67 protein-coding genes and 1 pseudogene are annotated in these 47394 nt (G+C 51.5%); 61 read left to right on the top strand and 7 right to left on the bottom strand.

Annotation, left to right across the window (positions count from 1 at the left end; translation table 11 throughout):
- Positions 1–17 precede the first annotated feature (17 nt).
- The 3 genes and pseudogenes from NST04_RS33870 to NST04_RS33860 form a co-directional block, all read right to left on the bottom strand.
- Positions 18–1244 (bottom strand): tyrosine-type recombinase/integrase, encoded by a 1227-nt coding sequence (locus NST04_RS33870; protein WP_341188203.1) that lies wholly within the window; start codon positions 1242–1244, stop codon positions 18–20.
- 75 nt (positions 1245–1319) lie between these two features.
- Entirely contained in the window at positions 1320–1778 is a 459-nt protein-coding gene (locus NST04_RS33865) for an ImmA/IrrE family metallo-endopeptidase (protein ID WP_341188202.1), read from the bottom strand.
- A gap of 7 nt (positions 1779–1785) precedes the next feature.
- Positions 1786–1905 (bottom strand): annotated as a pseudogene (locus tag NST04_RS33860) (helix-turn-helix domain-containing protein); the annotation flags it as partial.
- An 843-nt stretch (positions 1906–2748) separates the two neighbouring features.
- On the opposite strand from NST04_RS33860, the gene NST04_RS33855 reads away from it, so the two are divergent.
- The 26 genes from NST04_RS33855 to NST04_RS33730 all read left to right on the top strand — a co-directional run bounded on the left by NST04_RS33855 (position 2749) and on the right by NST04_RS33730 (position 18225).
- Positions 2749–2940, top strand: coding sequence for a helix-turn-helix domain-containing protein (locus NST04_RS33855; protein WP_341188201.1), 192 nt, complete (start codon positions 2749–2751; stop codon positions 2938–2940).
- Positions 2941–2942: 2 nt separating this feature from the next.
- Positions 2943–3248 carry a helix-turn-helix domain-containing protein gene (locus NST04_RS33850; RefSeq protein ID WP_341188200.1) on the top strand — a complete coding sequence of 102 codons (306 nt, stop codon included), beginning with the start codon at positions 2943–2945 and terminating at the stop codon, positions 3246–3248.
- Complete coding sequence (locus NST04_RS33845; RefSeq protein WP_341188199.1) at positions 3245–4066, top strand: BRO-N domain-containing protein; 822 nt, start codon at positions 3245–3247, stop codon at positions 4064–4066. The genes NST04_RS33850 and NST04_RS33845 overlap by 4 nt, the downstream gene beginning before the upstream one ends.
- Positions 4063–4224 (top strand): hypothetical protein, encoded by a 162-nt coding sequence (locus NST04_RS33840; RefSeq protein WP_341188198.1) that lies wholly within the window; start codon positions 4063–4065, stop codon positions 4222–4224. Before NST04_RS33845 ends, NST04_RS33840 begins: the two co-directional genes overlap by 4 nt.
- The gene (locus NST04_RS33835) at positions 4221–4418 is read left to right on the top strand and encodes a hypothetical protein (RefSeq protein WP_341188197.1); all 198 of its coding nucleotides are present in this window, start codon (positions 4221–4223) and stop codon (positions 4416–4418) included. The genes NST04_RS33840 and NST04_RS33835 overlap by 4 nt, the downstream gene beginning before the upstream one ends.
- Positions 4415–4777: a type II toxin-antitoxin system PemK/MazF family toxin gene (locus NST04_RS33830; RefSeq protein WP_341188196.1), complete on the top strand. Its 363-nt coding sequence runs from the start codon at positions 4415–4417 to the stop codon at positions 4775–4777. Before NST04_RS33835 ends, NST04_RS33830 begins: the two co-directional genes overlap by 4 nt.
- On the top strand, positions 4774–4953 hold the full coding sequence (locus NST04_RS33825; RefSeq protein ID WP_341188195.1) for a hypothetical protein: 180 nt from the start codon (positions 4774–4776) through the stop codon (positions 4951–4953). Before NST04_RS33830 ends, NST04_RS33825 begins: the two co-directional genes overlap by 4 nt.
- Positions 4950–5486: a spore protease YyaC gene (gene yyaC / locus NST04_RS33820; protein ID WP_341188194.1), complete on the top strand. Its 537-nt coding sequence runs from the start codon at positions 4950–4952 to the stop codon at positions 5484–5486. The genes NST04_RS33825 and yyaC overlap by 4 nt, the downstream gene beginning before the upstream one ends.
- Positions 5487–5495: 9 nt before the next feature.
- Positions 5496–5765, top strand: coding sequence for a hypothetical protein (locus tag NST04_RS33815; protein WP_341188193.1), 270 nt, complete (start codon positions 5496–5498; stop codon positions 5763–5765).
- A 61-nt stretch (positions 5766–5826) separates the two neighbouring features.
- The gene (locus NST04_RS33810) at positions 5827–6081 is read left to right on the top strand and encodes an AbrB/MazE/SpoVT family DNA-binding domain-containing protein (RefSeq protein ID WP_341188192.1); all 255 of its coding nucleotides are present in this window, start codon (positions 5827–5829) and stop codon (positions 6079–6081) included.
- A 137-nt stretch (positions 6082–6218) separates the two neighbouring features.
- Complete coding sequence (locus NST04_RS33805; protein WP_341188191.1) at positions 6219–6614, top strand: replication terminator protein; 396 nt, start codon at positions 6219–6221, stop codon at positions 6612–6614.
- 26 nt (positions 6615–6640) lie between these two features.
- Positions 6641–7351, top strand: a complete 711-nt coding sequence (locus tag NST04_RS33800) for a hypothetical protein (RefSeq protein ID WP_341188190.1) — start codon at positions 6641–6643, stop codon at positions 7349–7351.
- 57 nt (positions 7352–7408) lie between these two features.
- Positions 7409–8746, top strand: a complete 1338-nt coding sequence (locus NST04_RS33795) for an AAA family ATPase (protein WP_341188189.1) — start codon at positions 7409–7411, stop codon at positions 8744–8746.
- The gene (locus NST04_RS33790) at positions 8746–9834 is read left to right on the top strand and encodes an ATP-binding protein (protein ID WP_341188188.1); all 1089 of its coding nucleotides are present in this window, start codon (positions 8746–8748) and stop codon (positions 9832–9834) included. Before NST04_RS33795 ends, NST04_RS33790 begins: the two co-directional genes overlap by 1 nt.
- 24 nt (positions 9835–9858) lie before the next feature.
- Positions 9859–10458 (top strand): hypothetical protein, encoded by a 600-nt coding sequence (locus NST04_RS33785; protein WP_341188187.1) that lies wholly within the window; start codon positions 9859–9861, stop codon positions 10456–10458.
- A 12-nt stretch (positions 10459–10470) separates the two neighbouring features.
- Positions 10471–12060 (top strand): DEAD/DEAH box helicase, encoded by a 1590-nt coding sequence (locus NST04_RS33780; protein ID WP_341188186.1) that lies wholly within the window; start codon positions 10471–10473, stop codon positions 12058–12060.
- A gap of 5 nt (positions 12061–12065) precedes the next feature.
- Entirely contained in the window at positions 12066–12245 is a 180-nt protein-coding gene (locus NST04_RS33775) for a hypothetical protein (RefSeq protein ID WP_341188185.1), read from the top strand.
- Positions 12238–12693 carry a YopX family protein gene (locus NST04_RS33770; RefSeq protein WP_341188184.1) on the top strand — a complete coding sequence of 152 codons (456 nt, stop codon included), beginning with the start codon at positions 12238–12240 and terminating at the stop codon, positions 12691–12693. Before NST04_RS33775 ends, NST04_RS33770 begins: the two co-directional genes overlap by 8 nt.
- Positions 12690–12914 carry a hypothetical protein gene (locus tag NST04_RS33765; RefSeq protein WP_341188183.1) on the top strand — a complete coding sequence of 75 codons (225 nt, stop codon included), beginning with the start codon at positions 12690–12692 and terminating at the stop codon, positions 12912–12914. The genes NST04_RS33770 and NST04_RS33765 overlap by 4 nt, the downstream gene beginning before the upstream one ends.
- Positions 12904–15156, top strand: a complete 2253-nt coding sequence (locus tag NST04_RS33760) for an AAA family ATPase (RefSeq protein ID WP_341188182.1) — start codon at positions 12904–12906, stop codon at positions 15154–15156. The genes NST04_RS33765 and NST04_RS33760 overlap by 11 nt, the downstream gene beginning before the upstream one ends.
- Before the next feature lie 234 nt (positions 15157–15390).
- Positions 15391–15789, top strand: coding sequence for a RusA family crossover junction endodeoxyribonuclease (locus NST04_RS33755; RefSeq protein WP_341188181.1), 399 nt, complete (start codon positions 15391–15393; stop codon positions 15787–15789).
- A gap of 3 nt (positions 15790–15792) precedes the next feature.
- On the top strand, positions 15793–16023 hold the full coding sequence (locus NST04_RS33750) for a hypothetical protein (protein ID WP_341188180.1): 231 nt from the start codon (positions 15793–15795) through the stop codon (positions 16021–16023).
- Positions 16020–16181 carry a hypothetical protein gene (locus NST04_RS33745; protein WP_341188179.1) on the top strand — a complete coding sequence of 54 codons (162 nt, stop codon included), beginning with the start codon at positions 16020–16022 and terminating at the stop codon, positions 16179–16181. The genes NST04_RS33750 and NST04_RS33745 overlap by 4 nt, the downstream gene beginning before the upstream one ends.
- Positions 16178–16636 (top strand): hypothetical protein, encoded by a 459-nt coding sequence (locus NST04_RS33740; protein WP_341188178.1) that lies wholly within the window; start codon positions 16178–16180, stop codon positions 16634–16636. Before NST04_RS33745 ends, NST04_RS33740 begins: the two co-directional genes overlap by 4 nt.
- Before the next feature lie 13 nt (positions 16637–16649).
- On the top strand, positions 16650–17753 hold the full coding sequence (locus NST04_RS33735) for a hypothetical protein (protein WP_341188177.1): 1104 nt from the start codon (positions 16650–16652) through the stop codon (positions 17751–17753).
- A gap of 19 nt (positions 17754–17772) precedes the next feature.
- Entirely contained in the window at positions 17773–18225 is a 453-nt protein-coding gene (locus NST04_RS33730) for a sigma-70 family RNA polymerase sigma factor (RefSeq protein ID WP_341188176.1), read from the top strand.
- A gap of 114 nt (positions 18226–18339) precedes the next feature.
- Here the strand turns inward: NST04_RS33730 and NST04_RS33725 are convergent, their stop codons facing one another.
- Positions 18340–18588, bottom strand: a complete 249-nt coding sequence (locus NST04_RS33725) for a helix-turn-helix domain-containing protein (protein ID WP_341188175.1) — start codon at positions 18586–18588, stop codon at positions 18340–18342.
- A gap of 439 nt (positions 18589–19027) precedes the next feature.
- Here NST04_RS33725 and NST04_RS33720 point away from each other — a divergent pair, with 439 nt between their 5' ends.
- The 33 genes from NST04_RS33720 (at position 19028) to NST04_RS33560 (ending at position 43702) form a co-directional block, all read left to right on the top strand.
- Positions 19028–19468 (top strand): terminase small subunit, encoded by a 441-nt coding sequence (locus NST04_RS33720; protein WP_341188174.1) that lies wholly within the window; start codon positions 19028–19030, stop codon positions 19466–19468.
- Positions 19455–20732: a PBSX family phage terminase large subunit gene (locus tag NST04_RS33715; RefSeq protein ID WP_341188173.1), complete on the top strand. Its 1278-nt coding sequence runs from the start codon at positions 19455–19457 to the stop codon at positions 20730–20732. Before NST04_RS33720 ends, NST04_RS33715 begins: the two co-directional genes overlap by 14 nt.
- Before the next feature lie 19 nt (positions 20733–20751).
- On the top strand, positions 20752–22194 hold the full coding sequence (locus tag NST04_RS33710; RefSeq protein ID WP_341188172.1) for a phage portal protein: 1443 nt from the start codon (positions 20752–20754) through the stop codon (positions 22192–22194).
- Positions 22191–24035 carry a minor capsid protein gene (locus NST04_RS33705; protein WP_341188171.1) on the top strand — a complete coding sequence of 615 codons (1845 nt, stop codon included), beginning with the start codon at positions 22191–22193 and terminating at the stop codon, positions 24033–24035. The genes NST04_RS33710 and NST04_RS33705 overlap by 4 nt, the downstream gene beginning before the upstream one ends.
- A gap of 5 nt (positions 24036–24040) precedes the next feature.
- Positions 24041–24289: a hypothetical protein gene (locus tag NST04_RS33700; RefSeq protein WP_341188170.1), complete on the top strand. Its 249-nt coding sequence runs from the start codon at positions 24041–24043 to the stop codon at positions 24287–24289.
- Positions 24290–24412: 123 nt separating this feature from the next.
- On the top strand, positions 24413–25030 hold the full coding sequence (locus NST04_RS33695; RefSeq protein WP_341188169.1) for a phage scaffolding protein: 618 nt from the start codon (positions 24413–24415) through the stop codon (positions 25028–25030).
- 21 nt (positions 25031–25051) lie between these two features.
- A complete protein-coding gene (locus tag NST04_RS33690; RefSeq protein WP_341188168.1) occupies positions 25052–25384 on the top strand; it encodes a hypothetical protein in 333 nt (110 codons plus the stop codon).
- Between the two features lie 24 nt (positions 25385–25408).
- Complete coding sequence (locus NST04_RS33685) at positions 25409–26428, top strand: major capsid protein (RefSeq protein WP_341188167.1); 1020 nt, start codon at positions 25409–25411, stop codon at positions 26426–26428.
- Between the two features lie 57 nt (positions 26429–26485).
- A complete protein-coding gene (locus NST04_RS33680; RefSeq protein ID WP_341188166.1) occupies positions 26486–26767 on the top strand; it encodes a hypothetical protein in 282 nt (93 codons plus the stop codon).
- The gene (locus NST04_RS33675) at positions 26751–27119 is read left to right on the top strand and encodes a hypothetical protein (protein WP_341188165.1); all 369 of its coding nucleotides are present in this window, start codon (positions 26751–26753) and stop codon (positions 27117–27119) included. Before NST04_RS33680 ends, NST04_RS33675 begins: the two co-directional genes overlap by 17 nt.
- A 1-nt stretch (position 27120) precedes the next feature.
- The gene (locus NST04_RS33670; protein WP_341188164.1) at positions 27121–27495 is read left to right on the top strand and encodes a hypothetical protein; all 375 of its coding nucleotides are present in this window, start codon (positions 27121–27123) and stop codon (positions 27493–27495) included.
- On the top strand, positions 27492–27899 hold the full coding sequence (locus tag NST04_RS33665; RefSeq protein ID WP_341188163.1) for an HK97 gp10 family phage protein: 408 nt from the start codon (positions 27492–27494) through the stop codon (positions 27897–27899). Before NST04_RS33670 ends, NST04_RS33665 begins: the two co-directional genes overlap by 4 nt.
- A 2-nt stretch (positions 27900–27901) precedes the next feature.
- Positions 27902–28324 (top strand): phage tail terminator family protein, encoded by a 423-nt coding sequence (locus NST04_RS33660; protein WP_341188162.1) that lies wholly within the window; start codon positions 27902–27904, stop codon positions 28322–28324.
- Positions 28321–28554, top strand: a complete 234-nt coding sequence (locus NST04_RS33655; RefSeq protein WP_341188161.1) for a hypothetical protein — start codon at positions 28321–28323, stop codon at positions 28552–28554. Before NST04_RS33660 ends, NST04_RS33655 begins: the two co-directional genes overlap by 4 nt.
- Entirely contained in the window at positions 28555–29871 is a 1317-nt protein-coding gene (locus NST04_RS33650; protein ID WP_341188160.1) for a phage tail sheath family protein, read from the top strand.
- Between the two features lies 1 nt (position 29872).
- Positions 29873–30340 (top strand): phage tail tube protein, encoded by a 468-nt coding sequence (locus NST04_RS33645; RefSeq protein WP_341188159.1) that lies wholly within the window; start codon positions 29873–29875, stop codon positions 30338–30340.
- A gap of 20 nt (positions 30341–30360) precedes the next feature.
- Complete coding sequence (locus NST04_RS33640; RefSeq protein WP_341188158.1) at positions 30361–30783, top strand: phage tail assembly chaperone; 423 nt, start codon at positions 30361–30363, stop codon at positions 30781–30783.
- A 232-nt stretch (positions 30784–31015) separates the two neighbouring features.
- Positions 31016–31411, top strand: coding sequence for a hypothetical protein (locus tag NST04_RS33635; RefSeq protein WP_341188157.1), 396 nt, complete (start codon positions 31016–31018; stop codon positions 31409–31411).
- Positions 31412–31473: 62 nt separating this feature from the next.
- On the top strand, positions 31474–34164 hold the full coding sequence (locus tag NST04_RS33630; RefSeq protein WP_341188156.1) for a hypothetical protein: 2691 nt from the start codon (positions 31474–31476) through the stop codon (positions 34162–34164).
- Complete coding sequence (locus NST04_RS33625) at positions 34164–34919, top strand: LysM peptidoglycan-binding domain-containing protein (RefSeq protein ID WP_341188155.1); 756 nt, start codon at positions 34164–34166, stop codon at positions 34917–34919. The genes NST04_RS33630 and NST04_RS33625 overlap by 1 nt, the downstream gene beginning before the upstream one ends.
- A 12-nt stretch (positions 34920–34931) precedes the next feature.
- Positions 34932–35897 carry an XkdQ/YqbQ family protein gene (locus NST04_RS33620; protein WP_341188154.1) on the top strand — a complete coding sequence of 322 codons (966 nt, stop codon included), beginning with the start codon at positions 34932–34934 and terminating at the stop codon, positions 35895–35897.
- A gap of 5 nt (positions 35898–35902) precedes the next feature.
- Positions 35903–36241, top strand: a complete 339-nt coding sequence (locus NST04_RS33615) for a DUF2577 domain-containing protein (RefSeq protein WP_341188153.1) — start codon at positions 35903–35905, stop codon at positions 36239–36241.
- Positions 36238–36639: a DUF2634 domain-containing protein gene (locus NST04_RS33610; RefSeq protein WP_341188152.1), complete on the top strand. Its 402-nt coding sequence runs from the start codon at positions 36238–36240 to the stop codon at positions 36637–36639. The genes NST04_RS33615 and NST04_RS33610 overlap by 4 nt, the downstream gene beginning before the upstream one ends.
- Before the next feature lie 5 nt (positions 36640–36644).
- Positions 36645–37703, top strand: coding sequence for a baseplate J/gp47 family protein (locus NST04_RS33605; protein WP_341188151.1), 1059 nt, complete (start codon positions 36645–36647; stop codon positions 37701–37703).
- A gap of 1 nt (position 37704) precedes the next feature.
- Positions 37705–38118 carry a phosphoglucomutase gene (locus NST04_RS33600; protein ID WP_341188150.1) on the top strand — a complete coding sequence of 138 codons (414 nt, stop codon included), beginning with the start codon at positions 37705–37707 and terminating at the stop codon, positions 38116–38118.
- 1 nt (position 38119) lies between these two features.
- Entirely contained in the window at positions 38120–39142 is a 1023-nt protein-coding gene (locus NST04_RS33595) for a DUF2793 domain-containing protein (protein WP_341188149.1), read from the top strand.
- Between the two features lie 12 nt (positions 39143–39154).
- On the top strand, positions 39155–39754 hold the full coding sequence (locus NST04_RS33590; protein ID WP_341188148.1) for a hyaluronate lyase N-terminal domain-containing protein: 600 nt from the start codon (positions 39155–39157) through the stop codon (positions 39752–39754).
- A gap of 3 nt (positions 39755–39757) precedes the next feature.
- Positions 39758–40369, top strand: a complete 612-nt coding sequence (locus tag NST04_RS33585; RefSeq protein ID WP_341188147.1) for a putative phage tail protein — start codon at positions 39758–39760, stop codon at positions 40367–40369.
- Positions 40370–40380: 11 nt separating this feature from the next.
- Entirely contained in the window at positions 40381–41634 is a 1254-nt protein-coding gene (locus tag NST04_RS33580) for a hypothetical protein (protein WP_341188146.1), read from the top strand.
- Positions 41635–41737: 103 nt separating this feature from the next.
- Positions 41738–42043 (top strand): hypothetical protein, encoded by a 306-nt coding sequence (locus tag NST04_RS33575; protein ID WP_341188145.1) that lies wholly within the window; start codon positions 41738–41740, stop codon positions 42041–42043.
- A gap of 201 nt (positions 42044–42244) precedes the next feature.
- A complete protein-coding gene (locus NST04_RS33570; protein ID WP_341188144.1) occupies positions 42245–42598 on the top strand; it encodes a hypothetical protein in 354 nt (117 codons plus the stop codon).
- The gene (locus NST04_RS33565; protein ID WP_341188143.1) at positions 42585–43427 is read left to right on the top strand and encodes a M15 family metallopeptidase; all 843 of its coding nucleotides are present in this window, start codon (positions 42585–42587) and stop codon (positions 43425–43427) included. Before NST04_RS33570 ends, NST04_RS33565 begins: the two co-directional genes overlap by 14 nt.
- Positions 43427–43702 carry a holin gene (locus NST04_RS33560; protein WP_341188142.1) on the top strand — a complete coding sequence of 92 codons (276 nt, stop codon included), beginning with the start codon at positions 43427–43429 and terminating at the stop codon, positions 43700–43702. The genes NST04_RS33565 and NST04_RS33560 overlap by 1 nt, the downstream gene beginning before the upstream one ends.
- 38 nt (positions 43703–43740) lie before the next feature.
- Here NST04_RS33560 and NST04_RS33555 read toward each other — a convergent pair whose 3' ends face one another.
- Positions 43741–45435 carry an ORC-CDC6 family AAA ATPase gene (locus tag NST04_RS33555; protein ID WP_341188141.1) on the bottom strand — a complete coding sequence of 565 codons (1695 nt, stop codon included), beginning with the start codon at positions 45433–45435 and terminating at the stop codon, positions 43741–43743.
- A 216-nt stretch (positions 45436–45651) separates the two neighbouring features.
- Between NST04_RS33555 and NST04_RS33550 the strand changes: the two genes are divergently transcribed.
- The gene (locus NST04_RS33550; RefSeq protein WP_341188140.1) at positions 45652–46047 is read left to right on the top strand and encodes a hypothetical protein; all 396 of its coding nucleotides are present in this window, start codon (positions 45652–45654) and stop codon (positions 46045–46047) included.
- Positions 46048–46085: 38 nt separating this feature from the next.
- On the opposite strand, the gene NST04_RS33545 is transcribed toward NST04_RS33550, so the two are convergent.
- Both NST04_RS33545 and NST04_RS33540 read right to left on the bottom strand, forming a co-directional pair.
- Complete coding sequence (locus NST04_RS33545) at positions 46086–46313, bottom strand: hypothetical protein (protein WP_341188139.1); 228 nt, start codon at positions 46311–46313, stop codon at positions 46086–46088.
- Positions 46310–46552, bottom strand: a complete 243-nt coding sequence (locus NST04_RS33540; protein ID WP_341188138.1) for a DUF7667 family protein — start codon at positions 46550–46552, stop codon at positions 46310–46312. The genes NST04_RS33545 and NST04_RS33540 overlap by 4 nt, the downstream gene beginning before the upstream one ends.
- 448 nt (positions 46553–47000) lie before the next feature.
- Here NST04_RS33540 and NST04_RS33535 point away from each other — a divergent pair, with 448 nt between their 5' ends.
- Entirely contained in the window at positions 47001–47219 is a 219-nt protein-coding gene (locus tag NST04_RS33535; RefSeq protein WP_341188137.1) for a helix-turn-helix domain-containing protein, read from the top strand.
- The last annotated feature ends 175 nt before the right edge of the window (positions 47220–47394 follow it).

Here is a 47394-nt window from a genome sequence, read left to right as displayed (position 1 = left end):
GCTGTTTGCTCCTTGGTTTATAAGGGTTTTTGAGTGCTGGAATCAGCATTGAGGGCAGATTGGGGGCGAAGTAGGGAATCGAATTTGTCTGCGGCTGCTTGATCTGCGCTTTGAAGAGCGTGGCCGTAAACATTCATAGTGGTGGAGATATTACCGTGCCCCAGGCGTTCTGAAATTATTTTGGCGTGAACTCCCTGATTAATCAGCAGCGTGGCTGACGTATGGCGAAGATCATGGAAGCGAATATAACGGAAGCCATTCTTTTGGAGGAATTGACGGAACCAAAGATATGGCCGCTCCTGATGATAGGCTTTACCGTTCAGATGACAGAAGAGAAACTTTCGTTCTCCGCCCTCCCAAATGATTTCATTCCGATCCCGTTCTTTGGCCTGATACTTTGAATACTCTTTTAGCTCTTCCAGAACGGCGACAGGCAATGATACTTTACGCCGAGATCCTTTAGTCTTCGGAGCTTTTACGTGAGCCTCACCCTTTGGCGATAGAGCTACACTCTGTTCTATGCTGATAATGCCGGTTTTAAAATCGACGTGTTTCCATTCCAATCCTAAAAGCTCCCCGCGTCTAAGGCCGGTGGTGACCGCCAGGGTAATCATCATACGCCAATGGAACGGCTCTTTTTGGAGCGCCTGAAAAAGCTGCCTTACCTCCTGCTCATTGTAGGGGGTATTCTGCTTGCTTATGACCTTTGGCTTTTGTACGGCAGCGGCAGGATTTTCCTTAATTACTTTCCACTCTACAGCACGTTTGAAGATATTCTTCAGCACCCGATGATTAATCTGAATGGTGCCCGATGAGAGAGCTTTGCCATCTTTTCGGCTTCCCGGCTCAGCAAGCTGCTTCAAAAAGGTCACAATATGCAACGGCTTGATCTGATCGAGGCGCTGGTGGCCAAAGACTGGTATAATGTGTTTTCTTAAATTGACCTCATAGGTATAAATTGTTTTTTCTTCCAGATGCTCTTTTGCATATTTGTCTCTCCACTCCTCGACAAACGCGCTGAAATTCATCTTCTCCGGCGCAATGTATTCCCCGGCCTCCACTTCGATCTTGAATTTAACTAATTCCTCATTTAGGTAGGCTTCAAGTTTTCTTGGAGATTTAAGTAATGCCTTGTCTGATACCCGCACAGTTTTATAACGCCGGTCGCGAGATCCATTCAGTTTGTCCCCTATTTCAACTACAAGACGCCATGAAGCTTCTCCGCGTTTTTCATAATAGGGCATATTTTCACTCTCCTTAGAACATATGTTCTGTTTTTGGGTATATTTAAACAGCCTTGCGGCCGGGAAGCAAGAAGGTTAGAGGTGGACTTCAACAACATTGAGCGGGTCCAAATATATGATGTAATTATCAATCGTAACGAGAACGCCAAATTTTTCTTTAAATCGATCAATGGCTGATTGTAAAAAATCTTCAGTGACATTGATAAATTCAGCGATCTCAAAACGACCTTTAGCTCCAGAATGATGAGCTTGTACAATAGCTGACAGAGGAATGATTTTCTGATAGGCCCATTGCCTTGCCCTTAATTCCTGTTTGCGATTCCGGATGTCACTCTGATCAAGAATGTTTCCGGTTGTCGTCTCGTAATGACCCATTTCCTCCGCAAGGATGCAATGCTTTTCTATGTCAGAAATAGACTTGTCCAGCCAAATGATCTGATCTTTGTACAGTCCCTTCAGATTACCACGCAGGGTTACTTCATAGACCTCAATACCCTTTTTAGCTGTTTCTCTAAGTAGACTTTCGTAGGTCAAGGCAGCGTCACCCCCCGGCGCGAGGTCCTCTCTTCATTCTGACGAACTCCTTGAAACGCTCTATTTCTTCCAGTTCTTCCTCAGTCCATTCTTCTCCATCATGATGGGCCGCAATTGTTTCTATTTCATTATGCTCACTTAAGTACTCCTCGTAACCGGGATCGCTCATAGCGTCTTTATATTCAGCTTCCCGAAATTCAGCGTAAGCTATGGCCATTTCTGCCCCGCTCATGCCCTTCTCTTGGTAGTGGTGTAGCAGCTCTAATGGAATATCTTCTAATAAATCTCCGCTAACTTCCTCAAGATCGTAGCCGGCCGCGTTAAAAATTGTATTAGCGTCTACCAGCCAATGCTCATTTTCGATTGCAATTTTTAAAACAGTATCAATAGAAGGTTGTTTATACTCCATTCCTGAACAAAGTCTAGTTAGGTAATGTTCATCCAGCCCGGTGTCGGAGGCAAATTTCTTTACGGATCTATTGTGTCTGACTAGATTCACGATTGAAGTAAATTCACCTTTATTAAATCCATAGAGTAAAAAATCAGTAGATACACCGAGATACTCTGCAACTCTTTTCAGTTTATCGACAGCAGGGGAACTTTTATCCCATTTGTAGATAGTACCATTCCCAAATCCTAATTCTTTTTCGAGTTTGAATATGGAAGTGCCCTTCTCCTTGCAAAGTTTCTGAATAATATCTAACACAAAATAACCTCCGAATGTAGTTTATTTAGAAAATAATCAGAATAAGCGTTGACACTCTGAATATATTCAGATAAACTACAGTCAACAGCTTAATCGCTGGCAAAAAAGGAAACAAAAATAACTGTGAGACTGTTTGTCCCACCCGAAATCGTTCCCCAACGACGTTTATTTTGTGTTCCTTCTTTCTGATAATAGAATATTTTCAGATACCTGTCAACGATTTAGCTGTATTTTTTACAACTCTTTACAAAGGAGGTTTGCTAAATGCAGAACTATACCGAGTTCGGAGCTGAAGCACGAAAGGTCATGCTTCAGAAGAAGATCAAGATGAAGGATGTAGCCCGCGAGCTTGGCGTTTCTGTTACTTATGTATCAGAGATTTTCAAAGGAACGCGTCCTGGAGAGAAACAGAAGCCGCGTATCGCTGAGATGCTTGGACTGGAATGTGAGGTGTAAGCATGACAGCTCTAGAAAAGGCAATCGCAGACATCGTCGCCGTACATGTTGCTGAAGCTGAAAAGCGTATCATGGAAAGTCTTTCTATTTCAGATAACCGAACACTTACCATTCCAGAAGCGCGTGAATACCTCTCAATGAGCGACTACACCCTTCGACAACTATGCAAAACGAAGCGGATTCCGCATCGTACCGTTGGTGTGGAGGGCAGTAAGAATCCCCGTTATCTATTCAGTTCAGCCAGTCTTGATAAGTGGAAACGGGAAGAGGAAGAACGGAACTACCACTCGGGAGGAACTAGACCATGAAGCCAATTCTTCAATTTGAAGGAAGGCAAACTGTACTGACCCTGTTTCCTGATGATGTGAATATTCCATTTAAGGGGGACTTCATCATCAGTGCGAAAGACGTAGCTGCTGTTTTGGAATACCAAGGAAAGACGGCAACAAGCAATGTCCTCAAATTCTGTAAGGAAGAACACGTTTATACGGTTACAGATTCAGACCTTTTGAATCAAGAGGTCCGAAAGTTGAACAATGCCGGTGAAAAATTCATCTCGAACTTATCCCTTAACCGTGTGCTTGGCCAGTCTGAACAGCCAAAGGCGATCCCGTTTCAAGATTGGCTGTATGAAGACATGCTTCCCTCCGTGCAAAAGACTGGACAGTACGCCCTTCCTGGTAGCGAGTCCCAACTGCTCCATTTTAAGAAGGAAGCCTATATGGTGGAGATTGCCGCCAATGTACTGCGGCTACCGGAGAGCGGACGGCTCAAGTTGCTGGGCGATTTTAATCATAGGCATGGGCTGTCAGTTCCGTTGCCCGGATATGCGGTAGAAGAGGCAGTTACTGAATCGGCTACGGAGCTGCTCAAGAAGCACGCTGTAGGAATTCAAACAAAAGCCTTCAACATTCTGCTTCTGAGTCACAGAATCCTGGAAGAGAAGGAACGGCCCTCCAGCAAAGGCGGCGTCAAAACCTTCAAGTCGCTAACGGATATGGGCCTAAGCTACGGCAAGAACATTATCAGCCCGAACAATCCACGAGAAACCGCGCCACACTATTACCCGGACAAGTTTCCGGCGCTGCTGGAAGTGATCGGGTTGTCGAAAGGAGTTACACCATGAGACAAACCTGGATACTGACCCAGAATGACCCTTCGGCAGAACTGCTGAACCAATTTAAAGGCATTCTGGCTTCGCTGCAAAACGGTGCCCGCCTGAATGAGTCATGGCAAGAACCGGGAAAGCTCGTCGTCGAGTTATGGGAGGCTGAGCCTGAATGATTCGTGTAACAAGGAAAATCAGCGCTACGGAGCTTAAAGCCAAGATGGCCATATATAAGCGCCTGGAGCGCAGCGCTACCGCCTCGGGCCATGCAAAGGTTGCCGCTTACTGCCGCCGCAAGTACAACGCCTGCCGGGAGCTGCTGACAGCCGAATGGGACCAGCCGCTGAAACGGCTGAGGGCCTGCGGATGAGGGGCCCCATACAACGCGGGCAAGTTTACTGGGCTGACCTCGGCAGCGGCTCAGGCAGTGAACAGCGGGGCCAACGGCCCGCCCTGATCATACAAAATGATGTGGGAAACCTGCACAGCACTACCGTTATTGTGGCGGCCATCACGGACGGGGCTAAACGGTACATGCCTACCCATGTGTACTTAGAAACGTCGCACGGCTTATCTAAAAATTCTGTTGTCCTGCTAGAACAGGTCAGGACCATTGACAAGGCCCGGCTGGGCGACAAAATGGCCGATCTGAGCCAAGCAGAGATGTGCAAGGTGGATGTAGCCTTACACATCAGCCTGGGTCTTACTACAGGGGAGGGGTCAAGATGATGCGGCCCGATGCGAAGTCAGCAGATCCGGTAATGGATGCCATCTGGCGCAAGTTTGAACTTATGCGGATGCGCTGGCGGATAACAAGCGGTATAACTCAAGGTGAGCCGGAGGTGCTGGACGCTGCCGTAAGCTGGCTTGATTCTAAAATCGCTGAATTGGAGGTAGGCGGGTGAAAACACGTAAAGAGATTGAAGCGTTGAGCAGAAAGTTGGAAGCCATGCTTCCGGCGGATGTAACGAAGGTTGCCTTCCTGTGCATCGGCACAGACCGTTCCACTGGTGATTCGCTTGGCCCGTTGGTTGGTCGCTACTTAAAGCGCCGCGGCATCCCTAATGTCATTGGCACACTGCACGAACCTTGTCATGCCCTGAACCTTCAGGAGTGCGTTGATTCCTTAACGGGGATGTTTATCGTCGCCATTGATTCTTGCTTAGGGCAATCAGCCAGTATAGGTAAGATCAAGCTTGAAAATGGACCGATCAAACCGGGGGCAGGGGTTGCCAAGGATCTACCGCCCGTAGGGGATATCCATTTTAAAGGGATCGTCAATGTTGGCGGATTCATGGAATACTTCGTTCTCCAAAACACGAGGCTTTCCCTGGTGGACGACTTATCCACGGCAATTGGTCGGGCGATCTGCGGAGCAATTAAACGGAAGAAGGGTTTTGCTCTGGCTGAGGTAGCAAGCGGACTTGAAAGGAGTTGAGACAAACGTATGAGTATACCTGTGACAAGGGCACTGAGCTGGGGAATGGTTGCTGTAATCATTGATAATCCGGTATTTGGCAAGGAACTGCATCTATTTGAGGCAGAAGGCACTATGTCGGGCGCTTATGTACCGCCCAAGCAAATGAAAGTTACGGAGATTCGAGAGTTGAGGGACTTCCTGATCGAGCAAATGCCGCCGGATGACTTGGTCAATCTGCTGGCTACCCTGGAAAAGGCAGTAAACGAAAAAGACGACTCAACGGCTCCTACCCCGTGAATCGTCCGCATGAAAAATAATAGTTGAGGTCAGTGTACCACTGGCCAGAAGGAGATGCAATATGAAATCTACTGGAATTGTTCGCCGCATTGATGAATTGGGCCGTGTCGTTATCCCGATGGAGCTGCGCCGCACGATGGGGATTGAAAATTTAGATCCACTTGAGATTTTCGTGGATGGGGACAAGATTGTTCTGAAAAAGTATAACCCGGGCTGCACGCTGTGCGGAAGCTTGGAGGATATTGACCATATCACCGGCAAGCCGATCTGCCTTAACTGCGTGACCCATATCGTAAGTCATTTTGAAACCAATTAATTAATACCGGCGCTTCAAGCCTGGCGCCTTGCTTCGATCTGCCCAAAAAAGGATTTTTACGATTCCCGCCGTGACTTTTCTGGACGCGGGGCAGTCGCGGCGTTCACATATAACTTATAACTTGAGGAGGGGCTTTTATGAGTACAAAAAGTACGGAAATTAAGTTAGAATCACTGGCCGACGGCAGCGTATCCGAGCGTTTCAAGCAAGAGCTGGCGAAGGTTTTGACCAATATCGCTGATCCGAATACAGCAGCCAAGGCTGTCCGCAACGTGAGCGTCACCTTGACGATCAAGCCGAATGAGAAACGTGATACGGCAGAAGTATCCATCAGTGCTACCAGCAAGCTGGCTCCAGCTCTGGAAGTCCTGACGACCATCATCATGGACCGCGACAACGACGGCAAGGCCGTTGCAGCTGAGCTGAAGTCCGGCCAGCGCGGACAGTCCTATCTGGCCGATGACGGCGAAGTTGTGAGCGATACCGGCGAGCAGATCACCCCAGACGGGGACAAGATTAAGCGGATTTACTAAACCCAAATTCATAGGAGGAATTATACATGTTTGATCGCGATGCACTTGAGTTTCTAGCCCAATCCGGCAAAACAGAGTTTGTCACACTTAATGGTCAGCAATATGCGACTAAAAAGCTTTATGAAGTTACTGAGCCTACACCAGCTCCGTTGACTGTCCACAATTTGACCGGGTTGGTGCGTTACTTGCAGTCTGGCTTCGACCGCGAGGCACCGCTTCTGATACAGGTGGTGAGTCCTACACAGGTTATTGCTTCTTCTTCCTTCAATCATGATTACGCCCGGCGGAACATCATCGAGGCGAAGGCCCTACTTCCCCGGTTTGATTATGGTGATTTGTATGATGCCGAAGCGTTTGTCATCAAACTGCAATCCTGCTTTGTGAACAGCGATCAGCGTGCTGCGCTGCTGAAAGTGGTCGGAAATATCAAAGAAGAAAATGTGCGCCAGACAGGCGACGATGGTGTTTCTCAATCCGTTACTGCTAAGACAGGAGTGGCAACGGTCGAGAACGTCAAGGTGCCTAATCCGGTCACGCTGGCCCCGTTCCGTACATTCGTCGAGATTACGCAGCCAGAATCCGCCTTTGTCTTCCGGATGAAGGACGGTCCGCGCGCGGCGCTGTACGAAGCCGATGGCGGTGCATGGCGGAATACGGCGATCGCATCTATCGCCCAATACTTGAGCAAGGAACTGTCTGATTTAATCGACGGCGGTCAGATTGTCGTTATCGCTTAACCAATCATGGGCGGCCGTGGTGCCGCCCTTCATTCCCCATCATAAGGAGGAACACACGTGATCAAAATCAATAAGCTGGAAATCGAGAATGTGAAGCGAGTCAAGGCCGTCAAGATCGAGCCGACAGCAAACGGGCTTACCCTTTTGGGAGGAAAGAACAAGCAAGGGAAAACCAGCGTGCTGGATGCCATTGCCTGGGCGCTGGGCGGGAACAAGTACCGGCCTTCCCAGGCTGCGCGAGATGGTTCAGTCATTCCACCGTATCTTCACCTGACGCTTTCCAATGGCCTGGTGGTTGAACGGAAGGGGAAGAATAGCGACCTGAAAGTCGTCGATCCAAACGGCCAGAAGGGTGGGCAGATGCTCCTGGATAGCTTCGTCGAAGAGTTGGCGATTAATCTTCCGAAGTTCATGGGCTCCACTAACAAAGAAAAGGCCAACATCTTGCTGCAGATCATCGGCGTAGGCCAGCAGCTCCACGAGCTGGAAGCCAAGGAGCAGGAGGTATACAATCGCCGTCATGCCATCGGCCAGATTGCGGATCAAAAGGCCAAGTTTGCCAAGGAGCAGACCTATTTCCCGGACGCGCCGAAGGAGCCGGTATCCGCATCGGAGCTGATTCAGCAGCAGCAGAGCATCCTGGCCCGAAATGGCGAGAATCAGCGTAAGCGGCAGCATGTGGCAGCTATTCAAGCAGCATTCAGCCACCAAGGACAGGAAGTTGAACGGCTTGAACAACAATGGAAGGAAGCCAAACTGAAATACAATCAATTAAAAAATGATTTAGAGATTGCCAATAAGGACGCCATCGACCTGCAGGATGAATCCACGGAGGAACTGCAAGCCAACATCCGACAGATTGACGAGATTAACCGCAAGGTCCGCGCTAACCTGGACAAGGACAAGGCAGAAACGGATGCCAGCGAGTACCGGCAGCAGTATGACGCGCTAAGTACCGAGATTAACGGTATTCGGCAGCAGAAGACGGACCTTCTAAATACTGCACCACTGCCGCTGCCAGGGCTATCCGTGGATGATGGGGAGCTGATCTACAACGGCCAACGCTGGGACAACATGAGCGGATCTGACCAGCTCAAGGTATCCACGGCCATTGTACGTAAGCTCAAGCCGGACTGTGGCTTTATCTTGCTTGATAAGCTGGAGCAGATGGACCTGGAGACGTTGCAGGAGTTTGGCCAGTGGCTGGAGCAGGAGGGCCTGCAAGCCATCGCCACCCGGGTTAGCACCGGCGAAGAGTGCAGCATCATTATCGAGGATGGTTATGTCTCCGGGCAGGAGGGCGTCACCCTACAGCCGCCACCTGGTGAAATCGACCCGGGGCCGACATGGACAGCGACGCCAGCAGCGAACACTTGGAAAGCGGGTGAGTTTTAATGCAGGTCATTACTGGTAAAGTTCAGAAGGCCAAGAAGGTCGTTATCTACGGACCGGAAGGGGTCGGCAAGTCTTCCCTGGCTGCTCAGTTTCCCCGTCCGATCTTTATTGATACCGAGGGCAGCACCACGGAAATGGATGTAGCCCGGCTGCCGAAACCGTCAAGCTGGGAAATGCTCAAGCAGCAGGTTAAATGGGTTTGGCAGGGTGGACAGTACGGAACGCTCATTATCGACACCATTGACTGGGCGGAAATGCTCTGCGTGGAAAGTGTCTGTTCTACACATGCCAAGAACGGTATTGAGGACTTCGGTTATGGTAAGGGTTATATTTTCGTCTCCGAAGAATTGGGCCGGATGCTAAACCTTCTCAGCGATGTTGTGGATGCCGGTATTCATGTTGTGCTGATTGCTCATGCTCAGATTGTTAAATTCGAGCAGCCGGATGAAATGGGAGCGTATGACCGCTACCAGTTGAAGCTTGGGCAGAAGACGGCCAGCCGGACGGCACCGCTGGTTAAAGAATGGGCGGATATGGTGCTATTCATCAATTACAAAACCTTTTCCGTCTCAACAGATAAGGAAGGCAAGAAGAACAAGGCCCAGGGAGGCGTACGGACTGTCTACGCCACGCACCACCCGGCATGGGATGCCAAGAACCGCCATGGCCTTCCGGACGAGTTTCCGCTGGATTACGGCTATATCGCCCATATCTTCAACGGGCCGGCTCCCGCAGCACCGGCAGCAGCGCCGCCTGCCGTCCAGCAGCAAGCAGCCCCAACCGCTCCACCAGTCAGCCCGCCGCCGCAGTCACTGCCATCCATCGCCCCGCCAGCACAGCAACCGCCACAGGCTTCTGCTGGTGGGGAACTGAACCCGGCTATTCCGAAGTCCTTGCGGGATCTGATGATTCTGCACCAGGTCACGGAAGCCGAGCTTCAGCAGGCGGTGTTCCAGCGGAACTATTACCCGGTGGACACGCCAATCACCAACTATGACCCCGGCTTTATTGAAGGCGTGCTGGTAGCGGCCTGGTCAACAGTGCTGGCGATAGTTCAATCCAACCGGAACGCCGTTCCTTTCAATTAAAAAAACTTCTAGGAGGACTTATACATGAGTGAACAAGAACGCGAATTAGGCTGGGACGAAACGATTGAGAAGGACGGCGGGGAATTTACCCTGCTGCCCCCAGGTGACTACGATTTCACGGTAACGAAATTTGAGCGTGGGCGCTTCAGTGGTTCCGAAAAGATGCCGGCTTGCAATCAGGCCAAGCTGGAGCTGACCGTGCATTCGCCAGAGCATGGGGATGTAGTCGTTTTTCACAATCTGTTCCTGCATACCAAAACAGAAGGATTGTTGTCCAATTTCTTCGCCGGGATCGGTCAGAAGCGGAAGGGGGAAAAGGCGCAGATGAACTGGAATGCCGTGACAGGGCGCCGTGGCCGACTCAAGCTGGAGATTAACAAATTCCGGGGCCGGGACGGCGAGGAGCGGACGAACAACCAGGTAAAGAGCTTCTACCCTGCGGATGAACAGCAGCCTGCAGTACAGGCGCCGCCTCCTACCTATCAGCAGCTGCAGCCTGCACAGTACCAGCAGCCGCAGCATCAACAGCCCCAAACCAATCAGCCGCCGCCACAATATCAGCAGGCCCCGTTCCCAACCTCTCCTCCCCCACAAGGCGGGAACTGGTCCAACGGGCAATTTTAAGGGGGATGTCTTATGGCTATGGAGCTTAGACCCTATCAAGAGGCATCCCGGCAATCGATTCAAGAGGAGTGGAGAAAGGGCGTCCGTCGGACGCTCCTGGTCCTCCCTACGGGCTGCGGGAAGACCATTGTGTTCAGTAAGGTGATTGAGGATCAGGTAAAGCTAGGCAAGCGCGTGCTCGTCCTGGCTCACCGTGGGGAGTTGCTGGACCAAGCTGCCGATAAGCTGGCCAAGTCTACCGGGCTGGGCTGTGCAACCGAAAAGGCGGAGCAGACTTCCATCGGGAGCTGGTACAGGGTGGTAGTGGGCAGCGTGCAAACCATGATGCGACTCAAGCGCCTGCAGCAATTCGGTGCTGACCATTTTGATGTGATCATCATCGACGAGGCGCACCATTGCCTGTCAGACAGCTATCAGCGGGTCCTGGACTATTTCAAAGAGTCGAATGTCCTGGGCGTTACGGCCACACCGGACCGGGGAGACATGCGAAACCTGGGCAGCTACTTCGAGAGCCTGGCCTACGAATACACACTGCCCAAGGCGATCAAAGAGGGATTCTTAAGTCCGATTAAGGCAATGACCATTCCGCTGAAACTGGACTTGTCCACAGTAGGTCAACAGGCTGGGGATTTCAAGAGCAGTGACCTTGGCACCGCGCTGGACCCGTATCTGGACTCTATCGCTGCTGAAATGTGGCGGGTGGCCAAGGACCGGAAGATTGTTGTGTTCCTACCGCTGGTGAAGACCAGCCAGAAATTCACTTCTATATTAAATGCGATTGGCTTTCAGGCTGCCGAAGTCAATGGTGACTCTCAGGACCGGGCAGAGATACTGTCCGATTATGATTCCGGCAAGTACAACGTTCTGTGTAATAGCATGTTGCTGACAGAGGGCTGGGATTGCCCCAGCGTGGATTGCATCGTCGTGCTTCGGCCGACCAAGGTCCGCAGCTTGTACAGTCAGATGGTTGGGCGCGGTACCCGACTGTTTCCCGGCAAGGAGGAGCTGCTGCTGCTGGATTTCCTCTGGCACACGGAGCGGCACGAGCTGTGTCACCCCGCCCACCTGATCGCTGAAAATGAAGAGGTTGCCCAGGCCATGACTAAGCAAATTGAAGAGTCTGGACTGGCGCTGGACTTGGAAACTGTCGAAAAGCAGGCGGCTGAGGATGTCATTGCTCAGCGTGAAGAGGCCTTGGCCAAGATGCTGAATGAGATGAAGCGCCGGAAGGCCAAACTGGTTGATCCGCTTCAATTTGAAATGAGCATCCAGGCGGAGGACCTCTCCAGCTATGTTCCTTCATTCGGCTGGGAAATGTCGCCACCGAGTGAAGCGCAGGTCAGAACGCTGGAGAAGCTGGGCATCCTGCCCGAAGCCATCGATAACGCCGGTAAGGCGACGAAGCTGCTGGAACGGCTGGATAAACGGCGTACCGAAGGATTGACAACGCCGAAGCAGATCCGTTTCCTGGAGAACAAGGGCTTTGAACATGTGGGCACCTGGTCATTCGATCGGGCAAAGAATCTGATTGACCGTATTGCTGCTAACGGATGGAGAACACCTGCTGATATCAATCCTAAAGAGTATCGACCAGGGGAGTGAATAGGATGCGTAAGCGCAGAGTAATCCTTTTTGAACTGCATGGACGTTCTGGAAATACGATTTGCAATTCAATTCGCAATTTCACTACTGAGGATTCCGACGAGAAAATCCAAGCAGAATTTAAGGAATGGAAAGAGGAAGCACTGAGCGAGATTAGCGCAAATTGGAGTGATTATGATGAATAATGTTAAGTACCGGGCCTGGGACCGCAAGTTGAAAGCTATGTTCCCGGTTCACAAATTGGAATGGAATAAAATCGACAATGAGCTGATGTTCCTGTCTGGCGTGGACATCCACGACAAGGATTCCGATTGGTCGGGTAACGTGGCCTATGGAGGGCATGCTGCCAAAATGACGGGCACGCCAGCGCAACCACGGTTTGAACTGATGCAATACATCGGGCGGAGAGATCGCATTGATCAGGAGATTTGCAAGGGGGATGTTGTGGATTTTATAGATACATCCCATGAGGATAGTCCAGTCAAAACGGGTGTCGTTCGATTCGCTAACGCCTCATATTATATTGACTGCGGTTATTCCAATCATTACCGCTGGGTCGATTATGACTGCCTTGTTATCGGAAATATTTATCAGAATCCGGGGCTGCTCCAGGGAGAGGTGGAGAATTCATGAATGAAGAACAGAAAACTCTTCTTCTGAAAATCATGGAGTTGCCAGTGGGGACTATCATCCGGAAGGGGAAAACGGAACGGATACTATGTGGTTTAATGCCAGGAATGATTGTCTATAGAACAAAGCGTTCTAAAACAAAGTTTACAGCCTTAAATATCCTATCCTTCATCAAGTGGGCTGAAAAAGCGGAAATTCTGGAAGGTGAAGCAGATGGAACATAAATTGGATCTGGTTGCCCTGCTTGGCCATGTGGATCCAGTGTTCCTGAATTACCAGGAATGGGTCAATGTCGGCATGGCACTGAAATATGAAGGATACACAGCCAGCGACTGGGACGAGTGGAGCCGGCGGGATGGCGGGCGGTATCATCCTGGCGAATGCTTCAAGAAGTGGACCAGCTTCGAGGGTACCGGCAATCCGGTGACCGGGGCGACCATCACACAGATGGCTAAGGATAACGGCTGGCTGCCGCGTTCCGCTCATGATCGGGAACTGGATTGGGACGATGAGATTTCCGGCGGTTCAGGGGATTACGTCGTCGTGGATAAGAACTGGATTGAAGGGAAAGAGATCCATGAACCGGTTGAATGGAACCCTGTGCAGCAGATAACAACGTATTTGGGTGCTTTATTTGAAGCCTCCGAGAACGTTGGCTATGTGACAGAAGCCTGGCAGAGCGAGGATGGGAAATGGCTGCCCACCAAAGGGGCATGGGACCGGACGGCCGGAGAGCTGATCGAGCTGCTGCATATGTGTGACGGCGATATCGGGCAAGTCTTTGGGGATTACAAGGCGGAAGCGGGGGCTTGGATTCGCTTCAATCCCTTGGACGGCAAGGGCGTTAAGAATGAGAACGTTACGGAATTCCGGTATGCGTTGGTGGAATCCGACACGATGGACATTGAGAAACAGAATGCCGTCATGCGGGAGCTGGAGCTGCCGATTGCCGTCATGGTCTACAGCGGAGGCAAGAGCCTGCACGCCATTGTGCGGGTCGATGCGGCCAATTACGATGAGTACCGCAAGCGGGTGGATTATCTGTATGACATCTGCAAACGGAACGGGTTGGCCATCGATAAGCAAAACCGTAACCCTTCCCGGCTGTCACGGCTGCCGGGCGTGGAGCGGGCCGGCAAGAAGCAATTCATCGTGGACACGAACCTGGGCAAAGCGAGCTGGGCGGAATGGCATGAATGGATTGAGGGGATCAACGACGATCTGCCGGACCCGGAGAGCCTGACGGAATCCTGGGACAACATGCCTGCACTTGCACCGCCTTTAATAGAAGGAATGCTGCGGCAGGGTCATAAGATGCTCATGGCTGGGCCGTCAAAGGCCGGCAAGAGCTTCGCGCTGATTGAGTTAAGCATTGCCATAGCCGAGGGCATCAAGTGGCTGGCCTGGCAATGTACCAAGGGCAAGGTGCTGTATGTCAATCTGGAGCTGGACCGGGCCAGCGCCTTGCACCGCTTCAAGGATGTGTACACTGCCCTGGGGCTGCCACCGAGCAATATCGGAAATATCGATATCTGGAACTTGCGGGGGAAGTCGGTGCCCATGGATAAGCTGGCCCCGAAGCTGATCCGGCGGGCAGCCAAGAAGAACTATATCGCAGTCATTGTGGACCCGATTTATAAGGTGCTGACCGGCGACGAGAACAGTGCGGACCAGATGGCCCACTTCACCAACCAGTTTGACAAGATAGCGACCGAGCTGGGGGCTTCCGTGATCTACTGCCATCATCATTCCAAGGGGCAGCAGGGCGGCAAGAAGTCGATGGACCGGGCATCCGGCAGCGGCGTATTCGCCCGCGATCCGGACGCGCTGATCGACCTGGTAGAGCTGGAGGTCACGGAGGCCCTGCTGCTGCAGGAGGAGAACAAGGTCACCTGCAGCGTCTATCAGCGGTACATGGCCCGGTACAACCCGCAGTACCTGGCGCAGTCCGTCTCCCAGGACGATGCACTCAGTGCCAAGGCCATGGAGGATCATGCGCGCCGGGCTATCTACAATACGGAGCAGGATGCAGTCGCCGAAGAGATCAAGCGGGCGCTGGAAGCGGTACGGGCACGGTCAGCCTGGCGCGTAGAAGGCACGCTGCGGGAGTATGCCAAGTTTGCTCCTGTGAATATGTGGTTCCAGTACCCCGTTCATCGGGTGGATGAGGTCGGTAGCCTGAAAGACATCGACCCGGAAGGGGAGTCCGCTCCTCCATGGCAAAAGGCCACGGGTAAGCGCAAGGAGAAGGCACAGAAGGAGCGCCGGAGCAAGGCAGAGGAGTTTGAGGCTGCCGTGAACAACTGTAATTTCGGTGAACCCCCTACGGTATTAGATATCATTGAATGGTATGGTTCAACCGGAAAAGAGGTTGCCGAGCGCACCGTAAGAGATTGGGTGAAACGGTATGGCTACGAAATCGACCGCTCAAAGGGATTCCGTATAGTCAAAAAGGAAGAAGAATAATTGCGGCGGCAAACATTGATTTATGCTTGCCGCAAGTTGCGAAACATGGTTGCTGCATTTCTGCAAGAAGTTGCGGGGAATATGACACGAGTATGATTGCCGCAAGGTACGGCGGCGACCACTATATATAAATATATAAGGATAAGGGAAGGGGGTATAAAAATCCCCCTTCCCCCTCCCCTACATTTATCACCGCGAGAAAAACGGAAAAGTTAAAAAATGGGAGATGACAACATGCCGACTGAATTCTTCATGCCGATGAAAAAGGTTCCGACGATCACGCACCAGCAGAAACAGGTGGCGGTTGTCAATGGCAAACCGGTCTTCTACGAGCCAGAGGAGCTGAAGGCGGCACGGGCGAAGCTGATGGCACACCTTGGACAGCATACTCCTGTTCGCGCCTATATTGGTCCGATCCGGCTGACGGTGAAGTGGTGTTTCCCGCTGAAAGGCAAGCACCAGGACGGGGAGTACAAATCGACGAGGCCAGACAACTCTAATATGCAAAAGCTGCTCGAAGACTGCATGGAAGATTTGAGGTTTTACAAAGATGATGCGCAGATCGCCAGCTTGATCGTGGAAAAGTTTTGGGCGAAGCTGCCGGGCATTTATATCAAGATACAGGAGCTGTAGGCCATGGACTATAAGGCACTGTTCTGGGATGTGTATCAGTGGACGCAGCAGGTCAACGAGGCAGCCGCCCGGCACGGGATGCAGAACCCGGAGTTTTGGCAATGGGTTGCTGACTCCACCGGTGCGATTTGCCGCAAATATAACGACCACCGGCTGGCCATTAAGCAAATGGTCATGATGGTGGAATGGCTTGAAGAAGTCTATGAGAAGCAGCGGGGAGGAGCAGGTGGATGAACTGGAGGAACGCAACGGATCGAGAGCTTCAGGTTGTGCTGCAGGACCCTATGGCATCTTCTTGGGACATCATCGCAGCCAAGGAAGAGATTAAACGCCGGAAACCCAGGAAGTGGGACAGGGCGCAATACAAGATCAAGGAGGTGCCAGCGAGATGACCATTAACGCCTATCAGGCGGCCAAGCAGTTCCGCGACATTGTTGACGGCGTTAAGAAAGATTACGAGCGTGCCGTGCATGACGAGCAGCATTACAGCGATGAATGCACTGATTTGGTACATGCACTGGAGCTGCTGAAGCTTACGCCCCGGCAACGGCTGGAGTTGGGGAGTCAGCTGGGGGTCAGCCGCTGGAACCGGAGAAAGGCCAAAGAGGACAAGGAACTGCTTCAGCCGCTGGCGGAGTATCTTCGGCGGCAGAAAGGGATGGCTGGGGAACTGGCCGCTGTGGTAGAACGGATTGAGGAGCTGCAGCAGCTTCAGGCCGTGCGGGTATACACGCCCAAGGTACGCAAGGATCTGGGTGCAACCTTCGCACACCGTCAGCGGGAGCGGACAGCTGCGGCGGCAGGATATGTACGGAGAGTTCGGCGAGTGCGGTACAACCTGTCATGAGGGGGTGGCTGTCATGATTGACCGTACAACTGGTTCGCGAGTGGGCTATGCAGGAACGTCTGCACCCAGCCGAGTCGTTGAGTATAGCAGCAAAGGCGCCAGCGGCGTCCGGGAATATACTCTTACGCCGGAGGAACTGGAAGAAGTCCGGCAGAAGTATCCGGCTACGAAACGGGATAAGGATTTTAAAAAACCTGTGGTCCAGCGGACGAAGGAAGACATAGCTTCCGAAAAGAAGCGCCTAGAGAAGAGAGAACATCAAAACCAAGAGGGGGCTGACGACATGACAGGACAGCGGATGAGTAAAGAGGGCCCGAGTTGCGGGCTGACCAAGCAAGGATTTATCGAGCAGATAGCCGCAGGAGAAACAATCGGCAGCATTGAAAAAGCCTGGGGCATGAAGTTTAACACCTTGTCGTGGTGGGTCAAGAAGTGGGAGCTGAAGGGCATTAACGCAGCCAAGGCACAGGAGCTGCTTGCAAAGGGCACGCCCAAGGAAACCCAATTGCCCCGCGATAAGGAGGCAATGCCGTTGCAGGTAACGGCGGTTTCACCCGAATTGTACAAGAAGGCGCAGCAGGAGATCGAGGAGTTAAAAGCAGCGTTGTCCGCTACGCAGCCTATATCCCATGACATGATTAAGGGTTATAAGGCTGAAGCTGAACGCTGGAAGGCTCAGGCGACCGAAGCCGTAGCGCTTGCCGGCAAAGCTGCTGAGGAGTTTATGGCCAGGATTGAACAGCTCCAGGCAGCACGCCGGGGAGAAGCGGCCCGAAACGATGAGCTTCGGCTGGAGCTAGATCAGGCTGTTGCTGTTCGGGAAACCGCCGAGCTTGATTTGGGGCTGGCTGAGACCCGATGCGTCCAGTATGTGGAGACCATCGATCAGCTGGCAACGCAATGTGATGGGCTTCAAGAGGAGCTGAACCGCTTGATTACCGAGCGCGACGACCTGGTAGCCGAAGTGGAGGAACTGCGTGACGATATCCGTCGGTTGCGAGAAATTCAAACTCTTGCAGCTGCGCCGACCACGGATGTGCATCTGCTGGACCGGAGTATTGCCGAGCTGACGCGGGCCAAGTGGATTATAAACCGCTTATCTGCTTCAGGTGAATAACTTAACAGGGGGTCACAGCATGAAAGCAACTTGGATCGAAACCCTGATCGGGCAGTATGCTGCTGAGACGCATGTGCTGGAGCGGTACCGGGATTCCCTGGACCTCTCCCTGCCAGCGGCAGCAGAGGAGGCGGAGACGGTCTCCGGGATGCTGGCGGACATGCGTTATGCATTGACCTGGATGCGGCGCGGCAGACGGCCAGGGAGCCGCAGAGGGGCCGAGCGGACGGATGTCTACCGGCAGAGGGAAGTGTATGTCAAGCTGTCTGGTGCGCAGATGGGTGGGGCCGAGCGGCTGCGGATGGTAGAGGCGCTACTGGCGCTGAGCGACCGAGAGCGAACATGCTTCCTGCTACACATGGCACAGGGCTTGACGCTTCAGGAGATTTCGGATAAGCTGGATTTATCAAAGGCATCGGTTCAGAAGTATGTGACAAGGGCGAGGGAGAAAATTTCTGAGCAATTTATATAGTCTTGTCATACGTACTGTCATACACCATGCCATACAGCCAGCAGTGCTATAAGTCTGTCTATCCCGAGTCCTCCAGTGCGGAGGGCTCTTTTTTGCGTTAAAAAAAGCCCGGCATCACTCACCGGGCTTGTCTGTTTTAGGCTTGCGATTGTATATGCTGGCCGCTTCCTTCCGCTCCAGGACATCGGACCGGAGGAATAGGCGTTCGCGCCCAGTGTCCTTGATCGGCACAAGCTTCCCGCTCTGAACAAACTTGTGCAGGTTCTGCCGGCTGCAGTCCATGATCTCCATCGCTTCCGATGTGCCTACTACTTCCCGGGCGATCCATTCGGCCAGTTCTTCTTTGCTGTTGAAGGTGTACATTACCACTTCACCACCAAAATAATCAGGTTAATAATGCTTATCGCCAGCGTAGCATAGGTTACCATGTTTGTAGTCTTTTGAGTCATGGTTCATCGCTCCTTATATTATAATTATGTTATACTGAAGGAAAGACGGCCCTTGTTATTCATCCCCTACCGCCTGGCCCCTTGCGGGGCCGAGGTTTCGGGTTTCACTACTTGAGCAGTAGTTTGATGAGGGTGAGGATTTGGACGATCAAGCCGATGATTGCAGTCACCGATTTGATTTTGTTGTCCCTTTCCTCTTTCCGTCTTTCACTTCGTTTCTTCATCATTATCACCTCCTTATATATACATTATAGCATATTAGTTTACCTACGTCAACATATATTCTGTTTGAAGTCCGGTCATTTGATCGGGCTTTTTCGTATTTCAAGAAGAAAGAGGGTGGGTGAAATGCCATGAAATTAACCGAAAAACAGAAGCGTTTCGCCGATTATTTTATCGAGACCGGCAATGCAACGGAGTCGGCCCGCCTTGCCGGATACAGCCGCAAGACAGCGCCGGACATAGGTCACGAAAACCTCCAGAAGCCCCATATTCGGCTATACATTGATGAGCGGATCGCGGAGAAGGATGCTAAGCGGATTGCCAAGCAGGACGAGGTGCTGGAGTTCCTAACTGGCGTGCTTCGAGGTGAGGAGCAGGAGCAATTCCCGCTTGGCCTTGGCATGGGGGAGCAGCGCCTGGTCAAGAAGGATCTGAACGGCGCGGACCGGATCAAGGCGGCGGAGCTGCTGGGCAAGCGGTACGGGATGTGGGTGGACCGGCAGCAGATTGACGGGACCATGGGCGTTCAGATCATTGACGATATTGGGGATGGCTCCGATGAATCAGATTAAGCTGTCCGAGATCGTTACACCGCAGTTTCAATCCTTCTGGCGGGCGTCCAATTCGCACCGCTACCTGCGGCATGTGCTGAAGGGCGGGCGCGGATCGGCCAAGTCAACCCATATCGGCTTGAAGGTCATCAAGGATGTGATGAAGTACCCGGTTACAGCGCTGGTCATCCGGAAGGTTGCCCGCACGCTGGAGGAATCGGTATTCGAGCAGCTCAAGGAGGCCATTGAGATCCTGGGCGTGTCGGCTTATTGGCGTGTGCTGAAATCTCCACTCCAGCTGATCTATCTGCCCCGTGGGAATCGGATTATTTTCCGAGGGGCTGACGACCCGCTGAAGCTGAAGTCGATTAAGGTCAGCAAGTTCCCGATTGCGATTATGTGGATCGAGGAGCTGGCCGAGTTTAAAACGGAAGAAGAGGTTACGACCATCGAAAACTCTGTGCTTCGTGCAGAGCTGCCCGATGGTCTTTTTTACGCCTTTTACTATAGCTACAACCCGCCGAAGCGTAAGCAGAACTGGACCAACAAGAAATATGAGTCCCAGTTTAAACAGGCGAATACCTACGTGCATCACTCCACGTACCTGGACAACCCGCATTTGTCCAAGGCTTTCCTGGAGGAGGCCGAAGAGGCCAAAACCAAGGGGAAGATCGACAAGGACGGCCTGTCCTTACGGTACAAGTGGGAATATCGCGGAGAAGCTATCGGCAGCGGGGTTGTGCCGTTCGATAATTTGATCTTCCGCACCATCACGGACGATGAGATCAAGAGCTTTGATAACATTAGGCAGGGCATCGACTGGGGCTATGGTGTGGACCCGGTATCCTTCGGCCGCTGGCACTACGATAAGACGCGCCGTCGCTTGTACGCCTTGGATGAGCGGTACGGTGTGAAGATCAGTAACCGGGAACTTGCCGAGTGGATCAAGACGCGGAAATATCACGATGTGATCTCTACAGCCGATTCTGCCGAGCCGAAGTCCATTGATGAAATGAAGACCCACGGCATCCGGATTCGCGGAGCCAAGAAGGGTCCAGGCAGCGTGGAGTATGGCGAGAAGTGGCTGGATGATCTGGAAGAAATCGTGATAGATCCGAAGCGGACGCCCCACACGGCCAAGGAGTTCGAGGATATTGATTACCAAGTGGACGCGGATGGCAATCCACGCGCCAAGCTGGAGGAGAAGGACAATCATAGCATTGACCAATGCCGCTACGCCTTAGAAGGCGACATGGACCGTTCCGGCGTGTCGTTCAAGAAATAACAGGAAGGGAGGGGGACTGATGGAGACCCTACAGGAGATACTGGAGAACCTGGATGCCAATGCACCCATGACGCTGGAAGAGATCATTCAGGCCGAAGTCAGCGACTGGGAGCGGTCCGATGAGCGCAAGCAGATGCTGATTGGCAAACGCTACTACCGGCTTAAAAATGACATTCTTGATCAGCGCCGGAAAACGATTGATGCAGAGGGCAGGCTGGTCGCTGCGGATAATCTGGCGGATAACCGGATTCCACACGGGTTTGTTCGGAAGCTCGTGGATCAGAAGGCAGGCTACTTGCTTTCCAAGCCGCTCCTGCCAAAGACAGAGCTGCCGTCTTATCAGGATGAGCTGGAATTGTTCTTCGATGATGACTTTAAGCGCTTATTCAAGAATTTGGGCAAAGATGCCGTCAACTGCGGCAAGGCCTGGCTGCATCCGTATTATACCGAGACTGGCGAGCTGGCTTTCATGAAGCTGAATCCGGAGGAATGCTTGCCGATCTGGAAGGACGCAGCACATACAGAGCTGGCCGCTTTTATCCGGGCCTATGAGATTGAGGGCTATGTGGCCAAGAAAAAGCAGACCGTCAAGCGCGTGGAGTGGTGGGATCTGGACGGCTTGCGAATCTATGAGGAAGAGGCTGGCAAGCTGCGGCTGCTGGAACAGCGGAATCACCTTGCTGTAATTGAGGGCACCGGCGAAAAGGCACTCAACTGGGAGCGGGTGCCGTTTGTATGCTTCAAATACAATTCCGAGGAGCAACCGCTGATTGAGCTGATCAAGAAGCAGGTCGATGACTACGACAAGCAGAAATCCGCCAACAGCAACAACCTGGAGGATCTGCCGAACAGTATCTACGTGGTGAAGAATTACAGTGGCCAGGGCGGCGGTGAGTTCCGCGAGAACATTTCCCGCTTCCGTGTGGCATTTGTGGACGGGGACGGTGGAGTAGACACCATCAGCCTTGATCTGGATACGGAAGCCTATCGCAATCACATGGACATGACCCGCAAGGATATATTCGAGTTTGGACGCGGGGTCGATACTCAATCCGATAAATTTGCCAGCGCTCCCTCTGGAGTGGCCCTCCGATCCTTGTATCAGGATCTGGATCTGGATTGCAACGACTTGGAAAGTGAGCTTCAGTCAGGCCTTAAGCAGCTGTTGTGGTTCATCGACACGCACCTGGCTGCCATGGGCAAGGATTATTCAGAGGAACCGGTGACCTTCATCTTTAACCGGGATGTGTTGATTAACGAGTCCGAGGCCATCACAGACGCCAGTAACAGCACCGGGGTGATCTCCAGGGAGACGATTGTGGCCAACCATCCATGGGTCACCGACACCAAGGAGGAATTGAAGCGGATTGAGGCAGAGGAGCAGGCGACGCTGGATAAGATGGACGATTACGGCCTGCCCTCCAATAATCCTAAGCCACCGGAAGAAGTTGATCCCAAATGAAGTCAGCAGCCTACTGGACCGGGAGAATGGAACAGCTGAATGAATCCCTGCTGAATAAGGGCGTCCCTTTTACGAAGGCAATGCAGAAGGAGTTCCGGAAGGCGCAGATAGCCATTCAGACAGACGTCAATAACTTCTATCAGCGATTTGCTGATAATAACGGCCTGGTCAGTCTGTCCGAGGCGAAGCGGGTTCTAAAAGCCGGCGAACTGAAGGAATTCAAATGGAGCGTCGAGGATTACATTGCCCGAGGCAAAGAGAACGCCATCGACCAGCGCTGGATGAAGGAGTTGGAGAATGCCAGTATTCGGGTGCGTGTGACCCGGCTGGAGTCGATCCAACTGCAGATGAGGCAGCACATTGAGGAAATGTCTGCGAAGCGCCTGACTGGAACCACGGGGCTGCTGGGCAACGTCTACAAGGATGGATATTATCGCAGCATCTTTGAGCTGGAGAAGGGGATCGGCATAGGAGCTTCCTTCGCCAAGATGGACAAGCGGCAGCTTGAAGCCATTCTATCCGCTCCTTGGGCACCAGACGGCAGTAATTTCAGCAGCCGGATCTGGGCGGATCGGGTCCGGCTGAACGGAGAGCTGCGGAACATCTTTACGCAGGGGCTGATCAGCGGGAAGACCTCCAAGCAGATGATCAAGCAGCTGCAGGACCGGCTGGGCGTATCGTACCGGGCTGCGGAGCGGCTGATCCTGACGGAGTCCGCTTACTTTGCGGGCCAGGCCAGCCTTGCCGGTTTCCGGGAGTTGGGCGTGGAGCAGTACCGTTACACCGCAACGCTGGACAAACGAACCTCCCCGACCTGCCGGGACCTGGATGGCAAGGTGTTTGATGTCTCGGATGCCCAGCCGGGCGTCAACTTCCCGCCAATGCACGTGTACTGCCGCTCTACAACGATCCCGCACTACGATGATAATATCAAGGAGCGGGTGGCCAGGGACGATGACGGCAAGACATACAAGGTGCCGGAGGACATCGATTATCCCGAGTGGGAGAAGAAGTATGCTCCTGAAGCGGCCGAATCGGTTACAGCGGAAACGCCGGACAGGAAGCAGCCAGAGACGCCGCTGCCTACGATTATGATGCCAGGCGGGCCGGATAAGGGTGTACCGATTCCAAAGGATCAAGCACCTGATGTGCCAGTTCCTGCTATTCCTGCTCCGACCAGTATTCCATTGCCTAAAACGCCTGATATTCCAGTACCCGCAAAATCTGCATATACCCCAGAGCCGGAGAAATGGTATGATGAAACCGGAAAGACCGCCCCACCGCTGATTAATCTCAGTAAGATGGATCTGCCCAAGCTGCAGCCGGACATTCCGCGCAAGCTGGGTAATATTGATTTGTCCAAGCCGGAGCTGGTCCGTGAATACGTGAAGGATGCAGAACAGGTAATTCGTAAGGCGCCTGAAGAACACGCTGTCATACTTACAGAAAAGGGCGAAGTTCTTCATATGAAGGGCGAGAAGGCAGCCGTCGATATTACGAAACTCAAGCCCGAGCAGCTCAAAGGAAGTATCGTTACCCACAACCACCCTTCAAATGATGGAGAATTGGGCGGGTCATTCAGTAGCGATGATGTGCACGCCTTTATCAGGCATGGCATTAAACAGCTGAGAGCTGTAGATTTGGGTAACCTCTATGTAATGGGTCGAACAGCACCTATTCAACTCAGTGAAGCAGAGATCGATTCTTTGCTTAATCAGGCCTCTAAAGCTTATCTGGATCAACTTACCATCGAGCAGGCCATTCACGGGTACGACGATAAGCATTTAACTATGGAACAGTTGGTTTTGCTGTTGGAGGGATTAATTTATACCAAGGAGTGATCTTCTTGATATCCAAGGAGGAAAACCGTCAGGAAATTGAAACGCTTCTTGCTCCTCAACGTGAACGGTTAGGAGAGCGATTCGATGATTTTGTAAATGAGATTAACGAGGTCAACTACGAATACATGATAAAAAAGGATCAGCTGCCAAAGTATCCGGTAGGCGTCCTGGATGCGAATTCGGTTGAACAGCGGCGCCTGGCCCGTGAAGAAGGAATGAAGTGGGTATTGATTAAGCAAAAATATGGTGTCTGAAGCACTCTCCAAAACATGGAGGTGCTTTTTTCATGCCGTCTTTTTGGTATTGCAGACGTTAAAGAACAAGACATCACCGGACGCGACCGGGTAAAAAGCGAAGATGAAACGGAGGAATCCTGAATGAATAAAGAACAGTTTATTGCGATTGGATTGACAGAGGATCAGGCGACAAAGGCAGCGGCTGCTTCAGCGGACGAACTGAAGGGTTTTGTTCCCAAGGCCCGGTTCGATGAGGTAAACGAGGCGAAGAAGCAGGCTGAGCAAGACCGCGACAAAGCATCTGGTCAGCTAGAAGAGGTAAAGAAGTCTGCCGGTGATAACCAGGCGCTGAAGGACCAGATCACGAAGCTGCAGGACGAAAATAAGACGGTTAAGACGGACTATGAAGCCAAGGTGAAGGATCTGCAGCTGACCACGGCGCTCAAGCTGGCGCTGGCCGGTGAGGCGCACGACCCGGATATCGTTGCTGGACTCCTGGACAAGACCAAGATTGAACTGGACGACAGCGGAGCCGTCAAGGGCGGGCTGGACGACCAAGTGAAGGCCCTGCGCGAGAGCAAGGGCTTTTTGTTTGCGGAAAAACAGCAAGCCAAAGGGCCGACCTTCAAGGGCTTCAAGTCGCCTGATGGCAAGGATCAATCTAAAGGTGAAGGCGGAGCCAGTGTTGCCGCAGACTTCGCCAAGGCGGCCAATGAATCAGGCAAAGCGCCGGCTGCCGCTAATAACCCATGGGGTTAAATCAGAGAGGAGAGAAAACGAATGGTATACGTTAAAAATTACGATAAGGCCGAGGATATTAACTTCCTGGCAAGTGCGAAATACGTCAGCTACACCTATCAGATCAGTGACGCGGGGGTAACCGCGAATGCGCAAGGCCGTAAGATCGTCAAAGCCGGCACGCCTTACCCGGCGAATGATGCCACGGCCGTTGGTATCGTGTTCACGGATACGGATGTAACCGAAGGCCCGCAGCCGGGCGCAGTGCTGGTGGATGCCTGGATTCTGGAAGCCCGTTTGCCGATGGCTCTGGCTGCTGCAGCCAAGACGTCCCTGGCGGCCAAGTCGGATATCAAATTCAAACAAAGCGTATAATCGCGCGGAAGGAGCTTATCAATTATGGCAAATGTATTAGAGTTGTTCAGCCAGCCCGAGATTCTGAATTATCTGGGCAATCGGCAGTACCCGGCATTGCTGGGTGAAACCTTGTTCCCGGAGGTTAAGCGGGATTCTTTGGAGTTTGATCAGATCAAAGGCGCGGGTATGGTTCCCGTTATTGCCAGTGTACATGCGTTTGATACTGAAGCTGAGATTGACAGCCGCGAGGGTTCCAAGCAAGCGATGGAGCTGGCGCTGATCAAACGGAAACGCCAAATGAAGGAGAAAGACATCATTGCCTTGGAGAATCCACGTACATCTGCAGAACAGCAGTACCTCATGAAGCAGGTGTATAACGATGTGGATGCTCTGACGGCAGGCGTTCGTGCCCGAGTGGAGCTTATGCGGATGGAAGCTGCCTCTAATGGTACGGTGACGCTGAACGAGAATGGTCTGAACCTGACACTGGATTACAAGGTGCCAGCGAACCACAAACAAGTCTTGTCCGGATCTGATTTGTGGAGCGATCCCGACAGTGATCCCATCACGCAATTGATGGACTGGTATGCCACCATGGGGACGAAGCCTAAGCGCGCATTGACTTCTGCCGCTGCACTGGCCGCTCTGCTCCGGAATCCGAAAGTGATTGGGGCTTTATTTGGCAATAATTCCGCACGTGTAGCTACGCGCACCGATCTGAACGCCTTCATGACCCAGCTTGAACTTCCTACCATCGCCACCTATGAAGAAGTGTACAAGAAACAGAAGGCCGATGGTACGTATGAGCAGCTTCGCTACTTCCCGCAGAATAAATTCGTAATGTTGCCGGCTGGTCCGCTGGGTGAAACCATCTACGGCCCAACAGCCGAGGAGATCCGCCTGGCCCGTGATCCGCAGATCGACACCAGCAAAGTAGGCAACGTGCTGGCTATGGTGTACGAAGACGGCAAGGACCCGGTAAGCACCTGGACCAAGGCCGTAGCCACGGCGCTGCCATCGTTCCCAGCAGCTGATGAAGTCTTCCAGGCAACAGTACTTTAATTATGGGGCGGTTCGCCGCCCTTAAGGAAAATTTTCCTGAGCAGAGGAGGAAACATTGTGAAAGTGGAAGTCAAGGAAATACCAATTCGGCATAATGGCCAACTCTACCAACAGGGAGAGTCCTTCAGCGTGACCGAGAAGGAATTCCCCCGGTTAGAGCAGTACGTCACCTTCCTGGAAGATGAAACGCCTGAGGTGGTACCGGTTGCTGAAATGAAGCTACCGGAGCTGAAAGCCTATGCCAAGGAAAATAGCATTGATCTGGGCGAAGCGTCCAAGCGGGAGGATGTGCTGGCTTTGATCCTGAAAGCAGGTGAGGCTGGTGGAGGAGCATCTTAAATATCTGCCGAAGCTCAAGGTGTTGCTGGGCATCCCGATTGAGAGCGTGACGAAGGACTTCCAGCTCACGTTTGCTCTGGAGTCTATCGTTCAGGCTATTAAGACCTTTTGCAATATTGCTTCAATTCCGCGAGAGCTTGACACGGTGGTGCTGCAGATCGCGGAGGACTTCTATCGGGCTAAGTACCCGACAGAGTTTGAGCAAACGGCACCGGTGGTGACTAGCATCAAGCGCGGGGATGTGACTACAGCGTTCGGCGGGAGCAAGGCGGTAGTTACCGTAGGCTCTGGAGCTGCATTCGTCCGGAACTACGAGGCCCAGCTGGTCGCCTTCCGCAGGATGAGGTGGTAATATGCCTAGCTTTGGGAATATCCCCGCCGAGCGGGCAGCCATAGAGAGCACCTATGAAGGGTTGTGTGCCGTTTTCGAGATGCAGAATGTCAAAGACTCGGTAACGGGCAAGACGCGGCAGCAGCCCGTTCCTGTTCTGATTGACGAACCGTGCGCTCTGTCACAGTCCTCTTTGCCCGCAGCCACTCAGACGGTGACGGCAGATCAGATCAATTATGACGCCAAGCTATTCATCTCCCCGGATGTGGTCGTCAAGCCCGGCAGCCGGATAACGGTGTTGCAGAACGGCATGGAGTTTAAGGGAGAACAAGCGGGTAAGCCGTTCCGGTATGCGACCCATCAGGAAATCAAACTGAGAGAAGTGAAGAACGCATGAGCGGGCTGGGAAGCTTCGATTTTTCCGATGCCAAGAAGCTGCAGAAGAACCTCCAGCGGATGCAGAAGGAGTTCCCGGCCTTTATGGAGGAGTGCATCCGGGAGTTGGCTGGACGGCTGCTGGCTAAGGCGATAGCCCGGACACCGGTGCGGACCGGAGACCTGCGGCGAGGGTGGCAGATTGGCCAGGTGGTCCGGCTTCCCGGCGGCGGGGTCCATGTGGAGATCGTCAATAACGTGGAGTATGCACTGTATGTGGAGTATGGCCATGTCACGCGGCTGCGCACCGGCTGGGTCAATGGGAAGTTTATGCTGACCTTATCCGAGGAAGAGTTGGAGCGGGAGCTGCCGGGCATCATGGAGAAGAAGCTCAAAAAATACATTGAGAAGCATATGGGGCGGTGAGTATGCAGGATATCAAGAACGCACTCATCAAGAGGCTGTCGTTATTTCTGCCGGAACTGCCGGTATATGACGAATCCGTGGAGCAGGGCATGCAGCAGCCGTGCTTTTTTGTGCTGCTAATGGAGTCCAGCCAGGTGAGGGAGGTTAACCGGCGTTATAAGCGGTTCCACCCCTTTGATGTTCATTACTTCCCGGATCGAGCCGCCGCCGCTCCGCGTGAAGACTGTGAGCTGATGGCGGAGCGGTTGTATTCAGAGATTGAGTACATCAGGGGCGCTGAGGGCGGGTACCGGGGGACAGGAATGCGTCATGAGATCGTGGACGGGGTGCTGCATTTCTTCGTTCAATACAATTTCCATATCCTTCGGGAGCGGGAACCGGAAATTAAAATGCAGACAATGACTGAAAGGAGCGGGATTAAGTGAAGGAAGGCAACGGAAAGCAGCTTGCAGATGTGAAGGCGACAAGCACACAGAGCGCCCCAGTAGTAGAGGAGACACAGGGAACATTTGTGAAAGAGCAGTTCCTGGCATCAGCCAAGTACTCGCACCAGGACAAGGATGTGCTGGGCGCGCTGTTGGAGGATGGCCGGCTGTATACAGCCTCAGAAGCGCAGCAGGTTATTGAGGATTTTAAAAACAAGGAGGCGGAATAGATGGCCGGAGGAACATGGACACTTCAAAACAAAGTCAGACCGGGCGTATATATCAATGTCGAATCATCCGGCGGTACGCTGGGCGCAGCTGGTAGCCGGGGCGTAACGGCAATTGCGCTGTCGCTCCCCTGGGGCGCGGCAAAGGTGATTACGCCGATTGTAGCCGGCGAGGACACACTGACCCGGCTGGGCTATGACCTGACCGCGCCGGAGCTGCTGTTGGTCCGGGAAGCGCTGAAGCGGGCACAGACCGTGCTGCTGTACAAGCTCAACGAGGGCACTAAGGCAGCGGTGACCGCTGGCGCACTGACGGCCACGGCCAAGCATGGCGGCCTGCGGGGCAACGCCCTGACGGTGGTGGTGCAGACCAACCTAGACGATAGCACCAAGTTTGATGTCAAGACACTGCTGGACGGTGCTGTGGTGGATACTCAGGTGGTCAGCAACATTGCGGGGCTGGTGGCTAATGACTGGGTGACTTGGAGCGGTTCGGGCGCCCTGACAGCTTCAGCCGGTGCACCTCTGATCGGCGGGGCCAATGGCACTGTAACGAACGCCGACCATACGGCCTTCCTGGCTGCACTGGAGCTGTTCGACTTCCAGACCGTGGCGCTTCCGGCTACGGACAACGCCCTGAAGGCCGTATATGCTGCCTTCATCCGCAGGCTACGGGAGAATGAAGGCAAGAAGGTGCAGGCCGTGATGGAGAATTATCCTGCCGCAGACAGCGAAGGCGTGATCAGCGTCCGTAACGGCGTGGTCCTGTCAGACGGCACGATCTTGACGGCGGTGCAGGCTACTGCATGGGTAGCGGGAGCAACCGCTGGTGCAGAGATGAATGAGTCACTGACCTATGCGGCCTATGACGATGCGGTGGATGTGGCACCGCGCTTCACCAATAGCCAGATCGAGGCGGCATTGAATGCGGGAGAGTTCATCTTCACTCCATCCGGCAACCGTGCTGTTGTGGAGCAGGATATCAATACTTTCCTGTCCTTCTCGCCATCGAAGAATAAGTCGTTCCACAAAAACCGGGTGATCCGTGTCTTGGACGGCATCGCCAACGACCTGAAGCGGATCTTCGAGACGTCATACATCGGCAAGGTGTCCAACAACACCGACGGCCGGGCACTGTTCCGGAAGGAAATTGTTGTGTATTTGACGGCCTTACAGGAAATTGATGCCATCCAGAATTTTGATTCGCAGGCGGATATTACTGTATTGCCGGGGATCGATTCAGACGCCATCTATGTCGAGGCGAATATCCAGCCGGTGGATTCTATCGAAAAAATATACATGAAAGTGAGAGTGGTCTGATATGGCATTTTTGAAAGCCAGTGATACAATCTCCGGGCAAGAAGGCCGGGCTTACGCCACGATTAACGGCCAGGTCGAGGAAATGTTCTATATCAAGACACTAGAGGCCTCCGTGGAGAAAGAGAAGGCAGATGTGAAGACGCTGGGCCGCCGGGGGACGCAGCACAAGGCCATCGGCTGGAATGGTACCGGCAGTATGACGATCTATTATGTGACCAGCCGATTCCGCCAGTTGATGCTGGATTACATGAGTTCCGGTAAAGATACGGATTTTGATGTGACCATTACGAATGAGGACCCCAACTCTACGATTGGCCTACAGACGATCACACTGCTGGGCGTCAATCTGGACAGTGTGGTTATGGTCTCTTTGGACACTGAGTCAGATGCCCTAGAAGAAGATATCGATTTTACCTTCGAGGGCGTTGATATGGGCCAAGCGTTTGCTGCACCCGCAAGTCAAAACTAAATTTCAGGAGGAAACATAGAATGAGTGAATTTTCAGCATTTTTTGCACAGACGGCTGCCATCGAGACTACAGAGGATTTTGTGGTATCGAAGCGCTTCAAGGATAAAGAGGGCAAAGCCATCCCCTGGAAACTGCGCAGCATCACTGAGGATGAGAACCAGGAGCTGCGGAAAGCCGCCATGAAGAAGGTAAAGGGTCGTAATGGTGTGTATACCCCTGAATTTGATTCCAATGAATATCTTGCCAAGATGGTCGGCGCTTCAGTGGTTTACCCCAACCTAAAGGACGCCGAGTTGCAGAAGTCCTACGGGGTTCGAGGGGCAGAAGCACTACTACGCAAGATGCTACTGCCTGGCGAGTTTACGGCCCTGATGGAGCATGTCAATGCGCTGAATGGGTATGACCAAGACATGAATGAACTGGTGGATGAAGTAAAAAACTAATTAACGAGGGCGATGGTGAGGCGAATTTTGCCTACTACGCCCTCCATGAACTGCATATAATGCCGCATGAGCTGATGGCCCTGAGCCTTCGGGAGCGTGCAGCAATCTATGGCATGATCTCCGTCCGGATCGACAAGGAGAAAAAGGATCAGCCGAAAGCTCGCAAAAAATGATAGACCCTCCCTTCCCTTATTTGGTATATTGTTTGTAAATATTACCTATGGGGGCTAAAATGAAAAAGTTTTGGAGTGGTTTATTAATCGTTTGTCTGCTGCTGGTCTTCTCGGGGTGTTCATCGTCTAATGAAACCGATGACTTGACCATGGATAAGTTTATCGAAGCTTTCAATAACTCTGGGGAAGATATCAGTAGTGGTATGTCTTCGGATGAGAAAGATTTTGTAGACAAAGAGAAAAAGCCTATGTATCAGATGATTGGAGCGAAGGATGGAGTTATCTTCGATATAGGTAAGGATGTTGTTAAATTATATGAATATGAGTCTAATGCAAAAATTAAAAAAGCCGTCAAAAGTTTCGATCCATTAATGGAGGATTGGCCTATTAGAGGGAAATTCATATTAGAAACGCACAACGAAAAAGCCATTGAAATATTTAATAACGTTAAATAACCTACGGCACAGAGGCATCCCATGACGGGGTGCTTTTTTCATGCGTGGAAAGGAGGGAAGCCATGGCTTCGATTGAAGCGAGTATTAAGCTGTATGAGGACTTCACCCAGCGTTTAGCCACCATGAACAGCGCAATGAATGCAACCATTGCCATTATGGAGCGGCTCCGAACACAGATGCAGATGGCAGTAGGTTTGCATATTGAAGTTGGCAACGCCCTGGCAGAGCTTCAACGGATCAAGGAGCTGCTTACAGCGCTGGGGCCGGGCAACGCCATTCAATTGTCCGTTAACTCGGAGCAGGTGCTGCAGCAGCTCCGCACCGTGCGGCAGCAAATCGGCTCGGAATTTGGGGCGGCGGTGTTGGAGGTCCGATTGGCCGCCTCTGACTTCGCGGCTCAATTAACGACTATCCAGTCCTCCCTACCTTCGGTGCAACTCTCGGTAGTGTTGGATACGGCTGGTGCAGTGCAATCAGCTTCCGCTGCTCGGGAAGAGATTCAACGCGGACTGGGCACGATTACGGCTGCGCTGAGGTTGGAAGTCCCTGATATGACTGCGCAGCTTTCAGCTCTTCGGGCAGCGGTGCCGCCTATTCAAGTTATGGTCACCCTTAATGCCGGAGCTGCTCTATCTGCTGCTTCCCTTCTGGGCGTGCAATTGCAAACCCGGATCGGCACGATTACCGCTGAGGTAAAATTGGAGTTGCCGGATGCATCCGCAGTAAGGTCGCAGCTCCAAGCCTTAATTCATGGCATGGGAAGCCATACGGCTGCGATTCGGATCAGCGTAAATCTGGATACTGCTCACGCATTGCATCAGGCTTCACTTCTGCGGGCGCAGCTTGAAGCGCGAATCGGCACCATTACAGCGACACTCAATTTGACGTTACCAGCTACTCTTGACACGCTGCTTCAGACCTTGATTCGGACAGTGGATAAATTACGTATACTGGTCAATCGGTTGCTGGGGAGTGGTGGTGGACCTGGCGGCGGAGGAGGTGGTGGATCTGGAGGCCGTGGCGGCGGAGGAGGTGGTGGTCTCGGGTTAGGCAATATACTTGCAGGGGTTGGCGGTGTCATGGGGGCCAAAGCTCTCGGCACGGCGATGCTTGGCGGGGCAATGGAGCAGCAGAAGATGGTGGACATGTTTGTTGCCCGGACCGGAAATGCTGAGATCGGTACTGCCATGTTTGATAAATTTAAGGCTGATGCCTTAGCTGCGGGGCAGGATGTCAATAAGTCGCTGCAGAGCACGCTGTCATTCTTTTCAGCCACACAGAATACCGATCAACTGGAAAAGCTGAATAATTTCGCGCTCCGGATGAATGCATTTGACTCTGCGGGGAATGGGATTGAGGGTGCAGCATTTGCATTAAAAGAGGCCATGAGCGGAGATATTGTATCTCTGGCAGAACGTTTTAACATGTCGAAGTCAGATATTCGTGGTTTCAAAATTGATGAACTCGGTAAAGCCGGGGATATGGACGGCTTTATCAAGGCATTCGATAAGTTGCTTGAGAAACAGAAAATGGGCCAGGCAGCCTTTGATAAAATGATGGCCAGCCCGGCGAAGCAGATGGAGACCCTTGGCAACAATGTACGTTCTATGTTCGCGGATGCTGGGGCAGACGCAATGAAATCCCTAACCCCGCTTATCAGCCGTCTGAATGCTGCTTTCCAAGCAGGCAAGTTTCAACCGTTCTTTGACGCCTTAAGTATGGGCCTGGATTATGTTGTTCAGGGCGTCATGAAGCTGGTGGACTGGATCACTGTGGTTTATACGTATTTCTCGGAGAACTGGTCGTGGATTGAGCCAATTATTTCAGGGGTGGGAGCGACTGTACTATCCCTGGTCGCTGCGCTAAAGCTGGTGTCCATTGCACAGGCGGCGGTAAATGCCGTGATGAAGGCCAATCCTTATGTACTGATTGCTACTTTAATCATCGGCCTTATAGTCTACTTCTATCGGTTGTGGAAAACGAATGACGAATTCGCCGCCGCGATGATGCGGGCCTGGAATGTGATTCTTGGATTCTTTGATAAAGTCCCATTATTTTTTATGCGAATCGGTTATGGTATCGCAGATGCATTCAGCTATGCCAAAATCGCCTCCCTTCAGATATTGGAAGATTTGGCGAATGGTGCCGTTGATAGAGTTAATGACTTAATCCGAACACTTAGAGAAATACCTGGAGTAAGTATTGGTTTCGTAGATCGCGTTGAATTCGCCGCCAGCGAAGCCGCCAAGGAAGAAGCAGCCCGTCAATCCCGAGATGCGGCACTCGCAGTAAAAGAGGCAGCCATCGATGACAAGGCAGCAGCTCGCGAAGAGAAAGTACAAAAATTCCTTCAGGACCGGGAAGACAAACGGGCCGCCGCTGAGAAAAAGGCGAAGGAGGAGGAAGCGAAGGACAAGGATAAAGGGAAGCCTTACAACTTCGATGATTGGAACAAACGCGCTGATGCTGCTCGGTCACCTGTAGGTGGAGATGACAAAGACAAAGACAAACTGAAGAAGGTCGATAAAGTCGGCAAGGTTGAAAAGCCAATCGACATATCCAAAGAGGATTTGAAGATTATGCGCGATGTGGCCGAGATGAAGAATATCCAGAACTTTGTGACGCTGACACCAACGGTGCAGGTGAAGACGGGGCCGGTGACGAATCAAGCCAATTTGGACTCCATTGTCACCAAGATCACGAAGAAGTTAAATGAGGAGATTGCTTCAACGGCGAAGGGGGTGTATTCCTGATGCCTAAGGTGTTCAAAGTGCCTAAAGTGCATAATGCGCCTGTAGCCCCTAATGTGCCAAAAGGCTACAGCATTGAACTGAGCTTTAACAACCGCGCTGTCTGGTTTGAGATTCCCGTTCTTCCGGAAGAAATTGAGATTTCCGGCGAAGGGGACGGGGAGACGTATTCCATCACTGATCTGGGCCAGATCAATGTCATCAAGGCCCCCGTTCTTAAAACGATTCAGTTCGAGAGTTTCTTCCCGGCAATCCCCCCCGGTGGTACGGTGCCAAGCTATGTCTCCTCCGCAAATTGGGGGCAGCCGGCTGATTACATCCAATTGATTGAAGACTGGATGAATAAGCGCAAGCCGATTCGCTTTATTTTTACGTCTCTGAGTCTCAAGATCAACATAGCCGCCAGTATTGAGATATTTAATTACAAGGAAATGGCTGGCAGACCAGGTGACTTTGAGTATGAATTGGAGCTGAAGGAGTATGTCTTTTACGCTGCCAAGAAGGTGACGCTGAAGACAACACCAACAGCCAGCGCGACCGGCACCAAGACCACGGCCAAGAAGGAACCAGCCAAGCGGGCAGACGAGCGGGCTAAGCCGAAGACGGCTACTGTGAAGGCTGGCGACACGCTCATGAAGATCGCCAAGCGGGAGCTGGGGGATGGCGGGTGGTGGAAAGAGATCCAAAAACTGAACGGCCTCACGGACGCGCAGCTCAAGACGCTGAAGATCGGCTCCGTTCTGAAGCTCCCGGGGTGATGAGGTGATGACATGGAACTTCTGATTGATAATAAGGATGGCAAGGTGTGGGACGTCTCAGCCATAGTATCTGAAATCACCTGGAACACCTATCGGATCGGCAAGCCGGCTTCCTTGGAATTTACGATCATCGACCGGGGAATCTACCAGGACAAGGGCTTTAAGATTAATAATGGCGATGTGGTCAGGTATACGGACGAAGGGCAAAAGGTCTTCTATGGGTACATTTTCAAAATAGATGATGGCCGTGAAGAGGAGATCGAGATCCTGGCCTATGACCAAATCCGGTACCTGATGAACAGCGGAACCTATGTTTTTACGAAGCTGACAGCCACGAAGATCATCCAGAAGATTGCTGCGGATATGCAGTTAAAAACAGGGGTGCTGGAGGACAGTGCTTATGTGATCCCTTCGCAGATCGGAGACGGCAAGCCGTTTATTGACATGATCTGTATGGCGATGGATCAGACGCTCATCAATTACGGCACCAATTTCGTATTCTTCGACGACTTTGGCAGCTTGAGCCTCCGAAATATTTCCGGCATGCGCTTCCCCTTTGTGATCGGTGACGACAGCCTTATGACTGATTACTCTTATAAACGCAGCATAGACGATGAGACCTATAATCAGATTGTTTTGTATAAGGATAATAAGGAGACGGGCAAGCGCGAGACGTACGTCACCAAGGACAGCAACTCTATAAAAAAATGGGGTTTGCTGCAGCTCTATGAGTCTGTGGATGAGAAACTGAACCCGGCTCAGATTACAGAGCAAATGGCACAACTCTTATTTCTGCGAAACCGGGAATCCCGATCACTGTCTATTGAAGCCCTGGGAGACTACCGGCTGCGTGCTGGTTGTTACGTCAATCTCTATATCAAAAAAATGAGTATCAATAAATTTTTCCTGGTCGAGACCTGTACCCACAAGAAGTCGGACGGGGTACATACGATGGACCTGGAACTAAGGCTGGTGTGACTATTATGCTGGAAGCGATCAAGCAGGCCGCATTAGGCGCGATGGACGCGGCGGGGCCGGTCATTGTGCAATTAGGATCTGTAACGCAAATTAATCCTCTCAAGGTGATGGTCGATAATCGGCTGGAACTGACAGAGGATTTTTTCATACTTCCGGAATCCCTGACCAAGCTGGAACTGGACCTGAAGCATACCCATGCTATTACTGGATCAGGATTAACCCAGGAGGCGTTGAAAGATAAAATCATCCTACGCAAGGGGCTGGCTGCAGGCGACAAGCTGTTGCTGCTCCGTATGCAGGGCGGCCAGCGTTACGTCATTATGGACCGGGTGGTGTCGTCATGATCCCACAATCAGATGAAATTGTTCTGAATGAAGATATGGAGGAAGCGCCCCAGCCCAGCCTGACCTATAAGCTGGATATGAATAACGGACGGATTGGGACGGTAGCGGTGGACGGGCTGGAGGCAGTGAAACAGGCCGTCTTTAAGATTCTATCCACCATTCGCTTTGAGCATCTGATCTACAGTCCGGACTACGGCAATGAGGCTGATGTGGGCGGGGTACGGGGGCGGGCCGTCTTCGAGACGGAGATCGAGCGATGGGTGAGAGAAGCGCTGCTGCAGGATGATCGGATCATATCCGTTACACAGTTCCGTTTCACCTATGAGCTGGACACGGCCCTGGTGCAGTTTGTGGTCGAAAGCGACTACGGTAATTATACAGATGGACTGGAGGTGTAGCAGCAGTGTACGAGGGCCAAACGTATGAAACGATTTTGCAGCGGATGCTGGAGCGCGTACCGGACAGCCTGGACAAGCGGGAGGGCAGTATTATTTATGACGCGTTGGCTCCGGCTGCCATCGAGCTGGCACAGCTGTATATGGAGCTGGACATTAATATTAATCTTATCTTTGCGGATACCTCCTCCGGGGATTATCTGGATCTGGCCATTGCCTGGTCCGGTGTCGTCCGCAAGCCTGCGACCCAGGCGCAGCTCAGGGGCTTGTTCTATAACAGTGCCAATGCCCTGATGGACATTCCCGTTAATAGCCGGTTCGCCATTGATACGATTACGTACAAGGCAGCTGAGCGGCTGTCGCTGGGCGAGTACCGGATGGTCGCGGAGACACCGGGCGCTGCGGCCAACGGGGTGTTTGGCACACTCATGCCTATTGATTATATCAATAATCTGGCACGAGCAGAGCTGACAGAGCTGCTGGTGCCAGGCACCGGCCGAGAGACGGATGAAGCGCTGCGGCAACGGTATCGGGATGCAGTGCGGCGGCCGGCGACCAGCGGCAACAAGTACCACTATATCGAATGGGCGCTGCAGATTCCCGGCGTGGGCGGTGTCCGGGTGTTCCCGTTGTGGGATGGCCCGAAGACGGTCAAGGTAGTGATCGTAGACGCTGAAAAGCTGCCTGCCTCTGCTGTCCTGGTGCAGCAGGTCCAGGACTTTATTGACCCGATACCTGGGCGCGGCGAAGGGCAGGCACCGATCGGGGCTGTGGTCACGGTGGCGGCTGCCGTTGGTTTCATACTGGATATTCACGCCACGGTCACGCTGGCCGCAGGCTACACTCTGCAAGGCGTCACCAATACATTTCGGGAGCGGCTGGCAGCTTGGCGGAAGTCCGCAGCCTTTGAAGCGACTTATGTCAGCCAGGCCATTATCGGCGCGCTACTGCTCGGGACCGATGGGGTGCTGGACTATACGGAGCTGCTACTTAACGGCGACAGCGGTAACCTTTCACTGAACGATGAACAGGTCCCGGTGATCGGCGCCGTGGAATTGGAGGTGTGATATGGCATATCCTGAGTCGGTAGATCAATTTTCCGATAAGCTGAATAAAAGCCCAACCGACAAACCGTATGTCGTAGAAGAGCACATTCTCCTGCCTACCGGTAGTTATGATGGGGACCTGCAACACGACAACATCAATAATCAGACGATCCGGGTGTATACCGGCTCGCGCTTCACCGGCGACGAGGTGACCAACTGGACGCTGTCCGTTCCAGGAGCTACCCCATGGCGCCGGTCGATCAAGATTTATTCCAGCGCTCCTGAAGTGTTTGTCACTTATGAGACGCCGGGGGATACCGTAGAGGCTGACGACATTAATGCCGTGCAGCACGCGATTATGGCCACACAGTCCGAGGTGGAACGGTATAAGGCCAGCGGGCAGATAGACGGCGGATCATTTACGAGAGAGGTGTAACATGGCACAAACTATTCAGATTAAACGGGGTTCGCGGGCAGAGCTCACCACTTACGGGGCGCTAAAGGCCGGGGAGATGGGCTTCTGTACCGACACGAAAGAAATTTACATCGGAGACGGCACCTCTAATTCCATGGTGGGCCGGGCGCTGTCCGGTCCGGAAGCTTCGCGTCCTGCGGCTGCCTCAGTGGGCCGACTCTATTACGTCACAAGCGGGACCAATGTGGGCTATTTGTACTTTGACAGTGGCTCTACATGGGTCCGAGTCAATGTGCTTTCTCTGGCGGATCTCACCGGTTCGATAGATAACGTTGCCGATGGAACCACGTATGCCAAGGTGCTTAAGGCGGACATCACCGCAGGACATCCCAATAAGGTATCGGATGGCACGAATACGAAGACAGCAGCGGAGATTGCAACCCACATTAACGATGCTGCCAAGCATCGGCTGATCAACGATACCGGTGCGGCCATTACAGATCTATGGTCGGCGCAGAAAATCAAAAATGAGATTGAGTTGGCCAAACATAATATCGAACCACAGGCTTCGGTCAAGGATCAGAATCTTACGGCCCCGCCTGCAAGCCCGGTGGAAGCGGACCGCTATATTATCCCTGCCGGGGCTACCGGTGCATGGGCGGGGAAAACGAATCAGATTGCGGAGTATACCTCTGGAGCCTGGGCCTATTATGTTCCGGCTGTCGGCTGGACGGCGTATGTGGATGATGAGCAGAAGATATATAGCTGGAATGGGACCGCATGGGTACGCACCGGCGGGGCGCTGCAGACCATCACGGCAGGGAACGGCTTAACCGGCGGCGGGCAGGCGGATAGTGTAACCCTCACGGTTGGAGCTGGCAACGGAATTACGGTAGGCGCAACAAGCGTAGCAGCAAAGCCGGGCAAGGGCATCCTGGTCAATACGACAGGCATCGAGGTCAATATAGACGGTTCGAGCATCGTCTACGATGCGGCCAATGGTAACCAACTCACGGTCAGCACCATAGACGGCGGAACATTTTAGGAGGCTGAAGCTATGGCGAGAAAAGCATTAATACAGATCCGTCGCGGGCTGGAAAGCGCCATCGGCACGCTGGCTGCGGGGGAGCTGGGATATTGCACGGATACCAGTAAACTTTATATTGGATCAACAACAGGTAATGTGCTGCTAGTGGCTGCACAGACTGCAGGTGATATGCTCAAAAGCATCTACGACACGAACAATGACGGTAAGGTGGATTTTGCAGCCGTGGCCGACAGCGTTCCATGGTCGGGGGTGGCGGGGAAGCCCGCTGCTCTGCCTGCTGCTGGAGGATCTGCGGATGCTATAAACATGTTAGATACTCGAGCGGTAGCGGACAAACCGAGTGATCTTCAATCCAAAAAATTGACAGGTGCATTTAAAGCATTGACTGCTGCGGGCAACCCCCCGGTTTCCGCTTCGGGGATGTATGTATATGTGCTGAATGTGGCGGGATGGTCTTCAAACGAACCCTCCGGGGGCTGGCCGGTGCAGATTGCCATAGGCGGAAATGGATTAGCCTTCAGACAAGGCGTGAGTGCGGAAGCCTGGGGGAGCTGGACAGCCCTTGCCAAGCAAGGCGCGTTAACCTGGAACCAGCTTAAGGGGGTGTAAGCTTTGTCCTACGGAAAATACCATTATGGAACATTGCTCTTCGCTGCCGAACCAGAAGATACCGAGCCGCAGCCGGAGGATGGCCTGGACCTCATGCAGTATTTGCCGGACTATTACCGGGGCGTCAAAGAGATGGAGAGCCTGCAGGATACGCTGGGCCGGGAGATTCTTGCGCTGCGCTCTGGTGCAGCTGTGGTCTTGGCTCAGGCATACGTGGAGACAGCGACGCAGAGCCTGGGCCGCTGGGAGGCGGAGCTGGGGCTAAGTACTGACCCTTCCAAGTCCTCAGAGAGCCGCCGGGAGATCATCAAGGCCAAGCGGCGCGGCGCGGGGACGACAACACCGCAGATGATTGAACGGGTCGCTTCGGCCTTCACTGGCGGTGAGGTGGCGGTGGAAGAGGTACCGGGCGAATATCGGTTCATTGTCCGATTCGTCGGCACGCTGGGCATACCGCCAAATATGGCGGGCCTGATTCAGATCCTGGAAGAGATTAAGCCAGCACATCTGGACTATGAGTTTACGTACACGTTCACATTCTGGGACTCTCTGAAGTCCCTCACCTGGAGCGCAGCGAACAGCAAGACTTGGAATGAACTAAGAGTATATGGATAGGAGTGGGAGCAATGAAAACAACGGGTAACTTGGGGCTGAAGAAGCCCGAGGGAACGGACATTGTAGATATCAACGATCTGAACGGAAATATGGATATCCTGGACACCGCCGTCAAGGCCGCGCAGGACCATGCAGCAGATACGGTAAAGCATATCACCACTGCGGAGCGTACGGCATGGAATGCCAAGGCGTCTACGACAGTTGCAACGACAGCCGCAGCCGGGTTAATGGCCGCAGCTGACAAAGTATTGTCAACTAACCTAAGCAGCTTACCTACTACTACGGGGACAGCTACGGCCTACCTTGCTGAAATATCTGCTGGGTCTACGTTAGTTGCAGGGTTGCGGTTTTCTTTCAAAGCACACGTTGCTAGCGGTACTAACCCTACAATCAACCCTAACGCACTGGGCGCGAAGGCGGTTAAAAACCCTGACGGGACTGCCGCCTCGTTTGCTCTGAACGGAGTGTATACAGTAGTGTACGACGGAACGGCTTTTCAGTTACAGGGTAAAGGAGGTGGTATAGACTTAAACGGAACAAATGCAGTCCCTGCACAAGTACTGGTCGGCAAGACTTTCCTCAGCTCAAATAGCGCAGGAATACAGACGGGAACGATGCAGAATTATGACGGAATGTCACAGGCTGGGGTGCTGGCGAATCCGGGCGTTGGCGCTGCTTATGCTACGATTCCTAGTGCTGGTTTCTATGGTACTACTTCTGAAATAGGATTGTATGATGCCGATTTTGTTTCTCAGAATATTAAGAGCGGTGTTAACATTTTTGGTGTGACGGGAACGTATTCTGGCAGCGGCGGAACTTACATTACCGAATCATTCCAGGACGCATATGGATCGTTTGAGTTCCGAGATGATTATACTTTGGGATTTAAAATTGAACTATATACGACAAGAAATTTTATGGGTCGTCTTCGAAGTTGCAGCATTGCCTCTAAACCCGATTTGATGAACAATATAACCTGTGATAATTTTTTAATGAAATTCGGCGGGGCTGTTTCCGACAACTCCATTCCTTCATACCTTGACTTTATTGGGCCGGGGGATAATAACTTTATCTTGACTAGAGAAAGTCCACATACGTCCATAGGCACAAGTGATTATGACGGAACCATAACCATGAATATATCGCGTTACGATTTCGAGCCAGATAGAATAACAATTCACTTCCAGTACAACATTTATTCAGAGGCGAATTTCCAATATAATGGTTATCCGGTATTTGACGTTGTTCTAGGTGGTCTATTTTAATTCCAATCGCCCTGGTCTAATGTTCATCAGCGCCATTAGGCGTTTTTATTTTGCCCTCGGATCCCCGGGGGCTATTTGAATTTAGGGAGAGGGGAGCGGGGGAATGGATAATACTAATGTTTCAAATCTTGAAAAGCTGCTGCCGCTCGCAGACAAATACGGACTAGCCTACATCGTGTCGTTGGTACTGGTCTTTATAGTCTTCGGCTTTATCCGGGACATCCGGCGCGGAAGGTGGGTGCCTCGTGAGTTATTGGATAAAGCAGAAGAAGACCGGGACCGGCTGCAGGGTATCCTGGACAAAGAGCGTTCCGATTTCATGGCGCCGACGCTTGAAGTACTACAGCGATTGAAAATAGATCATGCCGCAAGTAACAATGCTGGCAGTGATGAGGACAGGAGTGGGTAAACGTGTTGAGTAGACTATTCAAACGATTATCCCAGCATAAAGAGAGAGAGAACGAGCTGGCGCGGGCATCCCGCAGGGTATCATTTTCGATTTCCCGATACAAGAATGTATCCAAAGAAATACAGCAGGAAATCGAGAACAATGGTTTCGCAGAATTTTTAATTTATGATCGGGGTGTTAATAATGGGGGGCACTGATATCTTGCTGTTAATTGCATATGGTATTTCATTCATTTGTGCGCTGCTGCTTATAGCCGCGCTTTTTTTGTACTTCCGCAAGAGATTCCGGGCGCGGGTGGTCAGCCTGTTCATGCTGGCGGCATTCTTCTTTCTCGGAGCGTATACCGTGAAGATGGCCGTAGCGTTCTGGATTCGCTTCACTTCGGCTTCAGGAGGCGCTGCAGTCTACGCGACGCTTAAGTCCACCGCCTGGGCCGTGGCGCAGGTCGGAACAACTGCGGGGCTGCTGGTGCTAACAGTGCTGATGTATTCCAAAGGACAGGACATCTTTGTGTCCTTGCCACGGAAGGGGAAGAAACACGATGCTGACGCTTGATCAGGTAAAGCTTAAGTCCATGCCGCGTATGTCCGGCCTGCACCCGGTCCTGGTAGCCGCTACCGTGGTACTCATAGAGCGATGCTATGCCCGGGGTGTACCGATCATCATCACTCAGGGGCTGCGGACTATCGCGGAGCAGGACGCGCTATATGCGCAGGGCCGCACGAAGCCGGGCAGCATCGTCACCAATGCCCGGGGCGGCTATAGCTATCACAATTACGGATTAGCCGTAGATTTTGCACTACTGCTGCCGGATGGCTCTAGCGTTTCCTGGGATATGACAAGGGACGGAGACAAGGACGCTGTAGCTGATTGGGCGGAGGTAGTCCAGGAGGCTAAGGCGCTAGGGTTCGAGTCAGGCGGGGACTGGACGAGCTTCAAAGACTACCCACATCTGCAAATGACCTTCGGGCTATCGCTTGCTGATCTGCGGGCAGGCCGGAAGCCAACAGGCGTGCAGATGGATGCAGCATACGCCAGAATCGATAAATTACAAGGGGAGGCGGACGAATTGTCCAAAGAAGATGTAAAGCGCATTTCTGACCTTGAGATTCAATATAAGGCCATCATGATGGGGCTTGAATCATTGGTCCACAGCAGGGATGTATTGAAGGAACAGGCACTGCAGCAGGCAGGAGATATTAAAGACCTGAAGGATAAAGCATCTATGCTTCAACCGCCAGCGTGGGCGCGCCCGGCCATCGACGCAGCGGTTAAGGCGGGGCTGCTCGACACTCCTGCAGGCGGCAGCTATGACTTTTACCGGACGTTGACCGTCCTTCACCGTGCGGGCCTGCTGATTACGATTCATGAGGGGGCGAAGTGATGCAGAATGATGTTCTGAATAATGTGCTCGCCTTCGCATCTGTGATAGCTGTTTTTGTGCTGGCAGCGGTTGAAGGGATCAAACGTAGTGTAAATGTGCGACGCAATGCGCTGCCGGCTGCCGGACTTGCGGTAGGCCTGCTGATCGGCTGGGTAGCTTATCCGTTCACAGACTTGGAGCTGGTGCTGCGGCTTTGGTCCGGGGCACTGGCCGGTCTGTCGGCAACCGGTCTATTCGAGTTAGTGTCCAGGGGACGGGGGAATAAAGGGAAGTAATTAAAATACCACTGGCTTAAATGGGCCAGTGGTATTTTTTAAGCTGATATTGTTGCTTTCTTAAAACAATGATTGCATAAGCCTTGTTTCAAATATGCTGGGCTTTTGGTATCGACAGGCTCTCCGCAGTCTTCATGAGGACATTTAAAAGCTTCGCCGACCTGTAGAAGGAACTCATCAAAAAATTTTTCTTCAAGTGAAACCCTTCTGATATCCCTAAAATTATCAATTGTATTAATATCTGAAAGTAAACTGGAGTCTAACTCAGATTGATTTATGTTGATACTAGTGTAACAACCATAATCTAATGAGTATACATTATAAGATACTCCGCTATTATCTTGATGAGAATACCCATTTTTACGAAGATGTATCACTCGTAGATCTATGAGTGTAGCTAAGTATTCGTTTCCACTATGTTTTTCGGGAATTAGAAAATGTGTTTTCTTTTTTTTGAGTACAATTTCATTAACGATTTTTTGAAGTAATTGCTTAGGGTATAAATGATTATCAACTTGATCTTTTTTATCAGTTTTGTACCAGTCAACCGTTGCTTCACGGACATGTTTTACCCCAATGCGTTTGTTTGACGAAGAAGTATTAATAATAAATTGATCATAAGAGTTAATGAATAAACTGATAAAGTCTCTAGGAATACCTGCTGATGCTATTAAAATTTCTCTCAAGGCAATATTAGCGAAAAATTGATTTATTATTCCATTGTTACTCTTATTACCTGCTGTATCATCAAAGATATCTTTATCAATATGTGATAAGTGTTGAAATAAGAGTTCATTAAAAAAGTCGCGAGTTTGCTGTTTGTTAATTTCAAATACAAAACGATTATCTAAACTGTATCCAAAAACGTCCCCTCCCTCTTCTAAGCCGATAAATTTAGAATCGGTTTTGAAACCAAGGCGTGAACGTATAGGAATGGCGGCAATTTTTAAGGAATACTTTCCTGCGATAAAGCTCCTTTTAAGTAACTCAGCTAGATACGGCTGAGATTCCCCAGGGATTTCGGCCCATTCATCCAATAATATTACTATTCTACGCAGCCCAAATTCAAACGGTATTTCATCTAAGATTTTTGTTATATCAGAAAAAGAAATGAATCGCGTTTTTTGGAAATCTTGCGATTCTCTTTGTTCATATTCTTTTGATAAATTTGCTTCTGGAGTTTTATTTATAGCCAAAGAACCAGATATCTTTCTCATTTCCTCTTGGGAAAGGGAAAAATCACTAATTTTCTTATATTCGTGACCGTCAAACTCGTAATTGAATTTGGAAAGTATTTCTTCTATTTTTTTCAGTTTTGAAGACTTCATTTTATTATCGCCATCCCACTCATTTAGGTCGAAAATAAAATTAATATTCTCCATTACTTGGTCGATGATAGATTGAGCAATGAACTTGAAAACTAAACTAGCAAACTCAAGTGAGTCATTATTGCTAATTAAAGGAAGTATTTTTCTCAGATCTATGTATACCGGGAATCTCCTTTCCTCTTTAAAACTCTGAATTAATTTTTCTCTAAAAGCAAAAAGAAGATGTGTTTTTCCGATTCCCCGTCTTCCATATATAGCCTGATTTTTAATGTTATCAATACTTGCAAGTGTTTCTTTACCTACATATAAATCTAAAGAATTGTCTTCAATGAATTCGGCTCTAATGTTGTCAGAGAGGTTTTTGATAGCCGTTTTAACTTGTTGATCATTAATATCTGTAGGCATTGAAATAACACCATCCTATTTTTTATAGATTAGTCTACATTTATTGTAGTAAAATGTAGTATTTTTACTATGATAAATATAGCATGAAATGAATGGTATTCATGCTAATCTTAAATTAATCCGGAAGCACCGGTTAGCCTCTGCCAATGCAGGGGCTTTTTTCTTGTTGTATAAAGAACAAATGTTCGCATATACTGGAGGCAGGAGGCGATTATGATGAGCACGAATGCCGGCAGCAAAATGATTACGCCTGAAGAGAGGGAGATGGTGCGCGACCTTATTCTGCTTCCCTATCTGGACACTATGGTGGCCAAGAGTCTCAAGGAGATTGAACTGTCCGGCAATGTCCTTAATAGAGCATATTTGACGGCTGGCCGTTACATCCAAAAGTGTATCATCCAGGAGTCCTACCAGCTGCGCCAGGAGCTGAAGCGGCGGAACATCAAGGTGGTGGAGGATACTCAAGAGGATTTTGTCACTTACAATATGATCTTTTACCGCGGTTACCAGGAAAGATTCGGACTGACCCGGGATGCCATGCGGACGGAAATCAGCCTGCGCCTTACCAGGTACACGGCGGAGCTGGGCGAGGCGTTACGCAGTCAATTATAAAAGCCCCTGTCAGCCATAACGGCCAGCAGGGGTTATGCCTATACTTCAAACTCTTCCCACCCTGGCGTCAGCGGCTCCTCTGGCAGCTCTTCCAAGGCTCCCGGCTCCAGGATCACCAGCACCGGCTCTGCAATGTCCACTAACGCCCCGATCTGCTTCGGCCCGCCCTCAAATGTTCCGATGGCTAACACTTTGCCGGTCTTGCCTTTATGGAATCCCTCTGTGATCTGCACCGACAGCCCCGGCCGTAACTCCTCTAGTCTCATAAGGTCGGTGCCCTTCCGGTCAGGCGCAGGGCTTCCTCTCGGTGGCCTATCTCCTTAAACCAATTGTCGTCCCCTGTACGCACTGCCAAATTAGTCAGCTGCCGCAGCATAAGGGTGTCCCAGCAGTACCGGGCATTGATCTGTAAGCATTGCCACAATTCCAAGCCTTCAGGGTCTGTAAGCCCTCTGGCTTTATGCAGGTGATACAGCTCCGCGAGTCTGACCTGAGCTGGCAGCATTACCACTTCACCAGCAATATAACAATGTTCACAATGCTTATAGCCAGGGCGGCATAGGTCATAACGCATGTTGCTTTTTGTTTGAATGTCATGATTTTATCACTCCTCAGTAGTGTGATATAATCGAGAAGAAAGGCGCCCTTGTATTTCATCCCCTACGCCTTAGCCCCTTTCGGGGCCAAGGTTTCGGGCTTTCCTACTTGACCAGCAGGATGATGAGGGTGAGTATCGAGTTGATCAAGACGATGATGGCCGTCACAGTCTTGATTGTTTCTAATTGATACTCTCTACGCCTTTCTTTTCTCGTTTTATCCATTTCGTTCACCTCCTTTCTTATCTTTATTATATACGATAATCGTACAAGTGTCAACGAATTTCGTATATGATTTATTCGATAATCGTTGATTAATTTACGAAAATTGCGTATATTAATAGTTGAGGTGAGGATATGTTAAAACTCAAATTGGACAAGCTATTATATGAAAAGAGATTGAATGCAAATCAGCTATCAAAAATGACAGGAATAAGATATCCAACCATCTCAGATATGGCTGACAATAAATCAAAAGCATGGTCGCCGGAAAATCTCAATAAGATTATGGTGGCCTTGGACCTGGAAGACATTTCTGAATTAATTGAATATGAAAAAGAGCCGCCACAGGAGTGATCCCAGGCGGCTTTTCTATTGGTGGCAAATTGGGGGCAGAATGCTTTTTGAAGTGCCCAAATTGACCATAAACCGCTCAAAACAAAAATGAAAAGACCCTTATAAATCAAGGGTCTAGGCAATTGACAGTCATCTACAGTAGGCAAAGCAGTTCCCGCATACGGTGCATGTGGAG

This window comes from Paenibacillus sp. FSL H7-0756 (assembly GCF_038006765.1).
In the GTDB taxonomy this organism is placed as follows: domain Bacteria; phylum Bacillota; class Bacilli; order Paenibacillales; family Paenibacillaceae; genus Paenibacillus_AQ.
Note: the sequence above shows the minus strand (reverse complement) of the source record. Positions and strands in the feature narration are given on the sequence as shown.

What these genes read in the sequence shown, in the direction of transcription:
- NST04_RS33575 (WP_341188145.1), top strand. Translation starts at nt 41,738, where the DNA reads ATGGATAATACTAATGTTTCAAATCTTGAAAAGCTGCTGCCGCTCGCA.
- NST04_RS33750 (WP_341188180.1), top strand. Translation starts at nt 15,793, where the DNA reads ATGGACTATAAGGCACTGTTCTGGGATGTGTATCAGTGGACGCAGCAG.
- NST04_RS33770 (WP_341188184.1), top strand. Translation starts at nt 12,238, where the DNA reads ATGAATAATGTTAAGTACCGGGCCTGGGACCGCAAGTTGAAAGCTATG.
- NST04_RS33815 (WP_341188193.1), top strand. Translation starts at nt 5,496, where the DNA reads ATGAGTATACCTGTGACAAGGGCACTGAGCTGGGGAATGGTTGCTGTA.
- NST04_RS33590 (WP_341188148.1), top strand. Translation starts at nt 39,155, where the DNA reads ATGGCGAGAAAAGCATTAATACAGATCCGTCGCGGGCTGGAAAGCGCC.
- NST04_RS33785 (WP_341188187.1), top strand. Translation starts at nt 9,859, where the DNA reads ATGAGTGAACAAGAACGCGAATTAGGCTGGGACGAAACGATTGAGAAG.
- NST04_RS33840 (WP_341188198.1), top strand. Translation starts at nt 4,063, where the DNA reads ATGAGACAAACCTGGATACTGACCCAGAATGACCCTTCGGCAGAACTG.
- NST04_RS33845 (WP_341188199.1), top strand. Translation starts at nt 3,245, where the DNA reads ATGAAGCCAATTCTTCAATTTGAAGGAAGGCAAACTGTACTGACCCTG.
- NST04_RS33545 (WP_341188139.1), bottom strand. Translation starts at nt 46,313, where the DNA reads ATGAGACTAGAGGAGTTACGGCCGGGGCTGTCGGTGCAGATCACAGAG.
- NST04_RS33660 (WP_341188162.1), top strand. Translation starts at nt 27,902, where the DNA reads ATGCAGGATATCAAGAACGCACTCATCAAGAGGCTGTCGTTATTTCTG.
- NST04_RS33825 (WP_341188195.1), top strand. Translation starts at nt 4,774, where the DNA reads ATGATGCGGCCCGATGCGAAGTCAGCAGATCCGGTAATGGATGCCATC.
- NST04_RS33775 (WP_341188185.1), top strand. Translation starts at nt 12,066, where the DNA reads ATGCGTAAGCGCAGAGTAATCCTTTTTGAACTGCATGGACGTTCTGGA.
- NST04_RS33670 (WP_341188164.1), top strand. Translation starts at nt 27,121, where the DNA reads ATGCCTAGCTTTGGGAATATCCCCGCCGAGCGGGCAGCCATAGAGAGC.
- NST04_RS33870 (WP_341188203.1), bottom strand. Translation starts at nt 1,244, where the DNA reads ATGCCCTATTATGAAAAACGCGGAGAAGCTTCATGGCGTCTTGTAGTT.
- NST04_RS33765 (WP_341188183.1), top strand. Translation starts at nt 12,690, where the DNA reads ATGAATGAAGAACAGAAAACTCTTCTTCTGAAAATCATGGAGTTGCCA.
- NST04_RS33600 (WP_341188150.1), top strand. Translation starts at nt 37,705, where the DNA reads ATGGCATATCCTGAGTCGGTAGATCAATTTTCCGATAAGCTGAATAAA.
- NST04_RS33705 (WP_341188171.1), top strand. Translation starts at nt 22,191, where the DNA reads ATGAAGTCAGCAGCCTACTGGACCGGGAGAATGGAACAGCTGAATGAA.
- NST04_RS33690 (WP_341188168.1), top strand. Translation starts at nt 25,052, where the DNA reads ATGGTATACGTTAAAAATTACGATAAGGCCGAGGATATTAACTTCCTG.
- NST04_RS33810 (WP_341188192.1), top strand. Translation starts at nt 5,827, where the DNA reads ATGAAATCTACTGGAATTGTTCGCCGCATTGATGAATTGGGCCGTGTC.
- NST04_RS33620 (WP_341188154.1), top strand. Translation starts at nt 34,932, where the DNA reads ATGGAACTTCTGATTGATAATAAGGATGGCAAGGTGTGGGACGTCTCA.
- NST04_RS33735 (WP_341188177.1), top strand. Translation starts at nt 16,650, where the DNA reads ATGATTGACCGTACAACTGGTTCGCGAGTGGGCTATGCAGGAACGTCT.
- NST04_RS33535 (WP_341188137.1), top strand. Translation starts at nt 47,001, where the DNA reads ATGTTAAAACTCAAATTGGACAAGCTATTATATGAAAAGAGATTGAAT.
- NST04_RS33555 (WP_341188141.1), bottom strand. Translation starts at nt 45,435, where the DNA reads ATGCCTACAGATATTAATGATCAACAAGTTAAAACGGCTATCAAAAAC.
- NST04_RS33650 (WP_341188160.1), top strand. Translation starts at nt 28,555, where the DNA reads ATGGCCGGAGGAACATGGACACTTCAAAACAAAGTCAGACCGGGCGTA.
- NST04_RS33720 (WP_341188174.1), top strand. Translation starts at nt 19,028, where the DNA reads ATGAAATTAACCGAAAAACAGAAGCGTTTCGCCGATTATTTTATCGAG.
- NST04_RS33725 (WP_341188175.1), bottom strand. Translation starts at nt 18,588, where the DNA reads ATGTACACCTTCAACAGCAAAGAAGAACTGGCCGAATGGATCGCCCGG.
- NST04_RS33625 (WP_341188155.1), top strand. Translation starts at nt 34,164, where the DNA reads ATGCCTAAGGTGTTCAAAGTGCCTAAAGTGCATAATGCGCCTGTAGCC.
- NST04_RS33835 (WP_341188197.1), top strand. Translation starts at nt 4,221, where the DNA reads ATGATTCGTGTAACAAGGAAAATCAGCGCTACGGAGCTTAAAGCCAAG.
- NST04_RS33850 (WP_341188200.1), top strand. Translation starts at nt 2,943, where the DNA reads ATGACAGCTCTAGAAAAGGCAATCGCAGACATCGTCGCCGTACATGTT.
- NST04_RS33790 (WP_341188188.1), top strand. Translation starts at nt 8,746, where the DNA reads ATGCAGGTCATTACTGGTAAAGTTCAGAAGGCCAAGAAGGTCGTTATC.
- NST04_RS33550 (WP_341188140.1), top strand. Translation starts at nt 45,652, where the DNA reads ATGAGCACGAATGCCGGCAGCAAAATGATTACGCCTGAAGAGAGGGAG.
- NST04_RS33695 (WP_341188169.1), top strand. Translation starts at nt 24,413, where the DNA reads ATGAATAAAGAACAGTTTATTGCGATTGGATTGACAGAGGATCAGGCG.
- NST04_RS33630 (WP_341188156.1), top strand. Translation starts at nt 31,474, where the DNA reads ATGGCTTCGATTGAAGCGAGTATTAAGCTGTATGAGGACTTCACCCAG.
- NST04_RS33610 (WP_341188152.1), top strand. Translation starts at nt 36,238, where the DNA reads ATGATCCCACAATCAGATGAAATTGTTCTGAATGAAGATATGGAGGAA.
- NST04_RS33710 (WP_341188172.1), top strand. Translation starts at nt 20,752, where the DNA reads ATGGAGACCCTACAGGAGATACTGGAGAACCTGGATGCCAATGCACCC.
- NST04_RS33830 (WP_341188196.1), top strand. Translation starts at nt 4,415, where the DNA reads ATGAGGGGCCCCATACAACGCGGGCAAGTTTACTGGGCTGACCTCGGC.
- NST04_RS33780 (WP_341188186.1), top strand. Translation starts at nt 10,471, where the DNA reads ATGGCTATGGAGCTTAGACCCTATCAAGAGGCATCCCGGCAATCGATT.
- NST04_RS33540 (WP_341188138.1), bottom strand. Translation starts at nt 46,552, where the DNA reads ATGCTGCCAGCTCAGGTCAGACTCGCGGAGCTGTATCACCTGCATAAA.
- NST04_RS33740 (WP_341188178.1), top strand. Translation starts at nt 16,178, where the DNA reads ATGACCATTAACGCCTATCAGGCGGCCAAGCAGTTCCGCGACATTGTT.
- NST04_RS33615 (WP_341188153.1), top strand. Translation starts at nt 35,903, where the DNA reads ATGCTGGAAGCGATCAAGCAGGCCGCATTAGGCGCGATGGACGCGGCG.
- NST04_RS33715 (WP_341188173.1), top strand. Translation starts at nt 19,455, where the DNA reads ATGAATCAGATTAAGCTGTCCGAGATCGTTACACCGCAGTTTCAATCC.
- NST04_RS33685 (WP_341188167.1), top strand. Translation starts at nt 25,409, where the DNA reads ATGGCAAATGTATTAGAGTTGTTCAGCCAGCCCGAGATTCTGAATTAT.
- NST04_RS33635 (WP_341188157.1), top strand. Translation starts at nt 31,016, where the DNA reads ATGAAAAAGTTTTGGAGTGGTTTATTAATCGTTTGTCTGCTGCTGGTC.
- NST04_RS33800 (WP_341188190.1), top strand. Translation starts at nt 6,641, where the DNA reads ATGTTTGATCGCGATGCACTTGAGTTTCTAGCCCAATCCGGCAAAACA.
- NST04_RS33565 (WP_341188143.1), top strand. Translation starts at nt 42,585, where the DNA reads ATGCTGACGCTTGATCAGGTAAAGCTTAAGTCCATGCCGCGTATGTCC.
- NST04_RS33730 (WP_341188176.1), top strand. Translation starts at nt 17,773, where the DNA reads ATGAAAGCAACTTGGATCGAAACCCTGATCGGGCAGTATGCTGCTGAG.
- NST04_RS33580 (WP_341188146.1), top strand. Translation starts at nt 40,381, where the DNA reads ATGAAAACAACGGGTAACTTGGGGCTGAAGAAGCCCGAGGGAACGGAC.
- NST04_RS33760 (WP_341188182.1), top strand. Translation starts at nt 12,904, where the DNA reads ATGGAACATAAATTGGATCTGGTTGCCCTGCTTGGCCATGTGGATCCA.
- NST04_RS33755 (WP_341188181.1), top strand. Translation starts at nt 15,391, where the DNA reads ATGCCGACTGAATTCTTCATGCCGATGAAAAAGGTTCCGACGATCACG.
- NST04_RS33645 (WP_341188159.1), top strand. Translation starts at nt 29,873, where the DNA reads ATGGCATTTTTGAAAGCCAGTGATACAATCTCCGGGCAAGAAGGCCGG.
- NST04_RS33640 (WP_341188158.1), top strand. Translation starts at nt 30,361, where the DNA reads ATGAGTGAATTTTCAGCATTTTTTGCACAGACGGCTGCCATCGAGACT.
- NST04_RS33665 (WP_341188163.1), top strand. Translation starts at nt 27,492, where the DNA reads ATGAGCGGGCTGGGAAGCTTCGATTTTTCCGATGCCAAGAAGCTGCAG.
- NST04_RS33595 (WP_341188149.1), top strand. Translation starts at nt 38,120, where the DNA reads ATGGCACAAACTATTCAGATTAAACGGGGTTCGCGGGCAGAGCTCACC.
- NST04_RS33560 (WP_341188142.1), top strand. Translation starts at nt 43,427, where the DNA reads ATGCAGAATGATGTTCTGAATAATGTGCTCGCCTTCGCATCTGTGATA.
- NST04_RS33805 (WP_341188191.1), top strand. Translation starts at nt 6,219, where the DNA reads ATGAGTACAAAAAGTACGGAAATTAAGTTAGAATCACTGGCCGACGGC.
- NST04_RS33745 (WP_341188179.1), top strand. Translation starts at nt 16,020, where the DNA reads ATGAACTGGAGGAACGCAACGGATCGAGAGCTTCAGGTTGTGCTGCAG.
- NST04_RS33855 (WP_341188201.1), top strand. Translation starts at nt 2,749, where the DNA reads ATGCAGAACTATACCGAGTTCGGAGCTGAAGCACGAAAGGTCATGCTT.